A 57,245-nucleotide genomic window follows, 5' to 3' on the forward strand; every position below is an offset into this window, starting at 1 on the left:
TGACGATGAACGCCGCGTTCTGCGGGGTGAGCAGGTGGTCGTTCGCGGGATCGCGAATCGGTTCGCTTGCCATGGTTGCCTCCAGAAACAGGACAGGAAGTGAGAGAAATCCCGAGGATCCAGGGTGGGCGGCCGCGGTGTCGGGATCGTCGTTGCGGCGGGGCGCCCGTGCTGTCGCACACGTCCGATACGGTGCGCGCGGCGGGCGAATGCTCCAAGCTTAGTCAATCGATTCGGCGCGCGAGGCACCCGTCAGGGAAAATCTCCGGTCGCGTTCGCGCAATCGATCCCCATCGAAGAACGATGCTATGCGCGCAACAACCGGGTTTCCAGTCCCGTAGAATGCCGTCAGTGTTCTATGGGTGGAACAATCATGGATGACCTGAACGACCTCTACTATTTCGTGAAGGTGGTCGAGCACGGCGGCTTCACGCAGGCGGGGCGGGCGCTGGATGTCCCGAAGTCGACGCTGAGCCGGCGCATCGCCGCGCTGGAAGCGCACTACGACGTGCGGCTGCTGCAGCGGACGACGCGTCATTTCACGGTCACGGAAACCGGCCGCGAATTCTACGAACGCTGCCTCGCGGTGCTGGTCGAGGCCGACGCGGCGCGCGAGGTGATCGAGCGCCGGCACGCGGAGCCGCGCGGGATCGTCCGCTTGAGCTGCCCGACCGCGTTGCTCGAATATCGCGTGAGCGAGCTCGTCGCGCGCTTCATGGCGATCCATCCGGCGGTACACGTGCATCTCGAGGCGACGAACCGCCGGGTCGACCTGCTGAGCGAAGGCTTCGACCTGGCGCTGCGCGTGCGTTTCCCACCGCTGGAGGACAGCGACCTCGTGATGCGGATTCTCGGCGACAGCCCGCAGCGGCTGGTGGCCGCGCCGCAGTGGCTGGCCGGACGCACGGTGCCGGCCGACCCGGCCGAGCTGGCCGGCGAGCCGAGCCTCGACTGGGGGCCGCCGCGGCAGCACGTGTGGCAGCTGGTCGGGCCGAACGGCGAGCAGGCGCAGCTGCGCCATCATCCGCGCTACATCTCCGACGACATGCACGCGTTGCGCGACGCGGCGATTCATGGCGTCGGCATCGTCCAGTTGCCGTGCATGGTCATCGAGGACGACCTGCGCGACGGCACGCTGATCGACGTGCTGCCGGGGTGGGCGCCGAAGGGCGGCGTGATTCACGCGGTGTTCCCGTCCCGGCGCGGGCTCCTGCCGCGCGTGCGGCTGCTGATCGACTTCCTCGCCGAACACATCCGCAAGGACTGACGGCGATGGGGCGCCGTCATCGGACGGCGCCTTTCGATCACGCCTTCCGCGCCGTCAGTGATGCTTGCGGATCTGCACCTGCACCTTTCCGTCGCGGATCGGCATCACATCGGGGCTGTCGTCGCCGACTTCGCTCGCGATCAGGTCGTTCAGCCGGCCGTTCATCGCGAGCAGCAGCTCGCCTTGCTGCTTGCGGTCCCGCGCGAGATTGTGCATTTCGGCCGGATCGTTCGTGACGTCGAACAGCTCGACGTCGTTGCGCGCGAACAGGTCCTCCAGCGTCGTCGGCCGGTTGAACTCGAGCGGCGAGAAATAGCGCGTGAACCGATAACGGCCGTCGTACACGCTGCGGATCGTGCCGCGCAGCCGGAAGTCGGGCTGCTGCGCGAGCGCGCGACGCAGCAGCGCGTCTTCGGGCACGCCTTTTTGCCGCAGCGCGGTCAGCTCCTTGAGCATCCATTCGCTGTCGTAGTAGAGCAGCATCGCGTAGTTGAACAGCGTGGCGTCGCGTGCCGCGTGCAGCTTCGCGTCGGCCGGCTTCGCGAGCCAGCGCGTGAGGTCGTGGCCCTTGAGCGCGTCGCCGCGGATCGACGCGGAGCGCGGGGTGTCGATGCCGGTCAGCCCGAGCAGCGTCGGCGCGATATCGATGTGCGACGTCAGCGCATCGCACTGCGTGCCGCCCGGATACGCGGGATGGCGGATCACGAGCGGCACGTGGTTCTGCGGCTGATACGCGGTCGCGCCCTTGCCGACGAGCTGGTGGGCGCCGACGTGATCGCCGTGGTCGGCCGTCATCACGACGATCGTGCGCTCGTCGAGGCCGAGCGACTGCAACGACTGCAGCAGGCGCACGACGTGCGTGTCGCAGTCGCGGATGCAATTGAAGTAGTTATCCTGGTAAATGCGCAGGCGTTCGTCGGTGAACGGATAGCGGCCGACGAGGTTCGCATGCGCGGCATTGAACATCCCGTGCGCGGCCGGTCGTCCGGGCGCGTCGTACGGCTGCCGGCGCGACGCCGCGAGCGGCACGTCGCGCCACGACGTGCGATACAGCGCGTCGTCGGGCGGTGGCGCGTTGCCGAGCATCGGATGGTTCGCGTCCTGCACGGCCGAGCCGTTCGTGTCGGTGTTCACGAACATCACGTCGTGCGGATTGACGAGGTTCACCGCGAGGAACCACGGCTTGCCTTCCTTCTCGAGCCGCGGCGCATGGTTGCGCATCCAGCTCACCGCGGCCTCGGTCGTGATGCCATCGTATTGATAGCCGCCGCGCACCATCCCGATCAGATCGCCGACGCCGAAGTAGTCGTCGAAGCCGTACGCGCGGATCGTGCGGTTGTAGTCGGCCACCGGCGCGGTGTACGGGCTCGTGGTTTCGTGCATCGTCGCGCTCAGGTGCCACTTGCCGAGATACGCGGCGTAGTAGCCGGCGTCGCGCAGCATGTGGCCGACGGTGCGCACGTCCGGCGACATGTCCTTCTGCCAGGGCATGCCCGCGTTGTCGAGCACGCCGGTGTGCTGGATGTGCTGTCCGGTGTAGACGGTGGAGCGCGACGGCGAGCACACGCACGCGGCGATCTGGTGGCGCGTGAACGTGATGCCGTCGCGGCGCAGCGCTTCGCGGCCCGGCGCGGGAAACGGCCAGCGGTCGAAGTGGCGCTCCTGGTCGGTCAGGATGAACAGGATGTTGTAGCCGGCGGGCGGCGCGGCGGGTGCCGTCGCCGCGCCGTGAAACGCGGGCGCGGGCCCGGCGTCGCCGCTTGCCGCGGCTGCCGGGGCGGCCGGCACCGCGTTGGCCGTGCGAGCGTCCGCGCCGAAACCGGCCGCCGCGACCGCCGCGCCGGCGAGCTTGAGGAACTGGCGCCGGGCCGCGGGTGCGCCGGCGGTGGGGTCCTGATCGTCTTTCACGTCGTTGTCTCCTGTTCGTGCCGGCGCGCGCCGGGGGTTTTCATGCCGACGACTATGCGGCACGATCGCGTATCGATCGATGAAAGATCGCGATCGATCGATAACCCCCGGAACATGAATGACGGAGATGTCAGTGACTTTCGCGACCCGCGGCCCGGGCGGCCGCCTTGCGCCGGACCCGCTCGCGCCGCCCGGCGCGCCGGCCCACGACCCGCGCATCGCGCAGGCGCTGCGCCGGCTGCGGCTGCGCGACCTCGAGACGCTCGACGCGCTCGCCCGCACGCGCAGCTTCGCGCGCACGGCCGAGGCCGCGTCGATCACGCAGCCGGCGCTGTCGAAGTGGCTGCGCGAACTCGAGGCGTCGCTCGGCCTGCTGCTGTTCGAGCGCACGTCGCGCCGCGTCGCGCCGACCGCGTACGGCGATGCGCTGCTCGAATGCATCGGCCGCGTGCTGACCGACTTGCGCGGCGTCGCGCCCGCGTTCGACGCGTTGCGCACCGGCGCCGGCCGCCCGGTGTCGATCGGCCTGCTGCCGAACATGGCGCCGCAACTGATTCCGGGCGTGCTCGCCTGGCTGCGCGACGCGGGGCGCGCGGTGCAGCTCAACGTTCGCGAGGACACGCTCGACCGGATGCTCGCGCAGGCGCAGCGCCACGAACTCGACCTGCTGGTGTGCCGGCTCGACGTGTCGGCGCTGCGCGCAGGGCTCGACATCGCGCCGCTCTATCGCGACGACATGATCGTCGTGTGCGGGCCGCGCCATCCGCTGCTGCGGCGCCCGCGAGTCGGCTGGCGCGACGCGGCGGCGTTTCCGTGGATCGCGCCGCCGCTCGGCTCGCCGGCGCGCACGGCGCTCGATGCCGAGTTCGCGAAGGCGGGCCTCGCGCCGCCGGTCGTGATGATGGAATCGGTGTCATGGCAGACCAACCGCGCGGTCGCCGAACAGACGCCGTGCCTGTTCGTGCAGTCGGCCCGCGCGTTCGGCATGGCGGCGGCCGCCGGCGAGCGTGTCGGCCGCTTGCCGCTGAAGCTGTCGACGATGCCCGACACGGTCGGCGCGCTGTTCGCGGCGCCGGCGGGCACGTCGGTGGCGGCCGCGATCGACGCGCTGAAGGCGGTCACGCGCGAGCCGCCGGGCGGGCACGCGTGAGGCGCCGCGCGCGCCAACCGTCTGATGAATCGGGCGCCGCCACGCGCGTCGCCGCGCATGCGGGGCGCGACCGCGCGTAAGCCCTGATGCACGCGGATGCGCGGGGCCGCGCGGATTGGTGTTAAATGTATTTTGGTACGCGTCGCGACGCGCGCTCTTGGGGACGCACCGGGCTCTCGTAAACCCGGAGCGATGAAAAAACGGCACGAAGAATCGCTACGAATCGGGCGCATCAGACCCGGTCGAACTGACGGCAGGATTCATCTTGAATACCGAACCGCAAAGTTCTCGCTACAGTCTCGGCCTCGCAGCGGAAGTGCTCGCATCCGAGCAAAGCGTGCTGAGGCTGATCACACGCAATACACCACTGCCGGAACTGCTCGTCGAGGTCTGCCGGCGCGCCGAGGCGCTGCTCGGCGACGGCGCGTCGTGCACGATCCTGCTGCTCGACGCGGACGGCGTGCACGTGCACGTCGGTGCCGCGCCGTCGCTGCCCGTGCAGTACAGCGCGGCGATCGACGGCGCATCGATCGGGCCCGCCGCGGGCTCGTGCGGCACGGCGATGTACGAGCGCCGGATGATCGCCGTCGAAGACATCGAAACCGATCCGCTGTGGGCCGCCTACCGTTCGTTCGCGTTGCCGCACGGCCTGCGCGCGTGCTGGTCGGTGCCGTTCCTGGACGATACGGGCACCGTGCTCGGCGCATTCGCCGTCTATCACCGTACGCCGCGGCGGCCCACCGACACCGAAACCGACCTGCTGCGCGATATCGGCAACAGCGTCGGCCTCGCGGTGCACCAGGACTGGATCGCGCGGCAGCTCGCTCGCAGCGAGGAACATCACCGCCTGGTCGTCAACAGCCTGAACGAAGGGATTCTCGTGGTGTCGCGCGACGGCATGGTGATCGCGAGCAATCCGAGCGCGAACCGGATGATGCGTGCGAAGGGCGACCTCGTCGGCCGCCGGCTGTCGACGGTGATCCTGTACAAGCTGCGCGAGGACGGCACACCGCTCGCCCCCGACGACTGGCCGAGCCGGCTCGCGTTCACCACGGCCATGCCGCAGCTCGACTACTCGGTCGGCTTCGGGCTCGCCGACGGCGACGTCATCTGGGTGCGCGGCAACGCGGTGCCGATCGTGAAACCGGGCGAGACGCAGCCCGAATCGGTGCTCGTGTCGTTTCACGACATCGGCCCCGTGCGCGAAGCGCAGCAGCAACTGCGCTACCTGGCGACGCGCGACGCGCTGACGGGCCTCTACAACCGGCGCTGGCTCTCCGAACGGATGCGCGAGCTGTTCGGCGCGCGCGAGGCGGCGGCCGGGCCTGCGCATGTCGCGATCCTGTTCCTCGATCTCGTCGGCTTCAAGAAGGTCAACGACACGGCCGGCCACGAGGCCGGCGACGCGCTCTTGCGCAGCGTCGCGGCGCGCCTCGCGGCCTGCGCGGGCGGGCGCCACGCGCTCACGCGCGTCGGCGGCGACGAGTTCGTGATCCTCGTCGACCACTGCGACGATCCCGACGAGCTGGCCGTGCTCGCGCGCGAGGTGATCGACACGATCGCGCAGCCGTTCGAGATCGCGAACAACGAATACTGGCTCGGCGTGTCGATCGGCATCAGCGTCGCGCCGCGCGACGGCGACGATTCGGTCACGCTGATGCGCAACGCCGACTCCGCGATGTACGACGCGAAGCAGCGCGGCCGCAACCACTTCACGTTCTTCACCGCGCAGCTGAACCAGCGCCTGCAGCGCCGCTTCGCGATCGAGCAGTCGCTGCGGCGCGCGTTCTCGTCGGACATGCTGCGGCTCGCGTACCAGCCGGTCGTCGACGCGCGCAGCGGCCGCACGGTCGGCGCCGAAGCGTTGCTGCGCTGGACGAGCCCCGAACTCGGGCCGATGTCGCCGGCGGAATTCATTCCGGTCGCGGAAGATACCGGGCTGATCGTCGCGATCGGCCAGTGGGTGCTCGAAACGGCCTGCCGGCAGGCCGCCGAATGGCGCCGCACGATCGCGCCCGACCTGACGCTCGCGGTCAACCTGTCGCCGCGGCAGTTCCACGAGGGGCTCGTCGAGTCGGTCTACCACTGCCTCGCGCAGACGCAGCTCGATCCGGGGGCGCTCGAACTGGAGATTACCGAAGGACTGCTGATGAACGACACGGACACCGTGCTGCCGATGCTCGAAGCGCTCACGGACATGAACGTGCGGATCTCGGTCGACGATTTCGGCACCGGCTACTCGTCGCTCGCCTACCTGAAGCGTTTCCCGCTGCACAACCTGAAGGTCGACCGATCGTTCGTATCGGGCGTGCCCGATCATCGCGACTCGGTCGCGATCACGCAGGCCGTCGTCGCGATGGCGCATTCCCTCGGGATGAAGGTCACCGCGGAAGGCGTCGAGACCCAGGCGCAGTCGTGGTTCCTGCAGCAGATCGGCTGCGACATGCAGCAGGGCTACCTGTTCGGCCGGCCGCTCGATCCGACCGATTACGCGCGCCGGCTCGTCACCGTGTAGGCATTCAGGCGAAACCGCCGCCGGCCGGCGGAACCGGGGGCGCCGGCGGCGCGTCGATCTCGACGCGATTCTTGCCGTCGTGCTTCGCGCGATACAGCGCGCGATCGGCCGCCTCGATCAGCGAGGTGGTCGGCAGGCCGGGGGCCGGCACGATGCTCGCGCCGCCGATGCTGATCGTCACGTAGCGGCCCGTCGACGCGTGCACATGCTCGAGCCGCAGCGACTCGACCGCGAGGCGGATCTTCTCGCCGAGCAGCCGCGCGGCGCCCGGCGACGTGGCCGGCATCACGACCGCGAACTCCTCGCCGCCGAAACGCGCGGCGAGATCGCCGGACTGCCCGAGACAGCGTTCGATGGTCGTCGCGACCTGCTTGAGCACGCTGTCGCCCGACACGTGGCCGTACGTGTCGTTGTACAGCTTGAAGTTGTCGACGTCGATCATCAGCAGCGACAGCTCGCTGCGCTCGCGCGTGCCGCGCCGCCATTCGGCGGCCAGGTATTCGTCGAGATAGCGGCGGTTCGACAGCCCGGTCAAGCCGTCCGAGTGCGTGAGGCGCCGCAGTTCGAGATTGGCCTCGAGCAGTTGCTGCTGCGATTGCCGCAGCGCGCGGTAGGCCTCGTCGCGCTGCAGCAGGTTCATGTACGAGCGCGAGTGATAGCGGATCCGCGCGACCAGTTCGATGCGGTCGGGCAGTTTCACGAGATAGTCGTTCGCGCCGGCCGCGAACGCGGCGCTCTTGATCACTGGCTCTTCCTGCGTCGACAGCACGATGATCGGCACGTCACGCGTCGCCGGATTCGCGCGGTATGCCTTCACGAGGCTCAGCCCGTCGATGCCGGGCATCACGAGATCCTGCAGGATCACGGTCGGCCGCGTCTCGATCGCGGTCGCCAGCGCGTCGTCCGAGCGCGGGCAGTAGTGGAAGTCGATGCCGTCCTCGTCGACGAGCGCGCGCCGGATGGCTTCCGCGACGATCGTCTGGTCGTCGACGAGCAGGACCATCGCGGGGGTGTCGGCGTGCGGCGTGGGCGGCACGTGCAAGGCGTCGAACGCCGCCTGCAGGCTGCCGGGCGGGCGGGTGAGGTCGCTGGTCATGATTGATGCGGGGTCGCGCCATGGCTGCGACGGGTGTGACAGGGTTTCATTGGGTTCAGATTCGCGCGAGTGCCGCCAGCTCGCCCGCGATGCGCTCGAGCGGCAGGATCGCGCGGGCCGCGCCGAGCGTCGCGGCCGCCTTCGGCATGCCGTAGACGGCGCTGGTCGCCTCGTCCTGCGCGATCGTGTGATAGCCCTTCATCCGCAGGGCCTTCAGGCCGATCGCGCCGTCGCGTCCCATGCCGGTCAGCAGCACGCCGATCACGCGGCCCGGCCAGTGCTCGGTCAGGCTGTTGAAGAACACGTCGACCGACGGCCGGTACGGCGTGGCGGCCGGTTCGCGCGTGTATTCGAGCGTGCCGGTGCGCGTGATGCGCAGGTGATCGTCGGTCGCCGCGAGCAGCGCGACGCCCGGCTGCGGGCGGTCGCCTTCGTGCGCGACGCGCACGGTCAGCGGCGTCTGGCCGTCGAGCCATTGCGCCATGCCTTCGGCGAACGCGCGATCGACGTGCTGGACGATCACGATCGGCGCGCTGAAGTCGGCCGGCAGGCTGCCGAGGATCGACGCGAGCGCGCCGGGGCCGCCGGCGGACGCACCGATCGCGATCAGCGGGCCGCCGCCCGCGCGCGAGGCCGTGCCGGCCGCGCGGACACCGCCGGGCGCGTCGAGCAGGCGGCCGATCTGGTCGATCTTGGCGAGCAGCAGCCGCGCGGTGTCGCCGGCCGCGTCTTCGCCGAGGCGAGGCGTATCGACCGCGTCGAGCGCGCCGGCACCCATCGCTTCGAACACGCGCCATGCGTTCGCGCCGATGCAGCTCGTCACGATCAGGATCGCGCACGGGCGGGCGGAACGCATGATCCGCCGCGTCGCCTCGATCCCGTCGCACTTCGGCATGACCAGGTCCATCAGCACGACGTCGGGCGGTTGCGCGGCGCACAGTTCGACGGCTTGCGCGCCGTCGGTCGCGACCCACAGCACGCGATGCTCGGGCCGGCGCGCGAGCGCGCGGCGCATCGCCTCGACGGCAAGCGGGAGGTCGTTGACGATGCCGATATTCACAAGCGGGATGCTCCGGTCGGTTCGTAGTGTTGGGTATGGGCCGGGTTCATGAAAGGCAGTGCCGGTTCGGCGCCGCCGAACGGCATCGGCGGGCGCGCGGCACGGAATTCTTTTCGATTGGCGACGTCCGCATGCTGTCATGCGGCGCGAGCGGCGGCAATCGAAAAAATTGCGCATTGCGTCGTTTCAGACCCTTTTCTCTATTCCGGGGCGACATTTTTTGCCGCCCGCGAAGGCGGACGGCCATCTGCGGGACGATGCGGCAGTGCGGAAACCCGTTGCCGGCGCGTTCGTTTTAGCGGGAAACGGGCGGGCGCATGCGCGGGCATCGGCGAGCCGGCCGCGCAGGCCGGCGCACCGCGCCGGGCGCGTTCAGTCGATCAATGGCTGCGCGCGTACCCCTGGATCAGCGCGCGCATCATCCCTTCGACGGTTGCGTCGAGCAGGTCGGCTTCCTGCTCCGATTCCTCGACGAGCGCGGCATAGGCGGTCGCGAGCGTCACGCGGTCGACTTCGTGGCGTTGTTCCATCAGCGTCACCATCCCGTCCTTCGCCAGATGAGCGGAGAACGCGCGGCTGCCGATGGTCTGGAATACGTCAATCATGGCGGCTCTCCCGAACGTTGCCGATGCCTTCCAGTTTAGTCGGCGCACCGGCGCTCCGCCATGCGCGGCGGGCGCGCGGGCCGCCCGCGGTTCGCGCGGCGCAAGCGTGCATGCCGCGCGCGCCGCCGTTGCCGCCCGCTGCCGACCGCTCGGGCCGCACACGGTCGAAACACCGCTGACACACCGCTGGCACACGGCTGACATACGGCAGGCACAAGGCCGGCGCACGGTGGTACCGGTTTCAACGTTTGGCCGAAGCCTTAAATTGTCGACTTTTTATCGATAAAATCTGGTGTTGGATTTTGCGGCCTGAACCCGGTCGAAACCGGGCGGACAGCACGTCGTCACGGCGCCGCGCATCCAACACGAGGAGGAGCAATGCTGGTGCTGATTGGCGTGCCGATCGTCGTGATCGGTTTCGCGCTGCGCTTCAACGCGCTGCTGGTGGCGACGATCGCGGGTCTCGCGACGGGCTGGCGGGCGGGATGCGATCCTCGGCGCGATCGGGATGCTGAGCGACTTCTGCGGTACGCTGACGACGCCGATGGCCGCGAACTTCAACATCGTGCCGGCCGCGCGGCTCGCACTGAAGGACAAGAACGGCGTGATCGAGGCGCAGTGGCCGACCGCCGTGCTGCTGCTGGCCGTCAACACGCTGCTGATGTACGCGTTCGTATTCCGCTTCTGACGAGATGCCCATGACCGACCGACTGACCCCCGAACTCGCCTCGAAATTCGCGTCGCTCGCGCTCGCGCACCTGACCCGCGAATATCCGAACAGGCTCACCCATTCGCTCGAAGGCCCGCACGACGTGCAGGGGCCGCGCGCATTGCACCCGATCTTCTACGGCAGCTACGACTGGCATTCGTGCGTGCACGGCTACTGGCTCGTGCTGCGCGTGCTCGAACGCTATCCGGCGCTGGCGGAAGCCGAGCGGATCATCGCCGTCGTCGACGCGCATTTCACCGACGCGAACGTCGCCGGCGAACGCGCGTACCTCGCGCTGCCGCACAACAGCGGCTTCGAGCGGCCGTACGGATGGGCGTGGCTGCTGGCGCTGTCCGCGCAGCTGGAGCGGCTCGCGCTGAAGGGCGTGGTGCCGCAGGCCGCCCGCTGGGCGAAGACGATCGCGCCGCTCGCCGACCTGTTCGTCGCGCGCTTCGAGACTTTCCTGCCGAAGGCGACCTATCCGCTACGGGTCGGCACGCACTTCAACACCGCGTTCGCACTGGCGCTCGCACTCGACTTCGCGCGCGCGACGCAGCGCGACGGGCTCGCGGCGCTGATCGTCGATACCGCGAAACGCTGGCACCTGAACGATGTCGCGTGCCAGGCGTGGGAGCCGTCGGGCGACGAGTTCCTGTCGCCCGCGCTGATGGAGGCGGAGCTGATGCGGCGCGTGCTGCCGGCCGCCGAATTCGACGGCTGGTTCGCGCGTTTCCTGCCGGATCTCGCGCGCGGCGAGCCCGCGACGCTGTTCGTGCCGGCGACGGTCAGCGACCGCAGCGACGGCAAGATCGCGCATCTGGACGGCTTGAACCTGAGCCGCGCGTGGTGCCAGCGCGCGCTGGCCGGCGCGCTTCCGGAAGGCGATGCGCGACGCGCGAGGCTGCTCGATGCGGCCGACCGGCATCTCGCGAGCGCGCTCGCGCACGTGGCCGGCGATTACATGGGCGAGCACTGGCTCGCGACGTTCGCGCTGGTGGCGATCGAAGGCTCCGTGTACTGAATCTGTCAGGTTTTCGTGGGGGCCGATGGCTTTGCATCCGGCGCAATACCACTTTCCACCGGCCGACCGGCTCGACCCCGCGGCAGACTCGATACACTGCCGTACCGGTTGCACGGGCCCCGGCATTCAGGCCCCGACGAAGGAGACAAGACAGATGGACACCCAACGCGCAGCGGTCGTGACGTACCGCGGCAAGGCGATCGAGAACAAACACGTCGCCGACGTGGCGGTGGTGGATGCCGGCGGCAAGCTGCTGTTCCGGCTCGGCGATCCGTACCGGATGACGCTCGCGCGCTCGGCGGCGAAGCCGGCCCAGGCGCTGTCCGTGATCGAGACGGGCGCGCCCGAGCGGTTCGGTTTCGACGACGCGGACATCGCGTTGATGTGCGCGTCGCACAGCAGCGAGGAGCGGCACATCGCGCGCACGCGGGCGATGCTGGAGAAGGTCGACGCGCAGGAGTCGGATCTGCGGTGCGGCGGGCATGCGCCGCTGTCGGACGCGGTGTACCGGTCGTGGATCAAGCGCGACTACACGCCGACCGGCGTCTGCAGCAACTGTTCGGGCAAGCATGTCGGGATGCTGGCCGGCGCGCGGGCGATCGGCGCCGCGATCGCCGACTACCATCTGCCGGAGCATCCGATGCAGGTGCGCGTGAAGCAGGTGGTCGCCAACGCGTGCGGCCTGCGCGACGACGAGGTCGACTGGGCGATCGACGGCTGCAACCTGCCGACGCCGGCGTTCCCGCTCGATCGCCTCGCGCGTCTTTACGCATCGCTGGCCGACGGCGCGGATACGGTGGCAGCCGGCGGCGCCGCGGCGACCGGTCGCGTGCGCGCGCTGGCGCGCATTCATCATGCGATGACGGCCCATCCGGAGCTGGTCGCCGGGGAAGGGCGCTACTGCACGGTGCTGATGGATGCGTTCGACGGGCAGGTCGTCGGCAAGCTCGGTGCGGATGCGTGCTACGGGATCGGCGTACGCGCATCGGCGCGCACGCGGGCGCTCGGCGCCGACGGCGCGCTCGGCCTCTCGGTGAAGATCGAGGACGGCAACATCGACGTGCTGTACATGATGGTCAGCGAACTGCTCGAGCGTCTGCAGATCGGCACGGACGCGCAGCGCGCGCGGCTCGCCGCGTTCCACCGGCCGCGGATGCTGAACACGCAGGGTGTCGAGATCGGGCACGCGACGTTCCCGTTCGAATTGCAGCTGGCCTGACGGGCGTCGGCGCACCGATGCCGAGGGCCGCGGTGCGCAGCGGCGCCGCGTTGCCGGCCGGCGCGACGGCAGCCGCTACGCGCCCGCGTCGCGAATCTTCGCCAGCTCGACTTCCGACAGCTCGCCGATGTGCGCGAGATGCTCCATGAGGAAGTCCTTCAGCACGCGCAGCTTCGCCGAGCTGCGCCGGTTCGACAGATACGCGATGTAGATGTAGTCGCCCGTCAGCTTGTTCTGCAGCCGGTAGCGCGGCAGCACGGCTTCGAGCCGACCGCTCGCGAGCAGGTCGCGCACCAGCCAGATCTCGAATTCGGCGATGCCGAGCCCCGCGCAGGTCGCATCCAGCAGCAGTTCCGAATGATCGGTGACGAGGTTGCCGGCCGGCAGCACGCTGTGCCGCGCGTCGCCGCGCACGAGCTCCCAGCGCGGATCGCCTTCCGGGTGCACGTAGCGCAGGCAGTTGTGATGCCGCAGGTCGTCCGGCGTCGCGGGGCGCCCGCAGCGGTCGAGATAGCCGGGCGTCGCGCACAGGATGCTGTCGTTGCGCGACAACCGGTGGACGACCAGGTTGTCCAGGTAGTTCTCGCCCTCGTGAATGTCGAGGTCGAAGCCGCCGGCGACGAGGTCGTTGTGGTTGTCGGTGAGCCGCACGTCGAGCTGGATCGTCGGGTAGCGTGCGAGAAACGGCGCGATCAGCGGCGCGAGGTGGCGGCGGCCGAACCCGACCGGCGCGGTGAGCTTCAGCGGGCCGCTCGGCTGCGAATTGAGCTCGGCGACGACGCGCAGCGTGTCGTCGAGATCGGCGATCAGCGTGACCGCGCGTTCCAGGTAGATGTGGCCGGCCTCGGTCAGCGTCACGCTGTGCGTCGAGCGATGCAGCAGCGCGACGCCGAGCGCGTCCTCGATCGCCGTGATCTTGCGCGCGACGGTGGACGTCGACACGTGCATCTCCTTCGCGACCGCGGAAAAACTCCCCATTTCGACGACCCGCACGAACGCGCGCATCGCGCCGAGGTGATCGATGCCGGTGTCTCTTGCCATTGTTTTCATTCGTCTCTCGCTGTTGCGTCCCACGCAAAACCGATTTCGATAATACAGAGGCGAGCTTCTTTATGCAAAGGCATAGAATGCGATCCCGTCGCACGGGGAAGCGGTGAACGCAGCCGCGTTGCCGCGGCGGCACGAGACATTTCAGGAGGGGCACCCATGACGGAAAACGGCTTCCGCGTCGAAGCGGATCTCTTAGGGAAACGAAGCATTCCGGATTCGGCGTACTACGGCGTCCATACGCTGCGCGCGAAGGAGAACTTCGACATTTCGGGGCGCACGATCGCGTCGCTGCCGTATCTCGTCATGGCGCTCGCGGCGGTGAAGGAAGCCGCGGCCGACGCGAACTGCGGGCTCGGGCTGCTGCCGCACGCGTATCGCGACGCGATCGCCGCCGCCTGTGTCGAGATTCGCGAAGGCCGCCTGCACGACCAGTTCGTGGTCGACATCATCCAGGGCGGGGCCGGCACGTCGACCAACATGAACGCCAACGAGGTGATCTGCAACCGCGCGCTCGAGATCATGGGGCACGCACGCGGGCAGTACGAATACCTGCATCCCAACGAGCACGTCAACCTCGCGCAGAGCACGAACGACGTCTATCCGACCGCGATCCGGATCGCGACCTGCTTCGCGGTCGAGCATCTGCTCGACGCGATGGCGCGCCTGCGCGATGCGTTCGCGGAGAAGGCCGACGCGTTCTCGGATCTGCTGAAGCTCGGCCGCACGCAGTTGCAGGACGCCGTGCCGATGACGCTCGGCCAGGAGTTCTCGACCTACGCGGTGATGGTGACGGAAGACATCGCGCGCCTGCAGGAAGCCGGCTTGCTGATGCGCGAGATCAATCTCGGCGCGACCGCGATCGGCACCGGCATCACCGCGCATCCGCAGTACGCGGAGAAGGCGCTGGCCGCGCTGCGCCGCATCACCGGCCTGGACCTGAGCACCGCGCCGAACCTGATCGAGGCGACGCAGGACTGCGGCGCGTTCGTGCAGGTCTCCGGCGTGCTGAAGCGGATCGCGGTCAAGCTGTCGAAGATCTGCAACGACCTGCGGCTGCTGTCGAGCGGCCCGCGTGCCGGCTTCGGCGAAATCAACCTGCCGCCGGTGCAGGCCGGCTCGTCGATCATGCCGGGCAAGGTGAACCCGGTGATTCCGGAAGTCGTGAACCAGGTTGCGTTCGAAGTGTTCGGCAACGACCTGACTGTGACCTTCGCCGCCGAGGCCGGCCAGCTTCAGCTCAACGCGTTCGAGCCGGTGATCGCGAGCGCGCTGTTCCGCAGCTTCGGCCATCTGACGGCCGCCTGCACGACGCTCGCGGACCGCTGCGTGAGCGGAATCACCGCGAACCCCGAGCGGTTGCGCGAAACGATGGAGCGGTCGGTCGCGCTCGCGACCGCGCTGAACCCGTACATCGGCTACAAGCGCGCGACCGCCGTGGCCGCCGAGGCGCACGCGAGCGGCAAGTCGATCCGCGAAGTCGTGCTCGATCGCCAGCTGATGACCGCCGCGCAACTGGACGAGGCGCTGCAGCCCGAAGCGCTGATCCGTCCGCGCGCGTACTGATTCCGGCCGCGCGGCGCCGGCGCCTGCCGCCGGCGGCCCGCGCGCGGCCGTTCCCGAGCGCCCGTCGACGGGCGCGACACATCAAGAAACGGAGACACACCATGAAGCACGCCAGCGAGCGCGCGGCCGACCCGGCCGGCGGCGCGGACCCCCGTCACGCCGATCGCGATGCGATGTTCGCGTCGCACGAGGCCGGCTATGCGCAGCACCTGAAGCCCCGACACGTGCAGATGATCGCGATGGGCGGTGCGATCGGCACCGGCCTCTTTCTCGGCGCGGGCGGCCGCCTGCAGAGCGCGGGGCCCGCGCTGGCCGTCGTGTATCTCGTGTGCGGCGCATTCGCCTTCCTGATTATGCGCGCACTCGGCGAGCTCGTGATGCACCGGCCGACCAGCGGCTCGTTCGTGTCGTACGCACGGGAGTTCATGGGCGAGCGCGCGTCGTTCGTCGCGGGCTGGATGTACTACCTGAACTGGGCGACCACCGGCATCGTCGACATCACCGCGGTGGCGATCTACATGAAGTACTGGGCCGTGTTCACCGACGTGCCGCAGTGGGTGTTCGCGCTCGGCGCGCTGGGGATCGTGTCGGTGATGAACATGATCGGCGTGAAGGTGTTCGGCGAGATGGAGTTCTGGTTCTCGATCGTCAAGGTGGGGACGCTCGCGCTGTTCCTCGCGGTCGGCGCCGTGTTTCTCGCGAGCGGCCATCCGGTTGCCGGGCAGATGCCGGGGCTGCACCTGATCGCGGATCACGGCGGGATCTTCCCGCACGGGATCCTGCCGGCGGTGCTGATCGTGCAGGGCGTCGTGTTCGCGTATGCGAGCATCGAGCTCGTCGGTGTCGCGGCGGGCGAGACCGCCGATACGCGCAAGGTGCTGCCGAAGGCGATCAACAGCGTGATGTGGCGCATCGCGCTGTTCTACGTCGGCTCCGTCGTGCTGCTGACGATGCTGCTGCCGTGGACCGCGTACAGCGCGCACGAAAGCCCGTTCGTCACGTTCTTCAGCAAGCTCGGCGTGCCGTACGTCGGCACGGTGATGAACGTCGTGGTGCTGACCGCCGCGCTGTCGAGCCTGAACTCCGGCCTCTATTCGACCGGGCGCGTGCTGCGTTCGCTCGCGATGGGCGGCTCGGCGCCGCGCTTCGTGTCGCGGATGAACGCGCGCGGCGTGCCGTACGGCGGGATCCTGGTCACGGTCGCGGTCAATGCGATCGGCGTGCCGCTGAATTACATCGTGCCGGCGCAGGCGTTCGAGATCGTGCTGAACATGGCGTCGCTCGGGATCATCACGACCTGGGGCTTCATCGTGATGTGCCAGATCCTGTTCCGCCGCGCGGTCAATCGCGGCGAGCTGAGCCCCGTGTCGTTCCGGATGCCCGGCGCGCCGTTCACGTCGTGGCTCACGCTCGGGTTCCTGGTCAGCGTGCTGGTGCTGATGGCGTTCGATTACCCGGGCGGCACGTGGACCGTCGCGATGATTCCGGTGGTCGTGCTCGCGCTGGTGGTCGGCTGGAAGCTGGCCAAGCGCGGTGCCGCGCGAGAGGCTGCTGCCGAGGCTGGCGTGCCGATCGTTGCCGATCCGGCGAGCAACGTCTGACGACAGGCCCGGGCGGGCGACCGCCCGGTGCGCTCAGTTCAACCCGGCGCGTGCGCCGACCCAGCGGCTGAAGTCGCCGGCCATCTGCGCGGTCAGCTCGTGGCCGGCGTCATAGAGCTGCGTGTCGTGCGCGACGCCGAGCGCCGTCAGTTTCGCGTCGGCCGTGTTCGCCCACGCGACCGGCAGCTTGTCGTCGAAGCGGCCGTGCATCACCAGCGCGTGCAGCGGGCTCAATGCATCGCGCGACGCGATCAGCGGATCGATCTCCGGCAGGATGCGCCCGCACAGCACCGCGAACGCGGCGACGTCGGCCGGCGAGGTGAGACCGACGCTCGCGCTCATGATGCCGCCCTGGCTGAAGCCGGCGATCACGGTCGGCAAGGCGGCGGGTTCGTTCCCGGTGTCCCGCGCGCGCAACGCGCGCAGCAGCGCGATCAACTGCACACGGCTCGCCTCCGCGCGGGCCGCATCGATTTCCGGGCCGTTCGGGCCGAAGCGCACCGGAAACCACGCGTGCTGGCCGGGGCCGAACGTCAGCGGCCCGCGCACGAACGCGATTTCGACGCGCGGATCGATCGTGCCGGCCAGGTTCAGCAGGTTGGTTTCGTTGCCGCCGACGCCGTGCAGCAGCAACAGGCGGCCCGCGGGGCGGCCGGCGGCCGGGCGCAGCCGGTAGTGGAGGCCGGATTCGGGGTCGGTGGTCAGCGGCAGGACGTCGGTCATTGCGTGGGTCCGGTGGGGAAGTGATCCGACAGTCTAGAACGTGCGGGCGGGGAGATGAATCGCCGGATGGTGATTGATTGTTTCCTGATGGGAATGAATGTGGAGCCGGAATGTCCGATATTGGGTACGGCTACGCGTGTTCCGTCGCGAGCAAATTTCCCGAAAGGCGACCGTTCATCACCAATATGTCGACCGCACGACTCGCCGCCGCGACCCACAGTTGGCAAAATATCCACGCTTTGTCGATGCATGGAGTGCCGAGATGGAGACCGCCAGGATTTCCGAGCATGATGGATCGCAGGCTGTTTGCTTGCCGAAGGATTTCCGCTTCGATACCACGGAGGTCCGGATTCGGCGGCACGGCGCGTCTGTCATCCTCGAGCCCGTGCCGCAAGGCTGGGCGTGGTTGATGCCACTGATCGGCCCGGTTGATGCCGATTTCGAGGAGGCTTCGACAAGCGCGCCCGCCGCTCATGAACGCTCCGGGCCGGACGTGTTCGAATGAAGTTTCTGCTGGATATCACCGCAACCGGATCACCGTCGACTTCAACTCCGTGTACTTCTCCAGCGCGTGCAATGAGTTGTCGCGCCCGTTGCCCGATTCCTTGAAGCCGCCGAACGGGAAGTTCATGTCGTCGGTTTCCTCGTAGCCGTTCACCCACACCGTGCCGGCCCGCAGCCGCCGCGCGGTTTCGTGCGCGGTCGTCAGGTTCGCGGTCCACACCGACGCCGCGAGCCCATAACGCGTGTCGTTCGCGAGCGCGACGGCCGTATCGAGATCGTCGAACGCCGTCACCGCCAGCACCGGCCCGAAAATCTCCTCGCGCACGATCCGCGCATCGGCCCGCGGACAGTCGAACACGGTCGGCTCGACGTACTGGCCGCCGCTCGCGGCGCGCGCGCGCCGGCCGCCCGCGAGCAGCGTCGCCTCGTCGCGGCCGGCATCGACGTAGCCGAGCACGCGCTCGACCTGGGCGGCGTCGATCAGGCTGCCCATCCGCGTGTCCGGCGACAGCGGATCGCCGGGCGCATACTCGGGCGCGATCGCGAGCACGCGCGCGACCAGTTCGTCGCGGATCGCGCGATGGACGAGCAGGCGCGAACCCGCCGTGCACATCTGCCCGGTGTTGTAGAACACCGCATGCGCGACGGTGCGCGCCGCGCGTTCGAGATCGGGGCAATCGGGCAGCACGATCTGTGGCGACTTGCCGCCGAGTTCGAGCCATACGCGCTTCAGGTTCGAATCGGCCGCGCAGCGCGCGACTTTATGGCCGACCGCGGTCGAGCCGGTAAACGCGATGCAGTCGACGTCCGGATGCCGCGCGAGCGCTTCGCCTGCATCGCCGAACCCCGGCAGCACGTTCAGCACGCCGGCCGGCAGCCCGGCCTGCACGGCCAGCGCGGCGAGCCGCAGCGCGCTCAGCGGTGACTTCTCGGACGGCTTGAGCACGACGCTGTTGCCCGCCGCGAGCGCGGGCGCGCATTTCCACATCGCGATCATCGCGGGGAAATTCCACGGCACGACAGCCGCGACCACGCCGATCGGCTCGCGCGTGACGAGCCCGACGAGATGCGCGTCGGCCGGCGCGACCTCGCCGCCGGTCTTGTCGATCGCCTCGGCGAACCACTCGGCGCAATACGCGGTGGACGGGATGTCGATCGTGGTCGTATCGCCGATCGGCTTGCCGGTGTCGAGCGTTTCGAGCAGCGCGAGATCGTTCGCGTGCTCGCGGATCAACGCGGCCCAGCGGAGCAGCACACGCTTGCGTTCGCGCGGCGATGCGTCGCGCCAGATGCCGCTTTCGAACGCGCGCCGCGCGGCGGCGACCGCGAGGTCGGCGTCGGCCGCGCGGCAATGCGCGACCTGCGCGAGCACGCGGCCGTCGATCGGGCTCGTGCATGTGAAGGTGGCGCCGTCGTGCGCGTCGCGGAACGTGCCGTCCACGAACGCGCGGGAAGCGATGTCGAGCTGGCCGGCGCGGCTGCGCCAGGCGTCGTGCGTCTGCATGGGAAAACTCCGTCGTGGTTCGGCTTGGTCAGCGGGAAGTGGAAGCAGCGGAAGCAGCAGGGGCCGCGCGGCGGATCGCGATCGCACGGCCCGCGTGCGGCTCGCGCGGCGCGCGCGCATGCTCGGCGTGAATCGCGTCGAGATGCCGGCGGATCGCGTCCGGAAACGGCGCCGAGCGTTTCGCGCGCATGTCCACGTGCGTGAGCAGCTGTTCGCCGGTCGCGAGTTGCGCGCCGGTCGTCGCGTGATGCATCGAATGGAACACGTGCAGCCGGCGATCGTCCAGGTCGAGCAGCCGCACCGTGAGCCGCAGCGGCTCGCCGAGCATCGCTTCGCGCAGGTGGCGGATATGCGTTTCCGCGGAATAGATCGAGCAGCCGGCGTCGCGATAGTCGTCGTCGATGCCGAAGTAGCGGAAGAACGCATCGCTGCTGTCGCCGAACACGAGCAGGTAGCACGACTCGCTCATGTGGCCGTTGTAGTCGACCCACTCGGGCTGCACGATGCAGCGATGCAGTTCGAGCGGCGTCGCGATCGGCGCGGCCGGGTCGTACGGGCGCGACTTCTGTCCTTCGTAGGCCGAGCGCAGGCGCGGCTCGGCGGCGGGGCTGAGGGTGGTCGTCATCCAGTGCACTCCGAGGTTCGGAACGGGCCCGCACGTCGTCCGCGGGGCTGCCGGTCGATGTTATGACGGGTTGAACGTTTTTTCAATAATGAAATCGCCGATGGGTGTAAACACCGGTGCAGCTGCTCTCGTCAATCGATTGAACATTCATTCAGCAAAACCTATACTCGCCAGCGCCGCGGTGCCGAAGCGAAGCAGGCGGGCGGCGTTCACGCACAACGAAAATCGAGCCGCCGCGCGCGGCAACCGGAGACACCGAAAATGAAGAAGCGCTTCCTGCTGGCCGGCATGATGTCGGTGATGGTCCACGGCTACGCCCATGCCCAGAGCAGCGTGTCGCTGTACGGGATCATCGACGGCGGCATCACCTACGTGAACAACACGGGCGGCGCGCATGCGTACCTGTTCGACGACGGCGTGTCGTACGGCAACCGCGTCGGCCTGATGGGCACCGAGGATCTCGGCGGCGGCAACAAGGCAGTGTTCAAGCTCGAGAGCGGCTTCCGGCTCGGCACCGGCAGGCTGAACCAGGGTGGCGCGATGTTCGGGCGGCAGGCGTACGTCGGGCTCGGCAACGACTGGGGCACGCTGACGTTCGGTAATCAGTACGACTTCGCATTCGACTTCACGGCCGCGTACAACGTCAGCGCGTTCGGCAGCGGCTACGGCGTGCATCTCGGCGATTTCGACCGCCAGAGCGGGGACCGGCTGCAGAACGCGGTGAAATTCGTCAGCAACAGCTTCCACGGGCTCGTGGTCGGCGGCATGTATTCGTTCAGCAACGACGCGGGCAGCTTCCATGACGGGAGCGCATGGAGCGTGGGCGCGAGCTACACGCACGGCGATTTCTCGGCGGGCGGCAACTACACGCGGCTCAACGCGCCACGCCGGCTTGCCGCGCTCGATCCGTATGCGCAGATGGGCGTGCGGACGATGCTCGGGCAGACGGTCGCGACGGTCGACCCGGCGACGGGCGCCGTCACCGACCTGCACGATTCGACGCCGTTCTCGATCGATTCGCAATCGATCTTCGGTGTCGGCGCGTCGTACACGTTCGGCAAGCTGACGCTGAACGCGGACTTCAGCAACACGACGTTCAAGGGCTACGGACAATCGTCGACGATGCGCGTGTACGAAGCGGGCGGCCTGTACCAGGCGACCGTGCCGCTGTCGCTCGTCGCCGGCTATCAGTACACGACGTTCGAAGGTCATCACTGGCACGAAGTCGCGCTCGGCGCGCATTACGCGCTGTCGAAGCGCACCGACGTGTATGCGGCGGTCGACTGGATGCGTGCATCGAACGGCGTCGACGCGGTGATCGGCTACAGCTTCACGCCGTCGACGAGCCGCACGCAGGCCGCCGCGCGCATCGGCATGCGGCACAATTTCTGATCCTCACTCGCTCCCGGGCCGGGTTCGGCCGGCCCCGTCGATCATGTCCGATCCTTCCTTGAACGGCGACGTCGTCGCCGCACTGCGCGACGCACTCGGCGACGATTGCGTCAGCGTGGGCGACGCCATCGGCGCGCGTCATTTCACGAACTACGGCGAAGCGGCCGGCCCGCGGCCGCGTGCGTTGGTGCGGCCGCGCAGCGTCGACGACGTGAGCCGCGCGCTCGCGATCTGCACCGCGCATCGTCAGACGGTCGTGCCGCAGGGCGGGATGACGGGGCTCGCGGCCGGCGCCGGGCCCGGTGCGCAGGACGTCGTGCTGTCGCTCGAACGCATGAAGGGCGTCGTCGAGATCGATGCGGACGCGGCCACCGTCACCGCATGGGCCGGCACGACGCTGCAGGAGCTGCAGCAGGCAGTGGACGACGCAGGATTCGCGCTCGGCATCGATCTCGGCGCGCGCGGCTCGTGCCAGATCGGCGGCAACGTCGCGACCAATGCGGGCGGCAATCGCGTGATCCGCTACGGTACGACGCGCGAACAGGTACTCGGCCTCGAGGTCGTGCTGGCCGACGGTACCGTGCTGAGTTCGCTGAACAAGATGCTGAAGAACAACGCGGGTTACGACCTGCGGCAGATTTTCGTCGGCAGCGAAGGCACGCTCGGCGTCATCACGCGTGTCGTGCTGCGGCTGCATCCGCGGCTCGCCGCGCCATCCACCGCGTTGTGCGCGGTGCGCGATACGGCGGCGGCGCTCGCACTGCTGCGCGACGCGCGTGCGGCATGCGCGGACTTGCTGAGCTTCGAGGCGATGTGGCCGGCGTTCTACGGCTACGTGTGCGCGCATACGCCCGGCACGCGCGCGCCGCTGCCGGCGGACGGCGGCGTCAAGGTGCTGATCGAATGCGCGAGCGGCGATGCCGCGCAGACGGCCGAACGGTTCGAAGCGGTGCTGGCCGACTGGCTCGAACGCGGGCTGATCGACGATGCGGCGCTCGCGCAGACCGCGGCCGATGCGCAGGCCTTCTGGACGGTGCGCGAAGGGCTCGCGATCGACGATCTCCCCGGCGTCGTCAATTTCGACGTCGGCATTCCGCCGCGCGCGACGGAGAAGTTCATCGACGCGTGCGAGCGCGCGCTGAACGCACGCTGGCCCGGGGCGCACGTGTTCTTCTTCGGCCACCTCGGCGACAGCAACCTGCATGTGTGCGTTTCCGCGCCGTATGCGACGGGCGAGGGCGCGCACGACGTCGACGCGGTGTTGTATCCGCTCGTGCGCGATGCGGGCGGCTCGGTGTCGGCCGAGCACGGGATTGGCCGCTACAAGCGCGACTGGCTCGGTTGTTCGCGCAGCGACGTCGAGATCGCCGCGATGCGACGTCTCAAGCATGCATTCGATCCGTTCGGACTTCTGAATCCCGGCAAGGTGATCTGAACGGCGGAGCGTTCTTCGTTTTCGACGGAAGGCTCGGCAATCAGGCAGCGGCCCGCTCGCGCATCGCGCGAGCGGGCCGCCGCGTTTCAGGCCGGCATCACGCGTCGAGCCGCACCAGCGCATCGACGGCCACCGCGCCGCGTTCCATCACCAGCAGCGGATTGACGTCGAGTTCGACGAGCGTGTCGGCATGCGCCTGTGCGAAGCGTGCGATCGCCATCACGTTCGCGACGACCGCATCGAGATCGGCCTTCGGCCGCCCGCGATAGCCGGTCAGCAGCGGGCCGAGCTTCAACCCGAGCAGTGCGTCGCGCACGTCGCTTTCGCGCACCGGCAGCAGCAGCGTCGCGGTGTCGCGGATCAGTTCGACCAGCACGCCGCCGGTGCCGAGCACCAGCGCGAGACCGAAATTCGGCTCGCGCTTCACGCCGACGATCAGCTCGAGCAGCGGCGCGTCGGCCATCTTCTCAACGAGGATGCGTTCGACGTGCACATCCGGCGCATGACGCGCGACCTGTTCGGTCATTCGCACGACGGCCGCGGCGACGGCTTCGGGCGAGCCGAGCTTCAGCGCGACCGCGCCGGCCTCGGTCTTGTGCGGCAGGCGATCGCTGACCACTTTCACGCAGACCGGAAAGCCGAGCCGCTGCGCGGCGGCCGGCGCATCGGCGGGCGCGACGCATTCGGCCGGCGGCACGTCGAGCCCGTGCGCGGCCAGCATCCGCTTGCTCGCCCATTCGTCGTGCAGCGTCGCGGTGCCGTGGCCGCCGTCGCCCGCGCGCAGCACCGGCAGCGCGTTCAGCGCGTCGGCGTCGAGCACGCGGCGGCGCGTGTCGCCGTAGGCCATCGCCGCGCCGATCGCAGCGATCCCGTCGGCCAGCCCCTGCAGCGGCGCGACGCTGGCGGCGGCCATGCGGGCCGCGTGATCGGGCGGCGTCAGGTCCGGAAACACCGAAATCACAGCGCCGACCACGCCGTGCTGGCGTGCGGACGCCGCGAACGCGTCCGCGGCGATATCGCACAGCGGCCGCTCGCCGGTCGCTTCCTGCGGATAGTCGAGGATCATCGCGGCGGCGCCCGGGCGATCGGCGAGCAGCGCGTCGCAGCACGCGCGCATCTTGTCGGGGTCGCCCCACGGCGTGGTCGTGAAGTCGAGCGGGTTCGCGATCGTCGCGTACGCGGGCAGCACGTTGCCGAGCGCGTCGCGGCCGGCATCGCCGACCGGCGGAAAAGCGATGCCGCGCGCTTCGCCGAGATCGGCGACGAGCCCCGCATCGCCGCCGGACGTCGCCAGCGCGGCGAGCGTGCGGCGCTCGGGCACGCCTGCGATCGCGAGCAGCTTCAATGTCTCGACGAGGCCGACCGGGTCCTTCACGCGAATCACGCCGAGCCGCCGGAACAGCGCGTCGTACAGCGCGTCCGAGCCCGCGAGCGAACTCGTGTGGCTCATCGCGAGCTGCGCGCCGAGCGTCGACGTGCCGCTCTTCAGCGCGACGATCGGCACGCCGCGCGCGAGCGCGCGGGCCGCGGCCTCGCTGAACGCGCGCACGTCCTTCAGCCCTTCGAGGTGCACGCCGATCGCGCGGATGCGCGGATCGTCGACGAACGCATCGACGAGGCGCGCGATGTCGACCGACGCCTGGTTGCCGACGCTCGCGAGATACGCGAACGGCACCGAGCGCGCGCTCATCGACAGGTTGTACGCGAGGTTGCCGCTCTGAGTGATCACCGCGACGCCCGATTCGACGCGCGGCGCGCAATGCGCGACCGGCCACAGCGCGCTGCCGTTCAGCCCGTTGATCAGGCCGTAGCAATTCGGGCCGAGCACGGCCATGTCGCCGGCCGCGTCGACCAGCGCCTGCTGCAGCGCGGCGCCGTCGGCGCCCGTTTCGGAGAAACCCGACGCGTAGACGATCGCGCCGCCGGCGCCGCGTGCGGCGAGCGCGCGCACGACGTCGATCGCCTGGCGCGCGGGCACCGCGACGAACACGGCGTCCGGCGCGGCGGGCAGGTCGGCGACGCTCGCATGGCAGCGCACGCCGTCGATCTCCGCATGATTCGGATTGACGAGCCGGATGTCGCCGGCATAGCCGTAATCGCGACAGCGCTGCACGGCGCCCGCGATGCCGCGTCCGCCGACGAACGCGATGCTGGCCGGGTCGAGCAGCCGGCGCAGATTGGCCGCCGCGGCCGCGCGGCGATCCCTGACTGCGGGAGAGGAAGTCATGAAAGGTCCTTTCGGAAGTCGCGCCGAACGCGCCGGCGCGACGATTCGCGTCAGCTGTAGCGTCGGAGGATTTCCTTGGACAGGATATGGCGCTGGATCTCGGACGTGCCTTCCCAGATGCGCTCGATGCGCGCATCGCGCCAGAAGCGCTCGATCGGCAGTTCGTCCATCAGCCCCATGCCGCCGTAGATCTGCACCGCGTGATCGGTCACGCGGCCGAGCGTCTCGGTCGCGAGCAGCTTCGCGAGTGCGGCGTCGCCGTCGGTCATCGTGCCCTGGTCGAGTTTCTGCGCGGTGTACAGCGTGACGAGTTCCGCCGCGCGGATCTCGGTCTGCATGTCCGCGAGCTTGAACGACGTGCCCTGGAAGTCGCCGATGCGCTTGCCGAACTGATGACGCGTCGCGGCCCATTCGGCGGCCATCTCGAACGCACGCTGCGCGCGGCCGATGTTGTTCGCGGCGACCATCACGCGGCCGGCCGTCAGCCAGTCGTTCGCGAGCTCGAAGCCGCGATGCTCTTCGCCGAGGATCTGCGCGGCGCTCACGCGGCAGTCGGAGAGGAAGATCTCCGACTGGTGATAGCCGCGCAGGCTCGTGCAGTGCGGGCCGCGCCGCACGGTCATGCCCGGCGTGTCCTTGTCGATCAGGAAGCAGGTCACGCGCTTGCGCTTCTGGCCGCGCACTTCCTCCTCGCCGGTGACGGCGAACAGGATCACGAAGTCGGCCGTGTCCGCATGACTGATGAAGTGCTTGCTGCCGTTGATCACGTAGTCGTCACCGTCGCGCACCGCGCGCGTGCGGATGCCCATCGCGTCGGAGCCGGCGCCCGGCTCGGTCAGCGCGAAGCAGTCGACGCGCTCGCCGCGCACGGCCGGCTTCAGGTAGCGCTCGACCTGGTCGCCCTTGCACGCCATCAGGATCTTGCTCGGCCGCGCGACGAACACGTGCAGCGCCCAGCTCGTGCGGCCGAGCTCGCGTTCGACGAGCGCCTGCGTCACGTAGTCGAGCCCCGGGCCGCCGGCGCTCTCGGGCATGTTGAACGCATAGAAGCCGAGCTCGAGCGACTTGCGGCGGATCGAGTCGGCGAGTTCGGGCGGCACGTCGTCCGCGCGATCGACCGCGAATTCATGAGGCTGCAGTTCCTTCTCGACGAACTGACGCAGGGACGTCACCAGCATTTCCTGCTCTTGGGTCAGCGAAAAATCCATCGATCATCTCCCGACAAAATGAGGTGCGCGACCTTCGACCGACGCGCGAAGCGCTTCCTGGCCGTCCTCGCTGTGACCGCACGCGACGCCGGCCGCCAGCTCGCCGCGCAGTTGCTCGGCGAGGGTGTGCGTGAGCGATTGCGCGAGCAGCGCTTTGGTATGGCCGAACGCGACGCTCGGCCCTTGCGCCAGACGCGCGGCGAACGCGGCGACGTGCGTCGCGAAATCGTCGGCGTCGACGACTTCGGACACGAGCCCCGCGGCAAGCGCGTCCTGCGCGTTCCAGCGTTCGTTCAGAAAGATGAAGCGGCGTGCGACGTCGGGGCGCGCGATGCGCGGCAGGAACCAGCTTCCGCCCATGTCGGGGCTGTAGCCCATGCCCGTATACCCGCAGCGCAGCGTCGCAGCGGTGCTCGCGATGCGGAAGTCGCACGCGAAGCCGATGTCGGTGCCGGCGCCGACCGTCGAACCGTTCAGCGCGGCGATCGTCGGACGCGGAAATGCGGCGAGCGTCTGCACGAAACGGTGCGCACGCTCGGTCCAGCCGTAGGTGTCGAGTTCGCCGTTGCGCTCGGCCTCGGCCCATTCGTCGACGTCCGCGCCCGCGCAGAACGCGCTGCCGGTGCCGGTCAGTACGACGCAGCGCACGGCCGGATCGTTCGCGAGCGCGTCGAGCGTCTCGCGAAGAAAGTCGAGATGCGGCCGCGCGAGCGAATTGCGTTTCGCCGGGCGGTTCAGGCGAAGGGTCACGACGCCGTCGTGCCGTTCGATTCGAATGTCCTCGATGCTCATGCTGATCACTGTCTCCTGGTTGTTGTGCGTCGGGGTGGTGTCAGAGCCGGCAAGGGTCGCCGCTACTTGCGGACCGCATTTCGGCATAGTATAAGTTCTGTTAAATGAACGTTCAACCCAATTGTGAGTCGACCAGGAGACACACGATGAGCGTGGTGATGGAGACGTCGGCAGGTGTGGAGGACGGCAGGACCGGGGCGCATGCGGCACGCGCGGCGGCGCAGCATGCGGCGAGCGGCGCGGGCCTGCAGATCGATCGCGTGTCGAAGCGCTACGGCAGCGTGCATGCGCTGCGCGAAACGACGATCGACATTCCGCGCGGCGAATTCCTGACGATCCTCGGGCCGTCGGGTTCGGGCAAGACGACGCTGCTGACGATCGTCGCGGGCTTCGAGCATCCGAGCAGCGGGGACCTGCGCGTCGGCGGCCGCAGCATCGTCGCGTTGCCGCCCGAGAAGCGCAACTTCGGGATGGTGTTCCAGGGCTATGCGCTGTTTCCGCACATGACGGTCGAACAGAACGTCGCGTATCCGCTGATGGTGCGCAAGCAGAAAGGGCCCGACGCGGTGAAGCGCGTGAAGGCCGCGCTCGATCTCGTGCGGCTCGGCCATCTTGCCGATCGCCTGCCGCGCCAGTTGTCGGGTGGCCAGCAGCAGCGCGTCGCGATCGCGCGCGCGCTGGTGTTCGATCCCGATCTCGTGCTGCTCGACGAGCCGCTCGGCGCGCTCGACCGCAAGCTGCGCGGCGAGGTGCAGGTCGAGCTGAAGGCGCTGCACGAGCGGCTCGGCGCGACGTTCCTGTTCGTCACGCACGACCAGGAGGAAGCGCTGTCGATGTCGGACCGGATCGCGATCATGCGCGACGGCCGGCTCGAACAGATCGGCACGCCGGACGGGCTCTACGAGCAGCCGGCCAACCGCTTCGTCGCGGACTTCCTCGGCAAGAGCAATTTCATCGAAGGTGTCGCGCTCGGCGGCGATGCTTCGACGACGCATTACCGCGTCGGCGATGCGCGCTTCTTCGCGCCGGCGTGCGGTGCGCGGCCCGACGAGCCGCTGCTGTTCGCGCTGCGCCCGGAGAAGGTCGCGGTGTCGGCGGCGTCGTGCGGCGGTGCGCACAACGAAGTCGCGGGTCGCATTCGCCACTGGAGCTATTTCGGTTCGTCGTACCGCTTCGAGATCGAGACGCCGGCGCTCGGCTGCGTGACGGCCGACGTGCCCGCATGGCGCGGGCTCGCGTCACCACGCTGCGGCATGGACGTGTTCGTGCAGTGGGAGCGCGACGCGACGTGCCGGATCGCGGCCGACTGACGCGGCGCACGTTGCATCCCGCGCGAAGCGGCACGAGCCGCCGTCGCCGCCGACTCACCGACTGACGGATTCACTGATTCACCGATGCCCGAAAACGACGAGACGCGTGCGGGCGCTGACCAGCCTGGAGGAGACACCATGACGAACCGCCATCTGCAGGACCTGCTCGACCAAGCACGCGAACTTCAACCGGCGACGTCGCAGCGCCGCCGCGATTTTCTGCGGTTGTGCGCGGCGGCCGGCATCGCGCCGACGCTGCTGTCGCTCGGCGCGAAGGACGCACTCGCGTCGAACCCGAAGGAAATCGTGCTCAGCGCATGGGGCGGCGAAGCGCGTTCGGCGTTCCGCTCCGCGTACATGGACCCGTTCACGAAGGCGAGCGGCATCCGGATGGGCTACGACTCGTCGCCGGAGGACGGCAAGATCAAGGCGATGGTCGAGAACCGGAACGTGATCTGGGACGTGATGGATCTCGACGGCTTCGCGGCGATCAAGCTCGGCAAGCAGGGCTTCCTGCGGCCGATCGACTATTCGGTCGTCGGCCGCAACACGCTGCCGGGGCTCGCATCGGACTTCGGCGTGCCGTCGTACCTGCTGAGTTACGTGCTCGTCTACGACGCGCGCAAGTTCGGCGCGAATCCGCCGAAGAACTGGGCCGATTTCTGGAACGTCGGCAAGTTTCCGGGCAAGCGCGGGCTGTGGAAATGGATGGGCGGCGCGCTCGAAGCCGCGCTGATGGCCGACGGCGTCGACAAGGACAAGGTCTATCCGATCGACGTGCCGCGCGCGCTGAAAAAGCTGAAGGAACTGCGCTCGAACGTGCTGCTGTGGGATTCGGGCGCGGACAGCCTGCAGTTGCTGCGCAACGGCGAAGTCAGCATGGCGTGCATCTGGCATACGCGCGCGAACGTGATCCAGCGCGAGAGCAATGGCCGGTTCCGCTATACGTGGGAGCAGGGGCTCGCGTCGTGCGACGTGTGGGGCGTGCCGAAGAACAATCCGTCGGGCGATGCCGTCTGGCAGTTCATCAAGTTCGTACAGGGCGTCGAGCCGCAGGTGCGCCTGCTGTCGCTGCTCGGCAACGGGCCGGTGACGCCGGCCGCGACCGCCGCGGTGCCGCAGGCGCTACGCGCCGACAACCCGGGCACGCCGGAGAACTGGGCAAAGCAGTGCAAGGTGAATCCCGAGTGGTGGGCGCAGCACTACGAAGCGACGCTCGCGCAGTACACCGACCTGATGTCGTCCTGAGCCGCCTCGCGAGCGTGACGCCATGAATACCCTGTCTACTCCCGTCGCGGGCGCGGTGCCGCTCGGCCGCGCGAAGGCCGATCGTTACTGGCTGCTCGTCGTGCCGCTGCTCGCGGTGCTGATCGTGCTGTACGTGTATCCGCTCGTGCGTGTGCTGTGGCTCGGCTTCACGGTGCCGGAGCCGGGCCTGCACAACTATGCGCGGCTGCTCGGCAATCACGGCGTGCATCGCGTGCTGTGGACCACGCTGCGCGTGTGCGCGGTCACGACCGTGTGTTCGGTCGCGCTCGGCTATGCGATTGCGTATGCGATGGCGCACGTCGGCCCGCGGCAACGGATGGCGCTGATGTTCGGGCTGCTCGTGCCGTTCTGGGCGTCGGTGCTGGTGCGCGCGTTCTCGTGGCTGTTCCTGCTCGGCGAGCAGGGGCTCGTCAACACGCTGCTGCTGCGCATCGGGCTGATCGACGCGCCGCTGCCGCTGATGCGCAACGAGGTCGGCGTCGTGATCGGGATGATCCACTTCATGATTCCGTACGCGGTGCTGCCGCTATACGCGAACATGAAGGGCATCGATCCGCAGCTCGCGCGTGCCTCGCAGGGGCTCGGCGCGGGCGCGTTCGTCACGTTCCGCAAGGTGTATTTCCCGCAGACGCGGCCGGGCATCGTCGGCGCGGCGATCCTCGTGTTCATCTTCTCGCTCGGCTTCTACGTGACGCCGGTGATACTCGGCGGCGGCCGCACCGTGATGATCGCCGAATACATCAGCACGCAGATCCTGCAGCTCGTGAACTGGGGCAGCGGGGCGGCGCTCGCGTCGCTGCTGCTGACGTCGATCCTGGCCGCGCTCGCGCTGCTCGCGCGTTTCGTCGACCTGCGCGAGCTGTTCGGCGCGCGCTGACCCGAACGGAGGAGGTTCCGATGAACACCCGAATGACCGCAGGACGCGCGCTCGTGGTCGGTATCGCGTGGGCCGCGATCCTGTTCCTGATGCTGCCGCTGCTCGTGTCGGTGCCCGTCTCGCTGACGCCGAGCGACTACCTGTCGATGCCGGACGGCGCGCTGTCGCTGCGGCACTACCGCGTGCTGCTCGACGACGACGGCTGGGTGTCGAGCTTTCTGCAAAGCGGGCTGATCGCGCTGGTGTCGTCGGCGATCTCGGTCGCGCTCGGCACGCTGTGCGCGATCGGGCTGTGGAAAGTCGCGTCGCGGCGCGGCGAGTTCGTGCGCGGCGTGATCCTGTTCCCGCTGATCGTGCCGCCGATCGTGTCGGCGCTCGCGTTCTACCGGCTGTGGGGCGAACTCGGGATGCTCGACAGCTATCCCGCCGCGATCCTGTCGCACGTCGTGCTGTCGGTGCCTTACGTCGTGGTGGCGGTTTCGGCATCGCTCGCGACCGTCGGGCTGCGCATCGAGCAGGCATCGCGCAGCCTCGGTGCGAACGTCGCGCAGACGCTGCGCTACGTGATCCTGCCGTCGATCCGGCCGGGCGTGCTGTCGGCCGCGGTGTTCGCGTTCATCCTGTCGTGGGACGAGCTCGTCGTCACGCTGTTCATCTCGAGCCGGAACGTCTATACGCTGCCGCGCCGCATGTGGGACGGGATGCGCGAGAACGTCGATCCGGCGATCGCGTCGGTATCCACGCTTTTGCTCGTCGCGACCTGCGTCGCGATCGGCCTGTCGCTGCTGCGCAAGCGTGCGGCCGGATCCGTCTGAATCCAGCAGTTCAACGTTACGTCGCGGAGAAAACTCGCACCATGAAAGTCCTGATCGTTCACGCCCATCCCGAACCTCAGTCGTTCACGACGTCGATGCTGCACCGCGCGGTGAGCACGCTCGAAGCGCAGGGGCATACCGTGACGGTGTCCGACCTGTACGCGATGCAGTGGAATCCGGTCGCGAGCGCGGCCGATTTCGGCGTGCGCAAGAACCCCGACTATCTCGTCTACGCGCTGGAGCAGCGCGAGAACGTCGCCGCGCACGCGATCGCGCCCGACATTGCCGCGGAACTCGACAAGCTAACGGCGTGCGACCTGCTGATCCTGAGCTTTCCGCTGTTCTGGTGCTCGGTGCCGGCGATCATGAAAGGCTGGATCGACCGCGTGCTCGTGTCGGGCAAGGTGTACGGCGGCGTGCGCTTCTACGATCGCGGCGGGATGCGCGGCAAGCGCGCGCTGCTCGCCTATACGTGCGGCGGCCGCGACTACATGTTCGGTGCAGACGGCGTGCACGGCGAAATGGACCTGATGCTGCGCCACGTGTTGCGCGGCACGCTCGGCTACGCGGGCTTCGACGTGCTGCCGTCGTTCGTCGGCTATCACGTGCCGTACATCGGCGACGCGGAGCGCGCGGCCGTGCTGGAACGCTACGACGCCTATCTCGCAGAACTCGACCGGCACGAACCGATGGCGTTTCCGACGCTCGACGATTTCGACGGCGACATGCGGCGGCGCGAACGCGCGCCGCAGGAAACCGCGCAGGATTGACCACGACCGGCCGCGTTGCCGTCGCGCCGCTTTTCTACCCGACCGCATGTGAGTTCGAGCGATGACCCTGACGTCGAGCGACGTGCTGCTGTTCCTGACCGGGCTCCTGACGCTGTTCTGTCCGCCCGTCGCGATCCCGATGTATGCGGCCGTCACCGGGCATTTTCCCGACGTGACACAGCGGCAGATCGCGTTCAGGCTGTTCGCGTGGATCGCGGCGCTGATGATCGGCGCGGTGTGGGGCGGCCAGTTCCTGCTGCGCATGCTCGGCCTCACGCTCGGTGCGCTGACGCTGACGGGCGGCCTCGTGCTGTGCCTGTGGTCGATCCCGATGATGCGCGGCACGGCGAACGACGAGCGCAGCGGCGGCGACACGCGGCTCGAATATGCGCAATGGCGCAGCTACATCGCGGTGCCGCTGATCTTCCCGCTGTCGATCGGCAGCGCGGTGATGTCGCTCGTGATCACGACCGCGACGCGCTTTCATACGCCGGCCGACCTGCTGGCGCTGAGCGCGGCGTGCGTGCTGCACGCGGGCGTGATCGGGCTCACGTATGCGTGCTCGGCGTCGTGGTGCCGGCGGCTCGGCGAGATCGGCAGGACGCTGGTCGAGCGGCTGTCGGGCATCGTGCTGACCGCGATCGCGTTCCAGATGCTCGCGCAGGGCGTGCGCGAACTGTTGCCGGGGCTCGCGCATTGACGGCCTCACGGGGCCGCGCGCGATCCACCTCCTTACCCTGAACGATGGAAATCACATGAAAACAGTAGGCATGTACCTGGTCGACCTTCTCGCCGCCTACGGCGTCGACACGGTGTTCGGCATTCCCGGCGTGCATACGATCGAGCTGTACCGCGGGCTCGCCGGCAGCGCGCTGCGCCACGTGAGTGCGCGCCACGAGCAGGGCCTCGGCTTCATGGCGGACGGCTATGCGCGCGCGACCGGCAAGCCCGGCGTGTGTTTCGTGATCACCGGCCCAGGGATGACGAACATCGCGACGTCGATGGCGCAGGCGTATGCGGATTCGATTCCGATGCTGGTGATTTCGAGCGTCAACGCGTCCGGCGACATCGGCTCCGGCAACGGCCATCTGCACGAACTGCCGGACCAGCATGCGTTCGCGCAGAACATCGCCGCGTTCAGCTACACGGTGCCGCGCGCCGACGCGCTGCCGCAGGCGATCGCACGCGCGTTCGCGGTGTTCTCGGGCGGCCGGCCGCGTCCCGTGCATCTGCAGATTCCGCTCGACGTGCTCGCGGCGCCGGCCGATGCATTGCCGCCGGTGCCGGCCGTGCCGCCGCGCATCGCGCCCGGCCCCGCATCGGCCGACGGGATCGACGCATTGCGTGCGAAGGCTGTCGCCGCGCGCGCGCCGCTGATTCTCGCGGGCGGCGGCGCGCTCGACGCGGCCGCCGACGTGCGCTGGCTCGCGGAGACGCTCGACGCGCCGGTCGTGATGACGATCAACGGGCGCGGCGTGTTGCCGAGCGCGCATCCGCTCGGCGTGTCGTGGTCGGCGTCGAGCGACGCGGTGCGCGCGCTGATGCGCGACAGCGACCTGATCGTCGCGCTCGGCACCGAGCTCGGCCCGACCGATTACGACCTGTATGCGACGCGCAGCTTCTCGATGCCCGCGCCGCTCGTGCGGATCGACATCGATCCGCAGCAGCTGTGCCGCAACGCGGTGCCCGCGCTGCCGCTGCTCGGCGACGTCGGCGAAACCCTGCGTGCGCTGCGGCGCGTGTGGCCGGCCGACGGGCGGGCGCGCAGCGACGGCGGTGACGGCGTCGAGCGGGCGGCGGTGTGCCGTGCGGCCGCGCGGCAGGAACTCAACGACGAAATGCGGCGCGATCTCGCGCTGCTCGACAGCGTGCGCGACGCGCTGCCCGATGCGGCGCTCGTCGGCGATTCGACGCGGATCGTCTATGCGGGCAACGTCGGCTTCGCGGCGTCGCGTCCGCGCAGCTGGTTCAACGCGTCGGTCGGCTTCGGCTCGCTGGGCTACGGGCTGCCGGCCGCGGTCGGCGCGAGCCTCGGCGATGCGTCGCGGCCGGTGGTCTGCCTCGCCGGCGACGGCGGGTTCCAGTACACGCTCGCCGAACTCGGCACGGCGGTGCAGCATCGCGCGCGCGTGATTGTCGTACTGCTGAACAATGGCGGTTACGGAGAGATCAAGCGTGCGATGGTCGACGGCGGCGTCGAGCCGGTCGGCGTGGATCTGCATACGCCCGATTTCGTCGCGCTCGCGCGCGCGTATGGATGGGGCGCGCAGCGCGTCGAAGAGGGTGCGTCGCTGGCCGGTGCGCTCGGCGAAGCGGCCGCGCACGACGCGCCGTACCTGATCGAGATTCGCGCGGCCTGAAAATGCGAACGGCCTCGCGATGCGAGGCCGTCGTGCCGGTTGCGGCGCGAGTGCGCCGGCTTGCCGGCGAGGCGCGTTGCGTGCGTTACGCGCGCTTGCGCGCCGTCTTCGGCGGCGGCAGGAACGAATCGACGACGCGCAGGCAGCTCGTCAGCGCGTCTTCCGCGGTGAACGACGTGGGGTCGCGCGCGAGTTCGAGCCAGAAGCCGTCGATCACCGCTGTCACCGTCAGCGCGGCGAGCTCGCTGTCGACGGTGCCGCCGCGCACTTCCGCGATCTGGTCGAACAGCTTCTTCAACGCCTGCCGGTAGCCGGCATACAGCTCCTTGTGCGCCTTGCGGATCACCGGATCGCTGTGCGCGACGCTCCAGAAGCCGAGCCAGACCTTCACGTTCTTCGGCGCGAACACCGGCGCGGCGAAACACACCTTGATGATCGCGTCGAGCTTGTCCTCGGGGCCCGTCGCGTTCGCGGCGGCCGCGCGCGACACGTCGAGCAGGTCGGCCGCGAGCCGCTTGTAGGTCTGCGCCATCAGCTCGTCTTTCGACTGGAAGTGATGGTTGATCAGCCCGCGCGACACCTTCGCTTCCGCGCAGATGCGGTCGATCGTGGTTTCCGAATAGCTATAGCGCGCGATGCAGCGCATCGTCGCGTCGATGATCGATTGCTGCCGCACCGCGGGTGTTTCTCGGATGCCGCGGCTGCGGGTCTGAACCGGTGCGCTGCCAGAAGTCTTTTTCACGGGGTGACCTTACGGAATCGTCATGGCACCGATTATAGGGGAGTGTCGGACGCTTGTTCAATTACAGCGATGGAACCCGCGAAAACCCTTGCTTCCGGATTATTGAAATCTGTTGAACCCTTGTTCAACAGAGCCTATACTCGACTCCACATGAGGTTGGTCGGCCATTCAACAAGACGCCGCGATCCCGCGCGGGACGGGCGTGAGAATTCGACACAGGAGACAGCATGTTGGCGCGGGCGGAGAGCGTGAAGACGGCGGTCGAGGAGCGCGTGCAGGTGACGGACCTGCACAAGCGGTTCGGCGAGCTGGAGGTGTTGAAGGGCGTGTCGCTGAGCGCGCGCGAAGGCGAAGTGATCTCGCTGATCGGCGCGAGCGGCTCGGGCAAGAGCACGCTGCTTCGCTGCATCAACCTGCTCGAGACGCCGACCCGCGGGCGCATCGTCGTCGATGGCGAGGAGATCGGGCTGAAGCTCGACCGCAAGGGACGCACCGTGCCGACCGATCCGCGCCAGGTCGAACGCATTCGCACGCGGCTCGGCATGGTGTTCCAGAGCTTCAATCTGTGGGCGCACCGCACGGTGCTCGAGAACGTGATCGAGATGCCCGTGCACGTGCTGCGCGAACCGCGCGCCGAAGCGCTCGCGCGCGCCGAGCAGCTGCTCGAACGCGTCGGCCTCGCCGACAAGCGCGACGTCTATCCGGCGTTCCTGTCCGGCGGCCAGCAGCAGCGTGTCGCGATCGCGCGCGCGCTCGCGATGCGGCCGAAAGTGATGCTGTTCGACGAGCCGACTTCCGCGCTCGATCCCGAACGCGTCGGCGAAGTGCTGAAGGTGATCCGCGATCTCGCGTGCGAAGGCCGCACGATGATCCTCGTCACGCACGAGATGGCATTCGCGCGCGACGTGTCGAACAAGGTGCTGTTCCTGCACGAGGGACGCGTCGAGGAGAGCGGCGCGCCGGCCGAGATCTTCGATGCGCCGCAGAGCGAACGCTGCCGCCAGTTCGTCAACGCGCACCGGCAACGTCACTGAACCGATGGCACGGCCCGCGCGTGCCTGCCTGCGCGGCCGGCCGCACCGATGCCGGCCACACCGATACCGGCCGTACCGATTTCGTATCTTTCCAGCCAGGAGTCCGACCATGAAGCGTGTCGTTCGCAGTCTGCTGTGCCTGTTGAGTCTCGTTCTCGCGGCGCTTGCGCCGTTCGGTTCCGCGCATGCGTCGCCGGGCGTGCTGCGCTTCGGCGTCGCCGCCGAGCCGTATCCGCCGTTCCTGATGAAGAGCCCGACCGGGCAGTGGAGCGGCTTCGAGGCCGACCTGATCCGCGCGGTGTGCGAGCAGATGAAGGCGAAGTGCGAGATCAAGGAAGTCGCGTGGGACGGCATCATCCCGGCGCTGCTCAGCGACAAGATCGACGTGATCTTCAACTCGATGTCGATCACGCCGGAACGCCAGAAGGTGATTGCGTTCTCGCGGCCGTACTACGAGACGCCGGGCACCTTCGTCGGCGCGAAGAACCAGAAGCTCACGCTGACGCCGGACGGCCTGAAGGGCAAGGTGATCGGCGTGCAGGGTTCGACCGCGAACGCCGAGTTCATCAAGATGGCGTACGGCAAGACCGCGACAGTGCGGCTCTACAACACGCAGGACGATTGCAACTCGGACCTCGTCGCGGGCCGCATCGACACGATGTATCTCGACCAGCTCGGCATTCTCGATTTCCTGAAGTCGAAGGACGGTGCGACGTTCGAGCTGAAAGGGCCCGGCAGCGTGAAGATGGATCCGGCGATCTTCGGCTACGGCGTCGGCGCGGGGATGCGCAAGGCCGATGCGCCGCTCAAGCAGCAGATGGACCAGGCGCTCGAGCAGCTGCATGCGTCGGGCAAGTACGCGCAGATCGCGAAGAAGTATTTCCCGATCGACCTCTGGCCGCACTGATCGCACGATTTCGCGCCGACGGGCGCCACGCACGGACGGAGGAGGCGGCATGGACGGTTGGGGATGGGTGAGCTACCTGGGCATGGACCCGGACGGCTGGGGCGTCGCGCTGCTGCAGGGCGCGGGCGTGACGCTCGAGATTTCGCTCGGCGCGTTCGTCGTCGGCATCGTGCTCGGGCTCCTGGGCGCGGTCGCGAAGCTGTCCGGCGTGCGCGCGTTCGAGCGGCTCGCGCAGGGCTACACGACGCTGTGCCGCGCGGTGCCCGAGCTGCTGCTGATCCTGCTGCTCTACTACGCGGGCACCGACGCGATCAACCTGCTGATGACGGCGATCGGCGTCGGGCCGGTCGCGGTCAACGGCTTCGCGGCCGCGGTGATCGTGCTCGGCATCGTGCAGGGCGCGTATGCGGCCGAGATCATCCGCGGTGCGATCCTCGCGATCCCGTACGGGCAGATCGAAGCCGCGCGCGCGTTCGGCGCGCCGCCGGCGCTCGTGTTCCGCCGCGTGACGCTGCCCGCGATGGCACCGTATGCACTGGCCGGCTTCACGAACCTGTGGCTGATCCTCGTGAAGGACAGCGCGCTGATCAGCGTGGTCGGCTACAGCGAGCTGCTCTACACCGCGAAGCAGGCGGCCGGTTCGACGCGCGAGTACCTGCACTACTACCTGATGGTCGCGGCCGTGTATTTCGCGATCACGTCGCTGTCGGGCATGCTGTTTCGCGAGATCGAGCGGCGCTTCGGCCGCTGGATGCCCGCATCGTGACCCACGTCCCGCCTTTCCACGCATCTTTCGACCGAACCGGATCAATGTCATGGATCTGAGCGTACTGTCTTCCTACGGGTCGCTGCTGCTGCTCGGCGTGCTGACCACCGTCAAGCTGCTCGTCGTGTCGGCCGTATTCGGCTTCGGGCTCGCGATCGCCGTCGCGTTCGCGCGGCTGTCGGGCAATGCAGTCGTCGCGCGCGTGAGCAAGGCGTTCACCGAAGTGATCCGCGGCACGCCGCTGCTCGTGCAGATCTACCTGATCTACTATGGCGTCGGCTCGCTGTTCGCCGGCTGGCCCGCGCTGCGCGACAGCGTGCTGTGGCCGTTCCTGCGCGACGGCTTCTGGTATGTCGCGTTCGCGCTGGTGATCAGCGTCGGCGCGTACGTCGGCGAAGTGCTGCGCGCCGGGCTGCGCGGTGTGCCGAAGGGCGAGATCGAGGCCGCGCGCGCGATGGGGATGCGCCCGTCGATGATCGCGCGGCGCGTGTGGCTGCCGCGCGCGATCCAGATCCTGCTGCCGACGCTCGCGGGCGAAACGGTGATGCTGCTGAAATCGACCGCGCTCGCGTCGACGGTCGCGGTGATGGACGTGCTCGGCGCCGCGAACTACATCCGCGCGCAGACCTTGCGGACCTACGAGCCGCTGCTGGCGATCGCGGTGATCTACGTCGTGCTCGCGTTCGCGATCGAGCGCGCGTTCGGCCGGCTCGAGCGGCGTGTGCCGGTGCGCATGCCGCGTTGAACGAACCCTTGATGGCGCGGCGGCCGGGCGGGCGCCGCGCGACGGAGAACACATGAACTATTCGAAGCTGGTTGAGCGCCTGCAGGGCAAGCGCACGACCGCCTGGGACATTCATTACGCGGCGCAGGCTGCCGTCGCGGCGGGCGAGCCGGCGATCGTGCTGAGCGTCGGCGATCCGGATTTCCCGACCCCCGACGTGATCGTCGAACGCGCGGTGACCGCGCTGCGCGGCGGCGATACGCACTACAGCGAAGTGCGCGGGCGCGCCGAGCTGCGCGCGGCGATCGCGCGCGAGCATGCGAAGGCGTGCGGGCAGGCGGTCGGCGCCGAGCACGTGATCGTGACGGCCGGCGCGCAGAACGCGCTGTTCGCGATGGCGCTGTGCCTGTGCGAGGCCGGCGACGAGGTGCTCGTGCCGGAGCCGATGTACCTCACGTACGAAGCCAGCGTGCGCGCGTCGGGCGCGACGCTCGTGCCGGTGCCGGTCGATGCGGCTCGCGGTTTTCATCTCGACGTCGACGCGCTCGCAGCGGCCGTGACGCCGCGCACGAAGGCGATCTTCTTCGCGACGCCGTGCAATCCGACCGGCGTCGTGATGCCGCGCGCCGATCTCGAACGGATCGCGCGGCTCGCATGCGAGCGCGACCTGTGGGTCGTGTCCGACGAGGTCTACGCGGAGCTGACGTTCGAGCGCGACATGGTCAGCATCGCGTCGCTGCCGGGGATGGCCGAGCGCACGGTGACGATCGGCAGCCTGTCGAAATCGCATGCGATGCCGGGCTGGCGGGTCGGCTGGGCGATCGGCCCGACCGAACTGATCGAGCATGCGGAACGGCTCGCGCTGTGCATGCTGTACGGACTGCCCGGCTTCGTCCAGCAGGCGGCCGTCACCGCGCTCGACAACAAGGCCGCGATCGTCGCCGACATGCGCGAGCTGTACCGGCGCCGCCGTGACCTCGCGTACGCGCGCCTGCGCGACGTGCCGGGGCTGCGCTGCCTGCTGCCGGAAGCCGGGATGTTCATGATGGTCGACGTGCGCGGCACGGGGCTGGATGCGCACGCTTTCACGTGGGGGCTGTTCCGCGCAAAGCAGGTCGCGCTGCTCGATGCGAGCGCGTTCGGCGAAACGGCGTCGGGCTTCGTGCGCTTCGGCTTCGTCGTCGACGATGCGAAGCTCGCCGACGCGTGCGAGCGCATCGCGGCATTCGTCGCGAGCCTCGGCGGGAACGCGCGCGGCGTCGTGATGCATATCCGGAACCGGAAGGAGGAGCGACGATGATCGAAACGCTGACGTGGCAGGTGCCGGGCGACGGCGGCCAGCCGCTCGCGATCCGCGCGTGGCGGCTGTCGGGCGGCGACGGGCCGCGCGTACACCTGCAGGCCGGCGTGCATGCGGACGAGATCGCCGGCATGCTCGTGCTGCACCGGTTGCTGCCGCAACTTTGTGCGGCCCACGATCGCGGCGCGCTGCGCGGCACGGTGACGGTCGTGCCGCAGGCGAATCCGCTCGGGCTCGCGCAGTTCCGGCAAGGGCGGCTGCTCGGCCGCTTCCACGACGCGACGCACCGCAATTTCAACCGGCACTTTCACGAATCGGCTGCGGCGCACCGGCCCGCGACGACGTTCGCCGCGTGGCAGCGCACGGTGCTCGACGCCGCGTGCGACGCCGACATCGTGCTCGATCTGCACACCGATTCCGAGGCGCTGCCGTACGTATACCTGCATCGCGATCTGTGGCCGGCCGGCCGCGATCTCGCGGCCGCTCTCGGCGTGGACATCGCGATCCTGTGGGACGAGGACGACGACGGCGCGTTCGAAGGCGCGATCGCCGCGCACTGGGCGCGCAACGGCGGTTTGCGCGAGCGACTCGTCGCGACGATCGAACTGCGCGGCCAATCCGACGTGTCCGACACGCTCGCCGAACGCGATGCCGACGGCATCCTTGCGTTCCTGCGCGGCCGCGGCGTGATCGCGGAACCGGCCGGCGTGCGCGACTGGCATGGCGACGCCGTGCCGATCGCGCACATGGAAACCGTGCTCGCGCCGGTGTCGGGCGTGCTCGTGTACGAGCGCGAACTCGGCGCGACGGTCGATGCCGGCGAGCGCATCGCGCGGATCGTCGCGCAGCCGGGCGTGCCCGGCAGCGAGCACGTGCTGGTGGCGCCGCAAGCCGGGCGCATCGTCACGCGCAATCGCGAGCGGCTGGTCGCGCAGGGCGACGTCGCGTTGAAGCTGACCGGGTCGCGGCCGTCGGCAGGCTGGTCGGGTGGTGCGCTCGATCCGTGAGCGGCAATGATGCGGCCCGCCGGTCCGGCTCGCGCATGATCTCCGTTATCGAGCGTGAATGACTGCGCGAGCGATTCGATTCACGGATAATGCGCAAACGTTTCACCGGTATTCGGCCGGATTGAATTGCCGAATCGAGAATCGAAGAATAAATTTCCGGATGCGATTATTCCGCGCTGCCCGGCAAGCGGCCAGAGCCCAGATGCGCCGAAGGTTAACGGCGCATTCGCGGAAAACTTTAGGATTTTCCCGTCGCAATTAATCATTGCGATTTCCTCAACGGCCGATTGATTTTCAGTCATCGGACGGTCATACACCATCCCCGATAATTCGCCGCTCACATTCTTTCAATAGGCCAGAGCGCGATCGAAGCCGGATCGCTGCGGGGAGCTGTACTCATGACCATCCGTCATCGCATTACGCTGCTAGTCGTCCTGACGTTTTTCGCGTTGTCCGCGATCGGCGTGTACGCCGTGTACCAGACGCGCAAGAGCGCGTCCGAGGTGCGTCAGGTTACCCAGGGAATCGTGCCGAGCGCGCTCGCGTCGGCGGATCTCGTCGCCGACGTGAAGAACATCCAGATCGCGACGATGACGCTGGTGTACGCGCCCGACGCGAACACCGCCGCGCAGGCGCGCGACGAACTGAAGGCGAAGCAGGGTGCGCTGCGCGCCGCGCTCGACGCCCAGGCGAAATCGGCGGTCGGTCGCGCGCAGGAAGGCCTCGTCGCGCAGGCGAAGGACAGCGCCGCGAACTACTTCGCCGCGATCGACGACACCGTGAAGATGAAGACCGACGGCAAGCCCGAGATGGCGCAGGCGTACCTGTTCGCGAACGTCGCGCAGTATCGCGACGAACTCGAAAGCATCGTCGACACGCTGCGCGTCGAGAAGAACCGCCAGAAGGACGACGCGATCCGTGCGCTGAACGGCATGCTCGCGACGACGGCCACCGCGATCGCGGGGGTGGCGGGCACGGTGGTCGTGCTGCTGACCGCGCTCGGCTTCGTGCTGTATCGCCAGATCACGCGTCCGCTGATCGGGATGCAGACGGCGATGAGCGAGATCGCGACGAGCCAGGACTTCACGCGCCGCGTGCCGGTGGGCCGGATGGACGAGATCGGCCATTCGATCGTCGCGTTCAACGGGATGATCGAGAAGATCCAGGAGAACGCCGCGCAACTGAAGCAGAAGACGGCCGACATCCAGGCGATGCTGCAGAACATGCAGCAGGGGATCCTGACCGTCGTCGAAGGCGGGGTCGTGCATGCGGAGTATTCGGCTTACCTCGAAACCATCTTCGAAACGAACGACATCGCCGGCCGCGACCTGATGGCACTCGTGTTCGACGATTCGGGCATCGGTTCCGACGCGCGCTCGCAGGTCGACGCGGCCGTGCATGCGTGCCTCGGCGAGGACAGCATGAACTTCGCGTTCAACGAGCACCTGCTCGTCAACGAAGTCGCGAAGCGGATGCCGGACGGCCGCGAGAAATGGCTCGACCTGAGCTGGTCGGCGATCACCGACGAGACCGACACGGTCGTGCGGCTGATGCTGTGCGTGCGCGACGTGACGGAGATCCGCGAGCTGACCGCGCAGGCCGGCGAGCAGCAGCGCCGCCTCGAGATGATCGGCGAGATCCTGTCGATCAGCCAGGACAAGTTCCACGACTTCGTGCACAGCGCGAAGGGTTTCCTCAGCGAGAACGAGCGGATGATCCGCCAGCACGAACGCGCGGATCACTCGATCGTCGCGGCGCTGTTTCGCAACATGCACACGATCAAGGGCAATGCGCGCACGTACAGCCTGCAGCACCTGACCAACATCGTGCACGAAGCGGAGCAGGCGTACGAATCGCTGCGCCGCGCCGACGGCGGCCCCGAGTGGAACCGCGATGCGCTGATGGACGACCTCGCCCGCGTGCGCGAGGCGGTCGACCGCTACGCGACGATCAACGCGGTCACGCTCGGCCGCCACGGCGAGGCGGCGCAGCATGGCGGCGCCGACTACCTGATGGTCGAGCGCGCGCATATCAGCGAGAGCCTGCGCATGCTCGACGGCGCCGATCCGGCGAACGCGGGCGACTGGCACGCGGCGCGCGATTCGGTGCGCCGCCTGTTGAGTCAGTTCGGCACGCAGGGCATCGGCGATGCGCTGGGCGGCGTGATCGAATCGCTGCCGTCGCTCGCGGCCGAACTCGGCAAGCCGGCGCCCGTCGTGCATATCGACAGCAACGGCCATCGCGTGCGCAGCGAGATCGGCGCGACGCTGACGAACGTGTTCATGCACCTGCTGCGCAACGCGATCGACCACGGCATCGAAACGTCGGACGAGCGTCGCGCGGCCGGCAAGGCGCCGGCCGGCAAGATCGACATCGCGGTCGACGTCGACGGCGAGGCCCTGCGCTTCGTGCTCGCCGACGACGGCCGTGGCCTCGCGCTCGACCGGATTCGCGGGATCGCGCGCGAGCGCGGCTGGATCGACGCCGACAACGAAGCAGGGTTGACCGACGAAGCCGTGGCCGAACTGATCTTCCGTCCGGGCTTCTCGACCGCGCGCGCGGTGACAGAGGTATCGGGGCGCGGCGTCGGGATGGACGCGGTGCGCAACTTCCTGAAGCGCGACGGCGGCGATATCGCGCTGCGCTTTACCGACGATCGCATCGGCGCGTCGTATCGCGCGTTCGAGACGATCGTGTCGCTGCCGGCGCGTTTCGCGGCGGACAGTGCGGTCAACGGCGTGGCCAACGCTGCGGTGCGCGAAATCGGGCAGCCGGTGCACGCCGTGAACGTCGACGCAACGGAGTGATCGTGCAAGCGTGGATGATCCCGATCGGTGCCGCGCTGGCGGGCGGCCTCGTGGTCGCGGCGATCGCCGCGTTCGCGTGGCGCATCGCACGCGCGCGGCACGTTGCCGCGCTGACGCGCGAAGCGGACGCGTTGCGCGCCGCGCTCGGCGCGGCCGATGCGCGGGCCGACGAAGCCGCGGCCGCACATGCGGAAGCCGCACAGGCATGGACGCGCCGCGAAACGGAACTCGAGGAAACGCGGGCGCGCGAGGCGGCCGGCACCGGCGAGCAGCGCGACGCGCTGCAGGCGCTCGCGGCCGAGCGCGCCGCGCTGTCGCAGCACGCGGCGAAGCTCGCCGAAGAGGCCGCGCGCCTGCGCGGGCTGGCCGGCACGTTCGAGCGCTGGCACGAGCAGATGATCTCGCTGACCACGCAGAACCAGGACATGCGCACGAAGAACCAGGAGCTGTCGGCGATCGTCGCGCACGTGTCGATCGTCTCGCTGAACGCATCGATCGAGGCCGCGCGCGCGGGCGCCGCGGGACGCGGCTTCTCGATCGTCGCGAGCGAGGTGCGCGGGCTTGCCGCGCGCTCGCAGCAACTGTCGAACAGCTATCGCGACAGCCTGAACCGCAACGATCTCGTGACGGCCGCGACGTTCCAGGACATCCAGGCCGGCGGCAAGATGATCACGGCGGCGCTCGCGACGGTCGAGACGCTGGCGGGGCAGCTGCATGCGCGGCTCGAAGGAGCGGCGGCGTGATCAGCGCGCAGGCCCGCGCCGGTTTCGAGCGGATCTTCTTCGATGCGGCGCGCACGCGGCTCGCGTCCGGCGGCGCGTGCGAGATCCGGCCGGCTGACGACGACGCACATGGTGCGTCACATGACCCATCCCGCACGAAGTCGCGCGCGATGCCGAAGATCGCGGAACACGTCGCAGTGCTGACGATCTCGGCGCTGCATTTCCGGATGCTGCTCGCGCTGCGTTTTCGGGACGACGAACCGACGCGCCGCCATTTCGCTGCGGCGGCGCCCGGCGCGAGCGCGCAGCGGCCGCTGCCCGAAGCGTTCATGGAAGTCGCGAACCTGTGCTGCGGCGCGATCAACCAGGCGCTGACCGTGCCGTTCCCCGATCTCGGGATGTCGACGCCTTACCTGCTGAGCGGCGCGAGCATCGACTACCTGCAGGCGCTGAATCCCGGCCACGTGGCCGCGTACGACGTGACGCTCGACGGCGACGTGCGGATCGGCGCGACGCTGTGCGTGTGCGCGAACGCGCCGGTCGATTTCCACGTGTCGGAAGCGGCGAGCGTGGACACGGGCGGCGAGCTCGAACTGTTTTGACCGATTGCGAGGACTCCGCGACATGACCGTAGACCAACCCGTCAGCAAGGTGCTCGTGCTCGACGACAGCCGCGCGCATGCGGCGACGCTCAAGCGCTTCTGCGACGAGCACAACCTGGTCGGCCTGACCGTGCGGCGCAACCGGCTGCTGAAGGTGCTGCGCTCGAACATCGATCTCGGCGCGATCCTGCTCGCCGAGGACTACGGCGGCTCGCCGGACGAAAGCGCGATCGTCGCGACGCAGATCGATGCGCTGCGCCCCGAGCTGCCGATCATCCTGCGCCGCATGTCGAATGCAGGGGACGCGTCGCGCGACGGGCTGCCCGATGCGCTCGCACGCGTCGCGTGCGCGGCCTACGTCGCCGACGACCTGACGCCGCTCAAGCGCGCGATCGACGAGTACCTGTTCGGCCGCGACTACCCGAACGCGCTGGTGCGCGGCATCGCGGAGATCACCGAGGCGCGGCTCGACAGCCTGTTCCCGGGCATGACGATCGAGCGCGACACGCCGTGCATCGTGCGCGACCAGATCATCTTCGGCGAGGTGTTCAGCCTGATCGCGCTGGAAAGCGCATGGTGCCGCGGCTACATGCTGCTGCAGACGAGCGAGCAGCCGCTGCTCGACATGATCGGCGGCACGCGCGACGACGGCCGGGCACCCGATTTCCGCGACGTGAACAGCGTGCTCGGCGAGCTGACCAACCTCGTGTGGGGCGCGTTCAAGAACCGCTATCTCGGCGACGCGGAGGCCCTTGCGCGCCATCCGGTGCAGGTGCCGCTCGTCGTCAATCACAAGCAGAAGTTCATTTCGTTCGGCGGCGACTGTCCGCAGCTCTGTTTCAAGTACCGGATGACCGACCCCGCATCGGGGCGGTCGGTGCGGCTCGACCAGCGTTTCGTGTTCAGCCTGAGCTGGTCGCCGGAGGATTTCCGCGAATCCGTGCAGGACGTGGGGCCGATGGTCGAAGCGGGCGAACTCGAACTGTTTTGAATGTTGAAGTCGGCAACGACGAAAGGGGAAGACGGCATGGCAAAGATTCTGGTGGTCGACGATTCGGGCACGGTGCGCGACGAGGTCGCGGGTTTCCTGCGCAATCACGGGCTCGACGTCGCGACGGCGGTGGACGGCAAGGACGGGCTCGCGAAGCTCAAGGCGACACCCGGCGTGCGTCTCGTGATTAGCGACGTGAACATGCCGAACATGGATGGCCTGACGATGGTCGAGAAGATCCGCGGCGAGCTGGCGAACACGTCGGTCAACGTGGTGATGCTGACGACCGAAAGCAGCCCGGCGATGAAGGAGCGCGGCAAGGCCGCCGGCGTGAAGGGCTGGATCGTGAAGCCGTTCAAGGGCGATGCGGTGCTTGACGCGCTGAAGAAGCTCGCGGGCTGAGCCGATATTCGGCGGGAGCGGGCCCGATACCGCTCGAGCGTTCAACGTTGCGGTCCGGAACGCGCGACCGCTGCGTCGCCGGTTGCAACGGGACGTTCGCAGGCGAGCATGCCGGGTACGCGCAGGGCGGTGCGATCTGCATTCCGGGCGGCGCGACGGGCGAAATTCGCGATGTGCGCTCCTGCACGCGGCCCTGACCACGCACGCGAGTGGCGCGCCGCCCGATTCCCGCGAACGTCTGCTCCGCCGGTGGTTCGTCCGCTTCGCTGGACGTCGCGCGCAAACTGGAGGACGATTCGTGATCATGTCGATCGCGAATCCGGACGCGTGTTGCCCGTGCCGCCGGTTCGCGTCCGATCGAACCCCATCGAGCGGAGCATCATGGAACCCATTCACGAGACAGCCGAGCCGATCCTGCTGCGCGAGGCCCACGACGGCGTCGTCACGCTGCGGCTGAACCGGCCGCAACAGTTCAACGCGTTGTCGGAGGCGATGCTGGCGAGCCTGCAGGACGCGTTCGATTCGCTGGCCGCCGATCCGCACGTGCGCTGTGTCGTGCTCGCCGCGCAGGGCAAGGCATTCTGCGCGGGCCACGACCTGCGGCAGATGCGCGGCAAGCCCGAACTCGATTATTACCGCACACTGTTCGCGCAATGCAGCCGCGTGATGCTCGCGATGCGCGCGCTGCCGGTGCCGGTGATCGCGCGCGTGCAGGGCATCGCGACGGCGGCCGGCTGCCAGCTCGTCGCCGCGTGCGACCTCGCCGTGGCGGCCGACACCGCGCGCTTCGCGGTGTCGGGCATCAATGTCGGGCTGTTCTGTTCGACGCCCGCCGTTGCGTTGAGCCGCAACGTGTCGGCGAAGCGCGCGTTCGACATGCTCGTCACCGGGCGTTTCATCGATGCGGCGACGGCCGCCGCGTGGGGGCTCGTCAACGAGGCCGTGCCCGAGGATGCGCTCGACGCGGCCGTCGCGCGCAAGGTCGCGGAGATAGTCGCGAAGAGCCCGGCGGCGGTGCGCTACGGCAAGCAGATGTTCTACCGGCAGCGAGAACTGCCGCTCGACGACGCATACGCTTTTGCGGGCGACGTGATGGCGCGCAACATGATGGAAGAGGACGCCGGCGAGGGGATCGATGCGTTCCTCGAGAAGCGCAAGCCGACGTGGCGTGAGTAGTTCGTAGTTCGTAGTGTGTGGCGCCCGTGGACCGGTTGCGCGCTGCGTCCCGCCTGTGCTTCGCCGTCGTTACATGCGGCAAAAGCAGGCCGCAAAAGCAGACCGCACAAAACAAGCGGACCGCCCGACGCGGCCCGCAAGCGGATTCCGAGCGTCCGGATGCGCAGCGACCCGCGAGCGTGCCGCCGCATCCGCGCCCCGGTTATCGCCCGTAGCTGCCCGTGCGCGGCGCCGGCTGCACCGTCGACGCGTCGGACAGCACGACCACGACCGGCACGCGGCGCGCGAGCGCGCACATCAGCTCGTAGCCGATCGTGCCGCTGGCTTCCGCGACGTCGTCGACCTTCACCTGATCGCCCCACAGCTCGACGCTCGAGCCGATGCCCGCGTCCGGGCACGGCGTCAGATCGACGGTCAGCATGTCCATCGACACGCGGCCGACGACGCGCGTCATCACGCCGTCCACCGCGATCGGCGTCCCGGTCGGCGCGTGGCGCGGATAGCCGTCCGCATAGCCGCACGCGACGACGCCGATCCGCATCGGCTGGTCGGCGGTGAAGCGGCGGCCGTAGCCGACCGTTTCTTCCGGCGCGAGCGTCTGCACGCCGATGATCTTGCTGGTCAGCGTCATCGCGGCCATCAGCGGCGTGTCGGCGATGTGCCCCGACGCGCCGGTCGGCGACGCGCCATACAGGATCGTGCCAGGCCGAACCCAGTCGCGATGCGCGCGCGGATGCCACAGCACGGCCGCCGAATTCGATGTCGAGCGCTCGCCCGGAATCCCGGCGGTGGCCGCATCGAACTGCTCGAGCTGCCAGTCGACTTCGCCTTCGTCGGCGTTTGCGAAATGCATCATCAGCGTGATCTTGCCGATCGACGGCGCGGCCGCGGCGCGCTCCCACGCGGCACGGAATGCGTGGGGCCGGTAGCCGAGCCGGTTCATCCCGGAGTTCATCTTCAGCTGGATGTCGATCGGTTGCCGAGGCTTCGCGGCGATCAGCAGGTCGAGCTGCGCGTCGCAGTGCACGGCCACCGTCAGCCGGTAACGATCGGCCAGTTCGACGTCGGCCGGCTCGAAGATGCCTTCGAGCAGCAGCACCGGCTTGTCCCAGCCGAGTTCCCGCACACGCACGGCTTCGTCGAGATCGAGCAGCGCGATGCCGTCGGCGGCCGCGAGGCCCGGGTAGATCCGCTCGATCCCGTGACCGTAGGCGTTGGCCTTGATCACGGCCCATACGCGCGATTGCGCGGCGGTGCGGCGGATGAAGTCGAGGTTGTGGCGGACGGCGTCGGGACGGATATGGGCGACGATGGGACGGGGCATGGACGGGCTCGGGTCGAAAGTCGTTCGGTACGCGCGCGGGGGCGCGGGTCAGCGGCCGGTGCGTTGCGCACCCAGCCAGTGTTGAGCGCTATCTTATTGGTGTTCGACCAGTTTTAATTAACGTATTTGTCGGCGATTTGGTGGAATTTTTTGTGCCGGACCCATGTCGACACGGCCTTCGCCAGCCTGCCTTGCCGAGTCTCCCCTCCAGAAAACCGGTGCGCGAACGGCGCGGCGCAGTGCCAAGCGCTGCGTGCCCCTGTCATTGATCGATGTGCTGTTCTTCGCGAAGCCGTGACGCCGCAACGGACTGCCGACACGCGCGCCAGCATCCGGATGCGGGCGCGCTACGCACCGCCCGCGTCGCGCGCGTGACTGTCGTTGGATGCGGGTGCAACGATCTTCGCGCGCTGGAGCGGCGGGGCATCGGCTTCGCGGCGCAGGAACGCGATCAACGGATCGAGCAGCCGGTGCCGTGCCGACGGATTGCGGCGCAGCACGAAGCGCCACGACGCATCGCGCTCGAGGCCCGGCACCAGCGGCACCAGGCGGCCGCTGCGCAGTTCGGGCTCGATCAGCGGCACACGGCCGAGCGCGATGCCCGCGCCGCCCACCGCCGCGCCGATCACCTGGCTGAAACTGCTGTAACGGACGATCTTCGTCTCGAAGTCGTCCGGCAGGCCGAAGTGCACGGCCCAGTTGCGCCAGTCGATCTCGGGGCTGTCCTCGTGCATCTCCTGCAGCAGCCGCGAGCGGCACACGTAGCCGGATGCGTACGGGAACAGCTCGGGGCTGCACACCGGGAACACGGTTTCCCGCATCAGGATGTCGTCGTCGGCGCGCAGCCGGTGCGCGGGCACGTGCACGATCGCGAGATCGACGCCGCTGCGCGCGAAATCCGGTTCGTCGTCGACCACGATGGCATGCAGCGGCGTGTCGGGATGAAGCGACGAAAATTCCGCGAGACGGCGCGCGAGCCACATCGACGAAAACGGCGCGTTGGCGGACACCGTCAGCCGTTGCGCGGTGGTGCCGCGAATCTCGGCGCACGCGTCGGTCAGCTTCGACAGCGCATCGCTGACGGCCGGCAGCAGGCGGGCGCCCGCTTGCGTGAGGCCGATGCCGCCGAGCCCCGTGCTGCGTTCGAGCAGGCGGGTACCCAGCGATTCCTCGAGCGCGCGGATCTGGTGACTGATCGCGCTCGTCGACACGTTCAGCTCGGCCGCCGCGCGCGCGAACCCGCCGAGGCGGACGGCCGCCTCGAAAGCACGCAGCGCGCTGAGGGGAGGGAGGTGCGACATGCGGGGTATTGTAGTTGACTCAACACCCGTTGAAAAATCATCTTTTGCCGCGCGTCGGGGGTGCGGGTAGCCTTGGTCCGGTCAATCGAATCGCAACGAAAAACCGACCGGAGGGCTTCATGTATTTCGACCGACGACTATGGGCGATGATGGCGGGATTGCGCTGGCGGGTCGCCGCCGCGGTCGCGCTCGGGCTGCTCGCGATGGGTGTCGGCATCCTGCGGTTCGTGTTTCTCGGCCGTGTGCTCGCGCTCGTCTTTGCCGGCGCGCCGGCGCGCGATATCGCCGAAACCGTCGTTGCAACCGCGGCCTGCGTGCTGCTGCGCGCATGGCTCGACCATCGTCGCGCGGTGCTCGCGCAGCACACGGCCGGGCGCGTACAGTCCACGCTGCGCGCGCGGCTGTTCGACCGGATCGCGGCGCTCGGCCCCGCATGGTTCAGCGGCGAGCGCACGGGCGGCGTGATGCTGGCCGTCGTCGACGGCGTCGAACAGCTGCAGACCTTCTTCGGCGTCTACCTGCCGCAGCTCGTGATCGCCGCGTGCGCGCCGGTGATGATCTTCGCGCTGCTCGCATGGTGGGACGTGCCGACGGCCGCGATCCTGCTGGTTGCGGCGCTCGTCACGCTCGCGCTGCCGCAACTCGTGCATCGCGCCGACCGGCGCGCGGCGCTCGCCCGCTCGGCCGCGTTCAAGGCGTTCGGAGAGGAGTTTCTCGACGCGGTGCAGGGCCTGCCGACGCTGAAGGCGTTCGGGCAGAGCGGCGCGTTCGGCGCGAAGCTGGCGGCGAAGGCGCGCGCATTGTCCGACAGCACGTTCTGGGTGCTCGCGCTCGGGCTGCTGACGCGGCTCTTCACCGATCTCGGCACCGGCCTCGGCGCGGCGGCGGCGATCGCGGTCGGCGCATGGCGCGTGCGCCACGGCGACATGAGCCTCGAGGCGCTGCTGATCGTGCTGATGGCCGGCAGCGAAATCTTCCGGCCGCTGCGCGACCTGCGCGGCGTGCTGCACCAGGGGATGATCGGCCAGTCGGCGGCGAACGCGATTCACGCGCTGCTCGATGCGGGCAGCGACACGCCGGCCGCCGCGGCGCCGCGCGTGCCGCACCTGCGGCCGGAGATCGTGTTCGACGGCGTCAGCTTCGCGTATCCGGGGCGTCGCGCGGATGCGCATGCGGCGCTGGGCTTCACGGTGCGCGAAGGCGAGACGGTCGCGATCGTCGGCCCGAGCGGCGCGGGCAAGTCGACCATCGTGCGCCTGCTGCTGCGCCAGCACGATGCGCAGGGCGGCACGATCCGCATCGGCGGGCACGACGTGCGCACGCTCGACGCCGATCAGGTGCGCGAGATGATCGCGGTGGTCGCGCAGGACGCGACGCTGTTCGACGGCAGCGTCGCCGACAACCTGCGGCTCGGCCGGACCGACGCGAGCGACGCGGACATGATCGCGGCCGCGCGAGCCGCCAACGCGCACGATTTCATCTCGGCGCTGCCCGACGGCTATGCGACGCGCATCGGCGAACGCGGGCTGATGCTGTCGGGCGGCCAGCGCCAGCGGATCGCGATCGCGCGCGCACTGTTGCGCGATGCGCCGATCCTGCTGCTCGACGAGGCGCTGTCGTCGGTCGATGCGGAGAACGAAGCGCTGATCCAGCAGGCGCTCGACCGGCTCACGCGCGGGCGTACGACGCTCGTGCTCGCGCACCGGCTGTCCAGCGTGATCGGCGCCGATCGCATCCTGGTGCTCGACCAGGGGCGAGTGGTCGACGCGGGCACGCACGCGGAACTGATCGCGCGCGACGGCCCGTATCGCCAGCTGATGGGGCCGCAGCTGGAGGCAGCCGCCGAAGCCGTCGGCACGGCCGCGATGGCCGGCGGCGCGGGCGCGCGTGCTGCATCGGGCCCGCAGGTCAGGCCGCTGAACGACGACGCGGCGACGATCGGCTGGCCCGAAACGTTGCGCGCGCTGCTGCGCTTCGTCGGTCCGTGGAAGGGCAAGGTCCTGTTGACCGTGCTGTTCGGGATCGGCCGCGTGCTCGCGTTCATCGGCGTCGGCGTGATCGGTGCGCGGGTGGTCGGCGGCGTGTCGGACGGACACGCGAACGGCGCGCTCGTCGCGGCGCTGCTGGTCGTCGCGCCGGTCGCGGCGGTGCTGCACTGGCTCGAATCGTGGCTCGCGCACGACATCGCGTACCGGCTGCTCGCCGAGATGCGCATCGCGCTGTTCGCGACGCTCGAACGGCTCGCGCCGGCCGGTTTGCTGCGGCGCCGCTCCGGCGATCTGGTCGCGCTCGCGACGCAGGACGTCGAGACCGTCGAATACTTCTATGCGCATACGCTCGCGCCGGCGTTCGTCGCGGTGCTGGTGCCGGCCGGCGTGCTGGTGCTGCTCGCGTCGGTCGCATGGCCGCTCGCGCTGGTGTTGCTGCCGTTCCTGCTGTGGGCCGGGCTGGCGCCCGTGCTGGCGCGGCGCGACGTCGACCGGCTCGGCACCGGCGCACGCGAGGCGCTCGGCCTGCTCGGCGCGCACCTGACCGAAACGATCCAGGGGCTCGCGGAACTGACCGCGTTCCAGGCACTCGCGCGCCGGCGTGCCGCGTTCGTCGCGCAAGCCGACGCGTACCGGCAGCAGCGCGCGAAGCTGCTCGACGATCTGTCGGCGCAGAGCGCCGCGCTCGAAGTCGCGAGCGGGCTCGGCGGGCTGGCCGTCGCGGCGCTCGGTGCGCTGCTGTGCGCGCGCGGCTGGTTCGCGCACGAAGCGTTGCCGCTGCTGGTGCTAGTCGCGGTGGCCGCCTTCATGCCGGTGGCCGAGATCGGCCAGGTCGCGCGGCAGCTGGCCGACACGATTGCATCGACGCGGCGCTTGCGCGCGCTCGAGAAGGAGCCGGTGACGGTCGTCGACGGCGCGCATGCGCTGTCCGGCGACGCGACCGTGCGGTTCGAGGACGCGGGCTTCACGTACCCGGGCCGCGGCGTGCCGGCGATCGATCGCGTGAGTTTCGAGGTGCCGCCCGGCAGCACGGTCGCGCTGGTGGGCGCATCGGGCGCCGGCAAGTCGACCGTCGCGAGCCTGCTGCTGCGCTTCTGGGATCCGCAGCACGGGCGCGTGACGCTGGGCGGCGTCGACCTGCGCGATCTGCGGCTCGACGATCTGCGCCGGCACATCGCGCTGGTCGCGCAGGATACCTATCTGTTCAACGACACGCTCGAGGCGAACATCCGCCTCGCGGCGCACGATGCATCGGACGAGGACGTCCAGCGCGCGATCGACCACGCGGCACTGGGCGCATTCGTCGCGCGGCTGCCCGACGGGCTCGAGACGCGGGTCGGCGAGCGCGGCGTGCAGCTGTCCGGCGGACAGCGCCAGCGCGTCGCGATCGCCCGTGCGTTCCTGAAGGATGCGCCGGTGCTGATCCTCGACGAAGCGACGTCCCACCTCGACACGATCAGCGAGCAGCAGATCCGCGCGGCGCTGGAGGATCTGATGGCCCAGCGGACGTCGATCATCATCGCGCACCGGCTGTCGACCGTGCGCAACGCGGACACGATCCTCGTGCTCGAGCACGGCAGGATCATCGAGGCGGGAACACATGCGGCGCTGATCGCGCGGCAGGGTGCGTATGCGCGGCTGGTTTCGCATCAGGCGAGCGGGGTGGCGGCGTAACGGATGTCGTGTTGAAGTCATGCCGGGCGGCGTGGCCGCTCGAAGTTCATTCCGTTCGTTGAGCGGCGGCGGTTGCCGGCAAATACCGCTCGCCCGCCTCATCCCCGAGTCCAGGGCCCGCCGCGCGCTCCCGCCGTCATTCCCCCGCCTTTTCCTCTGACCAATCCCGCCCGTCCCGCGCGGGTTTGTCTCGATGCAATTACTTGTTGCGCGTTTTTTTGTTGTCGTAGTATCCGTGTTGACAACACTTGTTGCACTAAGGTCTAATTCAACATCGCATGTTGCGGTGCGGCTTGATGTCGTCGTTCCCCGGCCAGCCGGCCGGTTACATCGCTCAACCATGCGGAGAAAAGCCATGAGTCGCCGTTCCTTCCTGAAAGCCGTCGCGGTGGTCGCCGCGCTCGGCGCCAGCATCGCGCACGCGGATACCAAGACGCTCGTCGTCGGGACCGATACGTCGTTCATGCCGTTCGAGTTCAAGCAGGGCGACAAGTACGTCGGCTTCGATCTCGACCTGTGGGCGGAGATCGCGAAGGACCAGGGCTGGAAATACACGATCCAGCCGATGGATTTCGCGGGCCTGATCCCGGCGCTGCAGACGCAGAACATCGACGTCGCGCTGTCGGGGATGACCATCAAGGAAGAGCGCAAGAAGGCGATCGACTTCTCCGCGCCGTACTACGACAGCGGGCTCGCGGCGATGGTGCAGGCCGACAACACGTCGATCAAGTCGATCGACGACCTGAACGGCAAGGTGATCGCAGCGAAGACGGGCACCGCGACGATCGACTGGATCAAGGCGCACCTGAAGCCGAAGGAGATCCGCCAGTTCCCGAACATCGACCAGGCGTACCTCGCACTCGAGGCCGGCCGCGTCGACGCGGCGATGCACGACACGCCGAACGTGCTGTTCTTCGTGAACAACGAAGGCAAGGGCAAGGTGAAGGTCGCGGGCCAGCCGGTGAGCGGCGACAAGTACGGGATCGGCTTCCCGAAGGGCAGCCCGCTCGTGCCGAAGGTCAACGCGTCGCTCGTGAAGATCAAGTCCGACGGCCGCTACGCGCAGATCTACAAGAAGTGGTTCGGCGCCGAGCCGCCGAAACTGTGAGCGTGACGGCGCAACAGGGCGCGGCCGGGCGGCCGCGCCGGTCTTGAATCGAACGGGGAGCGACACGTGAATTTCGATTGGTCGGCGATCTGGGCGGCGTTGCCGGACCTGATGGACGGGGTCCGGTTGACGGTGTTCATCGCATTTTTCGGGCTGGTGGGCGGGTTCGTCGTCGGGATGATCGCGGGCATGTTCCGCGCATACGGACCGAAGGCGATGAACGTGCTCGCACAAGTTTATATTGAACTGATCCGCGGTACGCCGATCGTCGTGCAGGTGATGTTCCTGTACTTCGCGCTGCCGCTGCTCGCGCATATCCGCATCGACGGCCTGACGGCCGCGATCATCGCGATCACGGTGAATTCCGGCGCGTATCTCGCGGAAGTGGTGCGCGGCGCGCTGCTGTCGATCCCGAAGGGGCTGACGGAAGCGGGGCTCGCGATGGGCCTGTCGATGCCGCGCGTGCTGCTGAAGGTGGTCGGGCCGCTCGCGTTCCGCCGGCTGATTCCGCCGCTCGGCAACCAGTGCATCGTGAGCCTGAAGGACACGTCGCTGTTCATCGTGATCGGCGTCGGCGAACTGACGCGCAAGGGACAGGAAATCATTGCCGGCAATTTCCAGGCCGTCGAAATCTGGACCGCGGTGGCCATCATCTACCTGATGCTGACCGGCGCGATGACGCTGACGCTGCGGCTCGTCGAAAAGCGCATGAGGATCCTATGAGCATGATCGAATTCCAGAACGTGTCGAAGAGCTTCGGCCATGTGCCGGTGCTCAAGCATATCGACCTGAAGATCGACGCGGGCGAAGTCGTGGTCGTGATCGGTCCGTCGGGCTCGGGCAAGTCGACGATGTTGCGCTGTATCAACGCGCTCGAGAAAATCACCGGCGGCGAGCTGCTGGTCGACGGCCAGAGCGTGCGCGGCAACGCGTCGACGATTCGCAACATCCGGCTCGAGGCCGGCATGGTGTTCCAGCAGTTCAACCTGTTTCCGCAGATGACCGCGCTCGAGAACGTGATGTTCGGGCCGATCCAGGTGCGCGGCGCGTCGCGCGCCGACGCGCGCGACCAGGCGATGGCGCTGCTCGACAAGGTGGGCCTTGAATCGCGCGCGAATCATTACCCGTCGGAGCTGTCGGGCGGCCAGCAGCAGCGTGTCGCGATCGCGCGTGCGCTCGCGATCCGGCCGCGGCTGATGCTGTTCGACGAGCCCACCTCCGCGCTCGATCCGGAATTGCGCCACGAAGTGCTGAAAGTGATGCAGGATCTCGCAACCGAAGGGATGACGATGATCGTCGTCACGCACGAGATCGGCTTCGCGAAGCGGGTCGGCACGCGGCTCCTGTTCATGGATCAGGGCGGCATCGCCGAGGACGGCCATCCGGTCGACCTGATCGACCGGCCGCCGACACCGCGCCTGAAGGAATTCCTGAAACACGTGTCCTGAACGAAACCGAATTGCCCGACATGCCGCTTTCCCTTTCCCCCGTCATCGCCGGCACGCCATTCGACATCGGCGTGCGTCTCGGCGAGCTTGCCCGCCCCGTGTTCGATGCGTACATGCAGCAGAGCAGCGCATGGCAGGCCGTGCGCCGCTGGCGCGGCCATCCGTTCGTCGCCGCGCTGCGGCAGGCCGCGCTGGCCGCGTACCCCGACCTCGTCGCGGAACTGGACGGGATCGCGGCGGGCGTCGGCTGGCCGGCGGAGGACATCTTCCTGTGGAACTGCCGCGGCGAACTGATCCATAACGCGCCCGACGGCTGCACGACGCTCGCCGGGCGCGACGCGCACGGCACGCGCTGGATCGCGCACAACGAGGACGGCGATCCGTACCTGCGCGAGCGTTGCCTGCTGGTCGACGTGCAGCCGCAGGGCAAGCCGGGCTTCATCAGCTTCTATTACCCGGGCTCGCTGCCCGGCCATACGTTCGCCGCGAACCGCGCGGGCATCGCGCAGGCGATCAACAACCTGCGGATCCGCACGCCCGCGGCCGGCGTGCCGCGGATGATCCTCGCGCGTGCGGTGCTCGATGCGACGTCGCTCGACGCAGCCGCCGACGCGCTGCGCACCCATGCGCGCGCGAGCGGCTTTCAC

Annotated in this window: 49 protein-coding genes and 3 pseudogenes (1 of these 52 running past the window's edge); 36 read left to right on the forward strand and 16 right to left on the reverse strand. The window is 68.7% G+C overall.

From position 1 onward, the window contains the following. Positions 1-73: pseudogene (locus DIE16_RS24950) on the reverse strand (hydrolase); the annotation flags it as partial. Between the two features lie 300 nt (positions 74-373). Between DIE16_RS24950 and DIE16_RS24955 the strand changes: the two are divergent. Beyond that, entirely contained in the window at positions 374-1,267 is an 894-nt protein-coding gene (locus DIE16_RS24955) for a LysR substrate-binding domain-containing protein (RefSeq protein ID WP_124488879.1), read from the forward strand. A gap of 54 nt (positions 1,268-1,321) precedes the next feature. Here DIE16_RS24955 and DIE16_RS24960 read toward each other — a convergent pair whose 3' ends face one another. Further along, the gene (locus DIE16_RS24960; RefSeq protein ID WP_124893604.1) at positions 1,322-3,175 is read right to left on the reverse strand and encodes a sulfatase-like hydrolase/transferase; all 1,854 of its coding nucleotides are present in this window, start codon (positions 3,173-3,175) and stop codon (positions 1,322-1,324) included. A 127-nt stretch (positions 3,176-3,302) separates the two neighbouring features. On the opposite strand from DIE16_RS24960, the gene DIE16_RS24965 reads away from it, so the two are divergent. Together DIE16_RS24965 and DIE16_RS24970 are read left to right on the forward strand one after the other, a co-directional pair. After that, the gene (locus DIE16_RS24965; protein WP_260434444.1) at positions 3,303-4,325 is read left to right on the forward strand and encodes a LysR family transcriptional regulator; all 1,023 of its coding nucleotides are present in this window, start codon (positions 3,303-3,305) and stop codon (positions 4,323-4,325) included. Between the two features lie 265 nt (positions 4,326-4,590). Next, complete coding sequence (locus DIE16_RS24970; RefSeq protein ID WP_124522980.1) at positions 4,591-6,840, forward strand: bifunctional diguanylate cyclase/phosphodiesterase; 2,250 nt, start codon at positions 4,591-4,593, stop codon at positions 6,838-6,840. Positions 6,841-6,844: 4 nt separating this feature from the next. On the opposite strand, the gene DIE16_RS24975 is transcribed toward DIE16_RS24970, so the two are convergent. The 3 genes from DIE16_RS24975 to DIE16_RS24990 form a co-directional block, all read right to left on the reverse strand. After that, entirely contained in the window at positions 6,845-7,936 is a 1,092-nt protein-coding gene (locus DIE16_RS24975) for a diguanylate cyclase domain-containing protein (RefSeq protein WP_124893605.1), read from the reverse strand. Positions 7,937-7,991: 55 nt separating this feature from the next. After that, on the reverse strand, positions 7,992-8,996 hold the full coding sequence (locus DIE16_RS24980) for a chemotaxis response regulator protein-glutamate methylesterase (RefSeq protein ID WP_124893606.1): 1,005 nt from the start codon (positions 8,994-8,996) through the stop codon (positions 7,992-7,994). 380 nt (positions 8,997-9,376) lie between these two features. Continuing rightward, a complete protein-coding gene (locus DIE16_RS24990; RefSeq protein ID WP_039357299.1) occupies positions 9,377-9,601 on the reverse strand; it encodes a hypothetical protein in 225 nt (74 codons plus the stop codon). Positions 9,602-9,979: 378 nt separating this feature from the next. Between DIE16_RS24990 and DIE16_RS24995 the strand changes: the two are divergent. The 4 genes and pseudogenes from DIE16_RS24995 to DIE16_RS25010 form a co-directional block, all read left to right on the forward strand. Then, positions 9,980-10,087 (forward strand): annotated as a pseudogene (locus DIE16_RS24995) (5-oxoproline transporter, DUF969 family subunit); the annotation flags it as partial. Next, a pseudogene (locus tag DIE16_RS25000) lies at positions 10,080-10,289 on the forward strand (5-oxoproline transporter, DUF979 family subunit); the annotation flags it as partial. The pseudogenes DIE16_RS24995 and DIE16_RS25000, both read left to right, overlap by 8 nt. A gap of 10 nt (positions 10,290-10,299) precedes the next feature. Continuing rightward, a complete protein-coding gene (locus DIE16_RS25005) occupies positions 10,300-11,331 on the forward strand; it encodes a DUF2891 domain-containing protein (protein WP_124893608.1) in 1,032 nt (343 codons plus the stop codon). Positions 11,332-11,485: 154 nt separating this feature from the next. Then, positions 11,486-12,550: an asparaginase gene (locus DIE16_RS25010; protein ID WP_124893609.1), complete on the forward strand. Its 1,065-nt coding sequence runs from the start codon at positions 11,486-11,488 to the stop codon at positions 12,548-12,550. A 75-nt stretch (positions 12,551-12,625) separates the two neighbouring features. Here DIE16_RS25010 and DIE16_RS25015 read toward each other — a convergent pair whose 3' ends face one another. Then, a complete protein-coding gene (locus DIE16_RS25015; protein ID WP_044843913.1) occupies positions 12,626-13,600 on the reverse strand; it encodes a LysR family transcriptional regulator in 975 nt (324 codons plus the stop codon). A 156-nt stretch (positions 13,601-13,756) separates the two neighbouring features. Between DIE16_RS25015 and aspA the strand changes: the two genes are divergently transcribed. Then, positions 13,757-15,163, forward strand: coding sequence for an aspartate ammonia-lyase (gene aspA, locus DIE16_RS25020; protein ID WP_124893610.1), 1,407 nt, complete (start codon positions 13,757-13,759; stop codon positions 15,161-15,163). Between the two features lie 101 nt (positions 15,164-15,264). Beyond that, entirely contained in the window at positions 15,265-16,764 is a 1,500-nt protein-coding gene (locus DIE16_RS25025) for an amino acid permease (RefSeq protein ID WP_124893611.1), read from the forward strand. Positions 16,765-16,797: 33 nt separating this feature from the next. On the opposite strand, the gene DIE16_RS25030 is transcribed toward DIE16_RS25025, so the two are convergent. After that, on the reverse strand, positions 16,798-17,487 hold the full coding sequence (locus tag DIE16_RS25030; protein WP_124893612.1) for an alpha/beta hydrolase: 690 nt from the start codon (positions 17,485-17,487) through the stop codon (positions 16,798-16,800). A gap of 262 nt (positions 17,488-17,749) precedes the next feature. On the opposite strand from DIE16_RS25030, the gene DIE16_RS25035 reads away from it, so the two are divergent. After that, complete coding sequence (locus tag DIE16_RS25035; RefSeq protein ID WP_124893638.1) at positions 17,750-17,992, forward strand: antitoxin; 243 nt, start codon at positions 17,750-17,752, stop codon at positions 17,990-17,992. A 15-nt stretch (positions 17,993-18,007) separates the two neighbouring features. Here the strand turns inward: DIE16_RS25035 and DIE16_RS25040 are convergent, their stop codons facing one another. Beyond that, positions 18,008-19,495: an aldehyde dehydrogenase gene (locus tag DIE16_RS25040; RefSeq protein ID WP_044843918.1), complete on the reverse strand. Its 1,488-nt coding sequence runs from the start codon at positions 19,493-19,495 to the stop codon at positions 18,008-18,010. Positions 19,496-19,523: 28 nt separating this feature from the next. Beyond that, entirely contained in the window at positions 19,524-20,120 is a 597-nt protein-coding gene (locus DIE16_RS25045) for a thioesterase family protein (RefSeq protein ID WP_124522968.1), read from the reverse strand. Positions 20,121-20,381: 261 nt separating this feature from the next. Here DIE16_RS25045 and DIE16_RS25050 point away from each other — a divergent pair, with 261 nt between their 5' ends. Then, a complete protein-coding gene (locus DIE16_RS25050) occupies positions 20,382-21,512 on the forward strand; it encodes a porin (RefSeq protein ID WP_124522966.1) in 1,131 nt (376 codons plus the stop codon). A 43-nt stretch (positions 21,513-21,555) separates the two neighbouring features. Further along, the gene (locus DIE16_RS25055) at positions 21,556-22,947 is read left to right on the forward strand and encodes an FAD-binding oxidoreductase (protein ID WP_124893613.1); all 1,392 of its coding nucleotides are present in this window, start codon (positions 21,556-21,558) and stop codon (positions 22,945-22,947) included. A gap of 97 nt (positions 22,948-23,044) precedes the next feature. Here DIE16_RS25055 and DIE16_RS25060 read toward each other — a convergent pair whose 3' ends face one another. From DIE16_RS25060 to DIE16_RS25070, 3 genes are read right to left on the reverse strand one after another with little or no spacing between them, the layout of a single operon-like run. Next, a complete protein-coding gene (locus DIE16_RS25060) occupies positions 23,045-25,174 on the reverse strand; it encodes an acetate--CoA ligase family protein (RefSeq protein WP_124893614.1) in 2,130 nt (709 codons plus the stop codon). Between the two features lie 50 nt (positions 25,175-25,224). Beyond that, entirely contained in the window at positions 25,225-26,382 is a 1,158-nt protein-coding gene (locus DIE16_RS25065; RefSeq protein WP_044843923.1) for an acyl-CoA dehydrogenase family protein, read from the reverse strand. Between the two features lie 3 nt (positions 26,383-26,385). Further along, entirely contained in the window at positions 26,386-27,174 is a 789-nt protein-coding gene (locus DIE16_RS25070; protein ID WP_044843924.1) for an enoyl-CoA hydratase/isomerase family protein, read from the reverse strand. A 146-nt stretch (positions 27,175-27,320) separates the two neighbouring features. Here DIE16_RS25070 and DIE16_RS25075 point away from each other — a divergent pair, with 146 nt between their 5' ends. From DIE16_RS25075 to DIE16_RS25105, 7 genes are all read left to right on the forward strand, one after another. Further along, entirely contained in the window at positions 27,321-28,484 is a 1,164-nt protein-coding gene (locus DIE16_RS25075; protein WP_124893615.1) for an ABC transporter ATP-binding protein, read from the forward strand. A 138-nt stretch (positions 28,485-28,622) separates the two neighbouring features. Continuing rightward, positions 28,623-29,732, forward strand: a complete 1,110-nt coding sequence (locus DIE16_RS25080) for an ABC transporter substrate-binding protein (RefSeq protein WP_044843926.1) — start codon at positions 28,623-28,625, stop codon at positions 29,730-29,732. A 22-nt stretch (positions 29,733-29,754) separates the two neighbouring features. Next, a complete protein-coding gene (locus DIE16_RS25085) occupies positions 29,755-30,630 on the forward strand; it encodes an ABC transporter permease (protein WP_124893616.1) in 876 nt (291 codons plus the stop codon). A gap of 20 nt (positions 30,631-30,650) precedes the next feature. Then, positions 30,651-31,445: an ABC transporter permease gene (locus tag DIE16_RS25090; protein ID WP_124488859.1), complete on the forward strand. Its 795-nt coding sequence runs from the start codon at positions 30,651-30,653 to the stop codon at positions 31,443-31,445. Positions 31,446-31,486: 41 nt separating this feature from the next. Then, complete coding sequence (locus tag DIE16_RS25095; RefSeq protein ID WP_124893617.1) at positions 31,487-32,215, forward strand: NAD(P)H-dependent oxidoreductase; 729 nt, start codon at positions 31,487-31,489, stop codon at positions 32,213-32,215. Positions 32,216-32,276: 61 nt separating this feature from the next. After that, positions 32,277-32,915: a MarC family protein gene (locus DIE16_RS25100; protein WP_124523801.1), complete on the forward strand. Its 639-nt coding sequence runs from the start codon at positions 32,277-32,279 to the stop codon at positions 32,913-32,915. A gap of 55 nt (positions 32,916-32,970) precedes the next feature. Continuing rightward, positions 32,971-34,575, forward strand: coding sequence for a 5-guanidino-2-oxopentanoate decarboxylase (locus tag DIE16_RS25105; RefSeq protein ID WP_124893618.1), 1,605 nt, complete (start codon positions 32,971-32,973; stop codon positions 34,573-34,575). 85 nt (positions 34,576-34,660) lie between these two features. On the opposite strand, the gene DIE16_RS25110 is transcribed toward DIE16_RS25105, so the two are convergent. Further along, positions 34,661-35,317 (reverse strand): TetR family transcriptional regulator C-terminal domain-containing protein, encoded by a 657-nt coding sequence (locus tag DIE16_RS25110; protein WP_260426299.1) that lies wholly within the window; start codon positions 35,315-35,317, stop codon positions 34,661-34,663. A 248-nt stretch (positions 35,318-35,565) separates the two neighbouring features. Here DIE16_RS25110 and DIE16_RS25115 point away from each other — a divergent pair, with 248 nt between their 5' ends. The 6 genes from DIE16_RS25115 to DIE16_RS25140 all read left to right on the forward strand — a co-directional run bounded on the left by DIE16_RS25115 (position 35,566) and on the right by DIE16_RS25140 (position 41,055). After that, entirely contained in the window at positions 35,566-36,351 is a 786-nt protein-coding gene (locus DIE16_RS25115) for an ABC transporter ATP-binding protein (RefSeq protein ID WP_409364467.1), read from the forward strand. Between the two features lie 109 nt (positions 36,352-36,460). Continuing rightward, positions 36,461-37,258: a transporter substrate-binding domain-containing protein gene (locus tag DIE16_RS25120; protein ID WP_124488854.1), complete on the forward strand. Its 798-nt coding sequence runs from the start codon at positions 36,461-36,463 to the stop codon at positions 37,256-37,258. A 49-nt stretch (positions 37,259-37,307) separates the two neighbouring features. After that, positions 37,308-38,024 carry an ABC transporter permease gene (locus tag DIE16_RS25125; protein WP_044843934.1) on the forward strand — a complete coding sequence of 239 codons (717 nt, stop codon included), beginning with the start codon at positions 37,308-37,310 and terminating at the stop codon, positions 38,022-38,024. A gap of 49 nt (positions 38,025-38,073) precedes the next feature. Then, positions 38,074-38,769, forward strand: coding sequence for an ABC transporter permease (locus tag DIE16_RS25130; RefSeq protein ID WP_044843935.1), 696 nt, complete (start codon positions 38,074-38,076; stop codon positions 38,767-38,769). A 52-nt stretch (positions 38,770-38,821) separates the two neighbouring features. Beyond that, a complete protein-coding gene (locus DIE16_RS25135; protein WP_124893620.1) occupies positions 38,822-40,048 on the forward strand; it encodes a pyridoxal phosphate-dependent aminotransferase in 1,227 nt (408 codons plus the stop codon). Continuing rightward, a complete protein-coding gene (locus tag DIE16_RS25140; RefSeq protein WP_124893621.1) occupies positions 40,045-41,055 on the forward strand; it encodes a succinylglutamate desuccinylase/aspartoacylase family protein in 1,011 nt (336 codons plus the stop codon). The genes DIE16_RS25135 and DIE16_RS25140 overlap by 4 nt, the downstream gene beginning before the upstream one ends. A gap of 80 nt (positions 41,056-41,135) precedes the next feature. Here the strand turns inward: DIE16_RS25140 and DIE16_RS25145 are convergent, their stop codons facing one another. Then, positions 41,136-41,357, reverse strand: coding sequence for a hypothetical protein (locus tag DIE16_RS25145; RefSeq protein WP_124893622.1), 222 nt, complete (start codon positions 41,355-41,357; stop codon positions 41,136-41,138). A 96-nt stretch (positions 41,358-41,453) separates the two neighbouring features. Here DIE16_RS25145 and DIE16_RS25150 point away from each other — a divergent pair, with 96 nt between their 5' ends. The 6 genes from DIE16_RS25150 (at position 41,454) to DIE16_RS25175 (ending at position 47,755) form a co-directional block, all read left to right on the forward strand. After that, complete coding sequence (locus tag DIE16_RS25150; protein WP_124893623.1) at positions 41,454-43,862, forward strand: ATP-binding protein; 2,409 nt, start codon at positions 41,454-41,456, stop codon at positions 43,860-43,862. A 2-nt stretch (positions 43,863-43,864) separates the two neighbouring features. Continuing rightward, entirely contained in the window at positions 43,865-44,605 is a 741-nt protein-coding gene (locus tag DIE16_RS25155; RefSeq protein ID WP_124488850.1) for a methyl-accepting chemotaxis protein, read from the forward strand. Beyond that, positions 44,602-45,186: a hypothetical protein gene (locus tag DIE16_RS25160; RefSeq protein WP_124893624.1), complete on the forward strand. Its 585-nt coding sequence runs from the start codon at positions 44,602-44,604 to the stop codon at positions 45,184-45,186. Before DIE16_RS25155 ends, DIE16_RS25160 begins: the two co-directional genes overlap by 4 nt. Before the next feature lie 22 nt (positions 45,187-45,208). Next, a complete protein-coding gene (locus tag DIE16_RS25165; RefSeq protein ID WP_044843940.1) occupies positions 45,209-46,177 on the forward strand; it encodes a chemotaxis protein CheX in 969 nt (322 codons plus the stop codon). Between the two features lie 36 nt (positions 46,178-46,213). Then, the gene (locus DIE16_RS25170; RefSeq protein WP_006765703.1) at positions 46,214-46,579 is read left to right on the forward strand and encodes a response regulator; all 366 of its coding nucleotides are present in this window, start codon (positions 46,214-46,216) and stop codon (positions 46,577-46,579) included. A gap of 381 nt (positions 46,580-46,960) precedes the next feature. Beyond that, the gene (locus DIE16_RS25175) at positions 46,961-47,755 is read left to right on the forward strand and encodes an enoyl-CoA hydratase (protein ID WP_124667701.1); all 795 of its coding nucleotides are present in this window, start codon (positions 46,961-46,963) and stop codon (positions 47,753-47,755) included. 202 nt (positions 47,756-47,957) lie between these two features. Here DIE16_RS25175 and alr read toward each other — a convergent pair whose 3' ends face one another. Then, entirely contained in the window at positions 47,958-49,079 is a 1,122-nt protein-coding gene (gene alr, locus DIE16_RS25180; protein ID WP_124893625.1) for an alanine racemase, read from the reverse strand. A 347-nt stretch (positions 49,080-49,426) separates the two neighbouring features. Then, positions 49,427-50,380, reverse strand: a complete 954-nt coding sequence (locus tag DIE16_RS25185; RefSeq protein ID WP_124488846.1) for a LysR family transcriptional regulator — start codon at positions 50,378-50,380, stop codon at positions 49,427-49,429. Between the two features lie 119 nt (positions 50,381-50,499). Here DIE16_RS25185 and DIE16_RS25190 point away from each other — a divergent pair, with 119 nt between their 5' ends. From DIE16_RS25190 to DIE16_RS25210, 5 genes are all read left to right on the forward strand, one after another. Continuing rightward, on the forward strand, positions 50,500-54,042 hold the full coding sequence (locus DIE16_RS25190; RefSeq protein ID WP_124893626.1) for an ABC transporter ATP-binding protein: 3,543 nt from the start codon (positions 50,500-50,502) through the stop codon (positions 54,040-54,042). 355 nt (positions 54,043-54,397) lie between these two features. Further along, on the forward strand, positions 54,398-55,150 hold the full coding sequence (gene glnH / locus DIE16_RS25195; protein ID WP_044843946.1) for a glutamine ABC transporter substrate-binding protein GlnH: 753 nt from the start codon (positions 54,398-54,400) through the stop codon (positions 55,148-55,150). Between the two features lie 66 nt (positions 55,151-55,216). Further along, positions 55,217-55,873, forward strand: a complete 657-nt coding sequence (gene glnP, locus DIE16_RS25200; RefSeq protein WP_044843947.1) for a glutamine ABC transporter permease GlnP — start codon at positions 55,217-55,219, stop codon at positions 55,871-55,873. Next, positions 55,870-56,598, forward strand: coding sequence for a glutamine ABC transporter ATP-binding protein GlnQ (glnQ, locus tag DIE16_RS25205; RefSeq protein ID WP_014899691.1), 729 nt, complete (start codon positions 55,870-55,872; stop codon positions 56,596-56,598). The genes glnP and glnQ overlap by 4 nt, the downstream gene beginning before the upstream one ends. Positions 56,599-56,618: 20 nt before the next feature. Next, positions 56,619-57,245, forward strand: the 5' portion of a protein-coding gene (locus DIE16_RS25210) for a C45 family peptidase (protein ID WP_124667697.1). The gene runs 423 nt beyond the window's last position; 627 of the gene's 1,050 nt are visible here — the first part of the coding sequence; the start codon lies at positions 56,619-56,621; the stop codon falls past the right edge of the window.

Source organism: Burkholderia sp. Bp9090 (assembly GCF_003857985.1).
Taxonomy (GTDB): Bacteria; Pseudomonadota; Gammaproteobacteria; order Burkholderiales; family Burkholderiaceae; genus Burkholderia.

Bases quoted from the DNA above. Each gene is read 5' to 3' on its own strand.
- DIE16_RS24965 (WP_260434444.1), top strand. From the start codon at position 3,303: ATGTCAGTGACTTTCGCGACCCGCGGCCCGGGCGGCCGCCTTGCGCCG.
- DIE16_RS25010 (WP_124893609.1), top strand. From the start codon at position 11,486: ATGGACACCCAACGCGCAGCGGTCGTGACGTACCGCGGCAAGGCGATC.
- DIE16_RS25185 (WP_124488846.1), bottom strand. From the start codon at position 50,380: ATGTCGCACCTCCCTCCCCTCAGCGCGCTGCGTGCTTTCGAGGCGGCC.
- DIE16_RS25035 (WP_124893638.1), top strand. From the start codon at position 17,750: ATGGAGACCGCCAGGATTTCCGAGCATGATGGATCGCAGGCTGTTTGC.
- DIE16_RS25175 (WP_124667701.1), top strand. From the start codon at position 46,961: ATGGAACCCATTCACGAGACAGCCGAGCCGATCCTGCTGCGCGAGGCC.
- glnH (WP_044843946.1), top strand. From the start codon at position 54,398: ATGAGTCGCCGTTCCTTCCTGAAAGCCGTCGCGGTGGTCGCCGCGCTC.
- DIE16_RS25165 (WP_044843940.1), top strand. From the start codon at position 45,209: ATGACCGTAGACCAACCCGTCAGCAAGGTGCTCGTGCTCGACGACAGC.
- DIE16_RS25090 (WP_124488859.1), top strand. From the start codon at position 30,651: ATGAACACCCGAATGACCGCAGGACGCGCGCTCGTGGTCGGTATCGCG.
- DIE16_RS25015 (WP_044843913.1), bottom strand. From the start codon at position 13,600: ATGAAAACAATGGCAAGAGACACCGGCATCGATCACCTCGGCGCGATG.
- DIE16_RS25100 (WP_124523801.1), top strand. From the start codon at position 32,277: ATGACCCTGACGTCGAGCGACGTGCTGCTGTTCCTGACCGGGCTCCTG.
- DIE16_RS25105 (WP_124893618.1), top strand. From the start codon at position 32,971: ATGAAAACAGTAGGCATGTACCTGGTCGACCTTCTCGCCGCCTACGGC.
- DIE16_RS24975 (WP_124893605.1), bottom strand. From the start codon at position 7,936: ATGACCAGCGACCTCACCCGCCCGCCCGGCAGCCTGCAGGCGGCGTTC.
- DIE16_RS25040 (WP_044843918.1), bottom strand. From the start codon at position 19,495: ATGCAGACGCACGACGCCTGGCGCAGCCGCGCCGGCCAGCTCGACATC.
- DIE16_RS25025 (WP_124893611.1), top strand. From the start codon at position 15,265: ATGAAGCACGCCAGCGAGCGCGCGGCCGACCCGGCCGGCGGCGCGGAC.
- DIE16_RS25075 (WP_124893615.1), top strand. From the start codon at position 27,321: ATGAGCGTGGTGATGGAGACGTCGGCAGGTGTGGAGGACGGCAGGACC.
- DIE16_RS24955 (WP_124488879.1), top strand. From the start codon at position 374: ATGGATGACCTGAACGACCTCTACTATTTCGTGAAGGTGGTCGAGCAC.
- DIE16_RS25170 (WP_006765703.1), top strand. From the start codon at position 46,214: ATGGCAAAGATTCTGGTGGTCGACGATTCGGGCACGGTGCGCGACGAG.
- DIE16_RS25050 (WP_124522966.1), top strand. From the start codon at position 20,382: ATGAAGAAGCGCTTCCTGCTGGCCGGCATGATGTCGGTGATGGTCCAC.
- aspA (WP_124893610.1), top strand. From the start codon at position 13,757: ATGACGGAAAACGGCTTCCGCGTCGAAGCGGATCTCTTAGGGAAACGA.
- DIE16_RS25055 (WP_124893613.1), top strand. From the start codon at position 21,556: ATGTCCGATCCTTCCTTGAACGGCGACGTCGTCGCCGCACTGCGCGAC.
- DIE16_RS25085 (WP_124893616.1), top strand. From the start codon at position 29,755: ATGAATACCCTGTCTACTCCCGTCGCGGGCGCGGTGCCGCTCGGCCGC.
- DIE16_RS25140 (WP_124893621.1), top strand. From the start codon at position 40,045: ATGATCGAAACGCTGACGTGGCAGGTGCCGGGCGACGGCGGCCAGCCG.
- DIE16_RS25065 (WP_044843923.1), bottom strand. From the start codon at position 26,382: ATGGATTTTTCGCTGACCCAAGAGCAGGAAATGCTGGTGACGTCCCTG.
- DIE16_RS24990 (WP_039357299.1), bottom strand. From the start codon at position 9,601: ATGATTGACGTATTCCAGACCATCGGCAGCCGCGCGTTCTCCGCTCAT.
- DIE16_RS25120 (WP_124488854.1), top strand. From the start codon at position 36,461: ATGAAGCGTGTCGTTCGCAGTCTGCTGTGCCTGTTGAGTCTCGTTCTC.
- DIE16_RS25125 (WP_044843934.1), top strand. From the start codon at position 37,308: ATGGACGGTTGGGGATGGGTGAGCTACCTGGGCATGGACCCGGACGGC.
- DIE16_RS25070 (WP_044843924.1), bottom strand. From the start codon at position 27,174: ATGAGCATCGAGGACATTCGAATCGAACGGCACGACGGCGTCGTGACC.
- DIE16_RS25190 (WP_124893626.1), top strand. From the start codon at position 50,500: ATGTATTTCGACCGACGACTATGGGCGATGATGGCGGGATTGCGCTGG.
- glnQ (WP_014899691.1), top strand. From the start codon at position 55,870: ATGAGCATGATCGAATTCCAGAACGTGTCGAAGAGCTTCGGCCATGTG.
- DIE16_RS25060 (WP_124893614.1), bottom strand. From the start codon at position 25,174: ATGACTTCCTCTCCCGCAGTCAGGGATCGCCGCGCGGCCGCGGCGGCC.
- DIE16_RS25135 (WP_124893620.1), top strand. From the start codon at position 38,822: ATGAACTATTCGAAGCTGGTTGAGCGCCTGCAGGGCAAGCGCACGACC.
- DIE16_RS25080 (WP_044843926.1), top strand. From the start codon at position 28,623: ATGACGAACCGCCATCTGCAGGACCTGCTCGACCAAGCACGCGAACTT.
- DIE16_RS25145 (WP_124893622.1), bottom strand. From the start codon at position 41,357: ATGACTGAAAATCAATCGGCCGTTGAGGAAATCGCAATGATTAATTGC.
- DIE16_RS25130 (WP_044843935.1), top strand. From the start codon at position 38,074: ATGGATCTGAGCGTACTGTCTTCCTACGGGTCGCTGCTGCTGCTCGGC.
- DIE16_RS25030 (WP_124893612.1), bottom strand. From the start codon at position 17,487: ATGACCGACGTCCTGCCGCTGACCACCGACCCCGAATCCGGCCTCCAC.
- DIE16_RS25005 (WP_124893608.1), top strand. From the start codon at position 10,300: ATGACCGACCGACTGACCCCCGAACTCGCCTCGAAATTCGCGTCGCTC.
- DIE16_RS25045 (WP_124522968.1), bottom strand. From the start codon at position 20,120: ATGACGACCACCCTCAGCCCCGCCGCCGAGCCGCGCCTGCGCTCGGCC.
- alr (WP_124893625.1), bottom strand. From the start codon at position 49,079: ATGCCCCGTCCCATCGTCGCCCATATCCGTCCCGACGCCGTCCGCCAC.
- DIE16_RS25150 (WP_124893623.1), top strand. From the start codon at position 41,454: ATGACCATCCGTCATCGCATTACGCTGCTAGTCGTCCTGACGTTTTTC.
- DIE16_RS25095 (WP_124893617.1), top strand. From the start codon at position 31,487: ATGAAAGTCCTGATCGTTCACGCCCATCCCGAACCTCAGTCGTTCACG.